50 protein-coding genes (1 of these 50 only partly in view) are annotated in these 56,649 nt (G+C 66.1%); 22 read left to right on the forward strand and 28 right to left on the reverse strand.

Annotated elements, in window-relative coordinates:
* The 3 genes from pyrF to AC30QB_RS12700 form a co-directional block, all read left to right on the forward strand.
* Positions 1 to 782, forward strand: a 782-nt coding sequence (pyrF, locus tag AC30QB_RS12690) for an orotidine-5'-phosphate decarboxylase (protein ID WP_489546583.1), incomplete at its 5' end; no start/stop codon positions are given.
* 245 nt (positions 783 to 1,027) lie between these two features.
* On the forward strand, positions 1,028 to 2,860 hold the full coding sequence (locus tag AC30QB_RS12695) for an endo alpha-1,4 polygalactosaminidase (protein WP_489546584.1): 1,833 nt from the start codon (positions 1,028 to 1,030) through the stop codon (positions 2,858 to 2,860).
* A complete protein-coding gene (locus AC30QB_RS12700) occupies positions 2,857 to 3,831 on the forward strand; it encodes a spherulation-specific family 4 protein (RefSeq protein ID WP_489546585.1) in 975 nt (324 codons plus the stop codon). The genes AC30QB_RS12695 and AC30QB_RS12700 overlap by 4 nt, the downstream gene beginning before the upstream one ends.
* A 111-nt stretch (positions 3,832 to 3,942) precedes the next feature.
* Here AC30QB_RS12700 and AC30QB_RS12705 read toward each other — a convergent pair whose 3' ends face one another.
* Together AC30QB_RS12705 and AC30QB_RS12710 are read right to left on the reverse strand one after the other, a co-directional pair.
* A complete protein-coding gene (locus tag AC30QB_RS12705) occupies positions 3,943 to 6,225 on the reverse strand; it encodes a xanthine dehydrogenase family protein molybdopterin-binding subunit (protein ID WP_489546586.1) in 2,283 nt (760 codons plus the stop codon).
* Positions 6,222 to 6,713 (reverse strand): (2Fe-2S)-binding protein, encoded by a 492-nt coding sequence (locus AC30QB_RS12710; protein WP_489546587.1) that lies wholly within the window; start codon positions 6,711 to 6,713, stop codon positions 6,222 to 6,224. The genes AC30QB_RS12705 and AC30QB_RS12710 overlap by 4 nt, the downstream gene beginning before the upstream one ends.
* Before the next feature lie 141 nt (positions 6,714 to 6,854).
* Between AC30QB_RS12710 and AC30QB_RS12715 the strand changes: the two genes are divergently transcribed.
* Complete coding sequence (locus tag AC30QB_RS12715) at positions 6,855 to 7,895, forward strand: porin (protein WP_489546588.1); 1,041 nt, start codon at positions 6,855 to 6,857, stop codon at positions 7,893 to 7,895.
* 31 nt (positions 7,896 to 7,926) lie between these two features.
* Here AC30QB_RS12715 and AC30QB_RS12720 read toward each other — a convergent pair whose 3' ends face one another.
* Complete coding sequence (locus AC30QB_RS12720) at positions 7,927 to 8,847, reverse strand: DUF6929 family protein (RefSeq protein WP_489546589.1); 921 nt, start codon at positions 8,845 to 8,847, stop codon at positions 7,927 to 7,929.
* 94 nt (positions 8,848 to 8,941) lie between these two features.
* Here AC30QB_RS12720 and AC30QB_RS12725 point away from each other — a divergent pair, with 94 nt between their 5' ends.
* Positions 8,942 to 9,592, forward strand: coding sequence for a hypothetical protein (locus AC30QB_RS12725; RefSeq protein ID WP_489546590.1), 651 nt, complete (start codon positions 8,942 to 8,944; stop codon positions 9,590 to 9,592).
* Between the two features lie 7 nt (positions 9,593 to 9,599).
* Here AC30QB_RS12725 and AC30QB_RS12730 read toward each other — a convergent pair whose 3' ends face one another.
* Both AC30QB_RS12730 and AC30QB_RS12735 read right to left on the reverse strand, forming a co-directional pair.
* Positions 9,600 to 10,352, reverse strand: a complete 753-nt coding sequence (locus AC30QB_RS12730; RefSeq protein ID WP_489546591.1) for a LytR/AlgR family response regulator transcription factor — start codon at positions 10,350 to 10,352, stop codon at positions 9,600 to 9,602.
* A complete protein-coding gene (locus AC30QB_RS12735; RefSeq protein ID WP_489546592.1) occupies positions 10,349 to 11,413 on the reverse strand; it encodes a sensor histidine kinase in 1,065 nt (354 codons plus the stop codon). The genes AC30QB_RS12730 and AC30QB_RS12735 overlap by 4 nt, the downstream gene beginning before the upstream one ends.
* A gap of 90 nt (positions 11,414 to 11,503) precedes the next feature.
* Between AC30QB_RS12735 and AC30QB_RS12740 the strand changes: the two genes are divergently transcribed.
* Positions 11,504 to 11,908, forward strand: a complete 405-nt coding sequence (locus AC30QB_RS12740; protein ID WP_489546593.1) for a DUF1761 domain-containing protein — start codon at positions 11,504 to 11,506, stop codon at positions 11,906 to 11,908.
* Between the two features lie 117 nt (positions 11,909 to 12,025).
* Here AC30QB_RS12740 and hydA read toward each other — a convergent pair whose 3' ends face one another.
* On the reverse strand, positions 12,026 to 13,438 hold the full coding sequence (gene hydA / locus AC30QB_RS12745; protein ID WP_489546594.1) for a dihydropyrimidinase: 1,413 nt from the start codon (positions 13,436 to 13,438) through the stop codon (positions 12,026 to 12,028).
* 296 nt (positions 13,439 to 13,734) lie between these two features.
* Between hydA and AC30QB_RS12750 the strand changes: the two genes are divergently transcribed.
* From AC30QB_RS12750 to ypfH, 4 genes are all read left to right on the forward strand, one after another.
* Positions 13,735 to 14,469: a DUF899 family protein gene (locus AC30QB_RS12750; RefSeq protein WP_489546595.1), complete on the forward strand. Its 735-nt coding sequence runs from the start codon at positions 13,735 to 13,737 to the stop codon at positions 14,467 to 14,469.
* A gap of 11 nt (positions 14,470 to 14,480) precedes the next feature.
* On the forward strand, positions 14,481 to 14,621 hold the full coding sequence (locus AC30QB_RS12755) for a hypothetical protein (protein ID WP_489546596.1): 141 nt from the start codon (positions 14,481 to 14,483) through the stop codon (positions 14,619 to 14,621).
* A 113-nt stretch (positions 14,622 to 14,734) separates the two neighbouring features.
* On the forward strand, positions 14,735 to 17,770 hold the full coding sequence (locus AC30QB_RS12760) for a VCBS repeat-containing protein (RefSeq protein ID WP_489546597.1): 3,036 nt from the start codon (positions 14,735 to 14,737) through the stop codon (positions 17,768 to 17,770).
* 56 nt (positions 17,771 to 17,826) lie between these two features.
* On the forward strand, positions 17,827 to 18,549 hold the full coding sequence (ypfH, locus tag AC30QB_RS12765; RefSeq protein ID WP_489546598.1) for an esterase: 723 nt from the start codon (positions 17,827 to 17,829) through the stop codon (positions 18,547 to 18,549).
* A gap of 8 nt (positions 18,550 to 18,557) precedes the next feature.
* Here the strand turns inward: ypfH and AC30QB_RS12770 are convergent, their stop codons facing one another.
* Entirely contained in the window at positions 18,558 to 20,267 is a 1,710-nt protein-coding gene (locus tag AC30QB_RS12770; RefSeq protein WP_489546599.1) for a M14 family metallopeptidase, read from the reverse strand.
* A gap of 142 nt (positions 20,268 to 20,409) precedes the next feature.
* Here AC30QB_RS12770 and AC30QB_RS12775 point away from each other — a divergent pair, with 142 nt between their 5' ends.
* Together AC30QB_RS12775 and AC30QB_RS12780 are read left to right on the forward strand one after the other, a co-directional pair.
* The gene (locus tag AC30QB_RS12775) at positions 20,410 to 20,829 is read left to right on the forward strand and encodes a nuclear transport factor 2 family protein (protein WP_489546600.1); all 420 of its coding nucleotides are present in this window, start codon (positions 20,410 to 20,412) and stop codon (positions 20,827 to 20,829) included.
* Between the two features lie 27 nt (positions 20,830 to 20,856).
* Entirely contained in the window at positions 20,857 to 21,315 is a 459-nt protein-coding gene (locus AC30QB_RS12780; RefSeq protein WP_489546601.1) for a MerR family transcriptional regulator, read from the forward strand.
* On the opposite strand, the gene AC30QB_RS12785 is transcribed toward AC30QB_RS12780, so the two are convergent.
* The gene (locus AC30QB_RS12785) at positions 21,278 to 22,036 is read right to left on the reverse strand and encodes a class II glutamine amidotransferase (protein WP_489546602.1); all 759 of its coding nucleotides are present in this window, start codon (positions 22,034 to 22,036) and stop codon (positions 21,278 to 21,280) included. The genes AC30QB_RS12780 and AC30QB_RS12785 overlap by 38 nt on opposite strands.
* 5 nt (positions 22,037 to 22,041) lie before the next feature.
* Positions 22,042 to 23,280, reverse strand: a complete 1,239-nt coding sequence (locus tag AC30QB_RS12790; RefSeq protein ID WP_489546603.1) for an NAD(P)/FAD-dependent oxidoreductase — start codon at positions 23,278 to 23,280, stop codon at positions 22,042 to 22,044.
* Positions 23,281 to 23,482: 202 nt separating this feature from the next.
* Between AC30QB_RS12790 and AC30QB_RS12795 the strand changes: the two genes are divergently transcribed.
* A complete protein-coding gene (locus AC30QB_RS12795; RefSeq protein ID WP_489546604.1) occupies positions 23,483 to 25,594 on the forward strand; it encodes a PQQ-dependent dehydrogenase, methanol/ethanol family in 2,112 nt (703 codons plus the stop codon).
* A gap of 587 nt (positions 25,595 to 26,181) precedes the next feature.
* Here AC30QB_RS12795 and AC30QB_RS12800 read toward each other — a convergent pair.
* The 8 genes from AC30QB_RS12800 to AC30QB_RS12835 form a co-directional block, all read right to left on the reverse strand.
* Entirely contained in the window at positions 26,182 to 28,350 is a 2,169-nt protein-coding gene (locus AC30QB_RS12800) for a xanthine dehydrogenase family protein molybdopterin-binding subunit (RefSeq protein WP_489546605.1), read from the reverse strand.
* A gap of 10 nt (positions 28,351 to 28,360) precedes the next feature.
* A complete protein-coding gene (locus AC30QB_RS12805; RefSeq protein WP_489546606.1) occupies positions 28,361 to 28,825 on the reverse strand; it encodes a (2Fe-2S)-binding protein in 465 nt (154 codons plus the stop codon).
* A gap of 232 nt (positions 28,826 to 29,057) precedes the next feature.
* Positions 29,058 to 30,527: a DHA2 family efflux MFS transporter permease subunit gene (locus tag AC30QB_RS12810; protein WP_489546607.1), complete on the reverse strand. Its 1,470-nt coding sequence runs from the start codon at positions 30,525 to 30,527 to the stop codon at positions 29,058 to 29,060.
* A 32-nt stretch (positions 30,528 to 30,559) separates the two neighbouring features.
* The gene (locus tag AC30QB_RS12815) at positions 30,560 to 31,249 is read right to left on the reverse strand and encodes a hypothetical protein (protein WP_489546608.1); all 690 of its coding nucleotides are present in this window, start codon (positions 31,247 to 31,249) and stop codon (positions 30,560 to 30,562) included.
* The gene (locus AC30QB_RS12820) at positions 31,249 to 32,199 is read right to left on the reverse strand and encodes an esterase/lipase family protein (RefSeq protein WP_489546609.1); all 951 of its coding nucleotides are present in this window, start codon (positions 32,197 to 32,199) and stop codon (positions 31,249 to 31,251) included. The genes AC30QB_RS12815 and AC30QB_RS12820 overlap by 1 nt, the downstream gene beginning before the upstream one ends.
* A gap of 38 nt (positions 32,200 to 32,237) precedes the next feature.
* Positions 32,238 to 33,215 (reverse strand): lipase secretion chaperone, encoded by a 978-nt coding sequence (locus AC30QB_RS12825; RefSeq protein WP_489546610.1) that lies wholly within the window; start codon positions 33,213 to 33,215, stop codon positions 32,238 to 32,240.
* Entirely contained in the window at positions 33,212 to 34,159 is a 948-nt protein-coding gene (locus tag AC30QB_RS12830) for an esterase/lipase family protein (RefSeq protein WP_489546611.1), read from the reverse strand. Before AC30QB_RS12830 ends, AC30QB_RS12825 begins: the two co-directional genes overlap by 4 nt.
* Before the next feature lie 307 nt (positions 34,160 to 34,466).
* Positions 34,467 to 36,659 (reverse strand): malate synthase G, encoded by a 2,193-nt coding sequence (locus tag AC30QB_RS12835; RefSeq protein WP_489546612.1) that lies wholly within the window; start codon positions 36,657 to 36,659, stop codon positions 34,467 to 34,469.
* 113 nt (positions 36,660 to 36,772) lie between these two features.
* Here AC30QB_RS12835 and AC30QB_RS12840 point away from each other — a divergent pair, with 113 nt between their 5' ends.
* Positions 36,773 to 37,684 carry a LysR family transcriptional regulator gene (locus AC30QB_RS12840; protein WP_489546613.1) on the forward strand — a complete coding sequence of 304 codons (912 nt, stop codon included), beginning with the start codon at positions 36,773 to 36,775 and terminating at the stop codon, positions 37,682 to 37,684.
* A gap of 46 nt (positions 37,685 to 37,730) precedes the next feature.
* Here AC30QB_RS12840 and AC30QB_RS12845 read toward each other — a convergent pair whose 3' ends face one another.
* Together AC30QB_RS12845 and AC30QB_RS12850 are read right to left on the reverse strand one after the other, a co-directional pair.
* A complete protein-coding gene (locus AC30QB_RS12845; protein WP_489546614.1) occupies positions 37,731 to 38,039 on the reverse strand; it encodes a PsiF family protein in 309 nt (102 codons plus the stop codon).
* Positions 38,040 to 38,145: 106 nt separating this feature from the next.
* A complete protein-coding gene (locus AC30QB_RS12850; protein WP_489546615.1) occupies positions 38,146 to 39,501 on the reverse strand; it encodes a serine/threonine-protein kinase in 1,356 nt (451 codons plus the stop codon).
* Positions 39,502 to 39,623: 122 nt separating this feature from the next.
* Between AC30QB_RS12850 and argS the strand changes: the two genes are divergently transcribed.
* The 7 genes from argS (at position 39,624) to AC30QB_RS12885 (ending at position 47,006) form a co-directional block, all read left to right on the forward strand.
* Positions 39,624 to 41,297, forward strand: a complete 1,674-nt coding sequence (gene argS, locus AC30QB_RS12855) for an arginine--tRNA ligase (RefSeq protein ID WP_489546616.1) — start codon at positions 39,624 to 39,626, stop codon at positions 41,295 to 41,297.
* 10 nt (positions 41,298 to 41,307) lie between these two features.
* On the forward strand, positions 41,308 to 41,943 hold the full coding sequence (locus AC30QB_RS12860; RefSeq protein ID WP_489546617.1) for an SPOR domain-containing protein: 636 nt from the start codon (positions 41,308 to 41,310) through the stop codon (positions 41,941 to 41,943).
* Positions 41,944 to 42,018: 75 nt separating this feature from the next.
* Positions 42,019 to 42,672: a thiol:disulfide interchange protein DsbA/DsbL gene (locus AC30QB_RS12865; protein WP_489546618.1), complete on the forward strand. Its 654-nt coding sequence runs from the start codon at positions 42,019 to 42,021 to the stop codon at positions 42,670 to 42,672.
* Between the two features lie 140 nt (positions 42,673 to 42,812).
* Positions 42,813 to 43,433 carry a lipopolysaccharide transport periplasmic protein LptA gene (gene lptA / locus AC30QB_RS12870; protein WP_489546619.1) on the forward strand — a complete coding sequence of 207 codons (621 nt, stop codon included), beginning with the start codon at positions 42,813 to 42,815 and terminating at the stop codon, positions 43,431 to 43,433.
* A gap of 23 nt (positions 43,434 to 43,456) precedes the next feature.
* On the forward strand, positions 43,457 to 44,206 hold the full coding sequence (gene lptB / locus AC30QB_RS12875; protein ID WP_489546634.1) for an LPS export ABC transporter ATP-binding protein: 750 nt from the start codon (positions 43,457 to 43,459) through the stop codon (positions 44,204 to 44,206).
* Between the two features lie 20 nt (positions 44,207 to 44,226).
* A complete protein-coding gene (locus tag AC30QB_RS12880; RefSeq protein ID WP_489546620.1) occupies positions 44,227 to 45,762 on the forward strand; it encodes an RNA polymerase factor sigma-54 in 1,536 nt (511 codons plus the stop codon).
* Positions 45,762 to 47,006, forward strand: coding sequence for a THUMP domain-containing class I SAM-dependent RNA methyltransferase (locus AC30QB_RS12885; RefSeq protein WP_489546621.1), 1,245 nt, complete (start codon positions 45,762 to 45,764; stop codon positions 47,004 to 47,006). The genes AC30QB_RS12880 and AC30QB_RS12885 overlap by 1 nt, the downstream gene beginning before the upstream one ends.
* Here AC30QB_RS12885 and AC30QB_RS12890 read toward each other — a convergent pair.
* The 3 genes from AC30QB_RS12890 to AC30QB_RS12900 form a co-directional block, all read right to left on the reverse strand.
* A complete protein-coding gene (locus tag AC30QB_RS12890) occupies positions 46,995 to 48,326 on the reverse strand; it encodes a sensor histidine kinase (protein WP_489546622.1) in 1,332 nt (443 codons plus the stop codon). The two genes, AC30QB_RS12885 and AC30QB_RS12890, sit on opposite strands and share 12 nt — an antisense overlap.
* Positions 48,327 to 48,451: 125 nt before the next feature.
* Positions 48,452 to 49,633 (reverse strand): MFS transporter, encoded by a 1,182-nt coding sequence (locus tag AC30QB_RS12895; RefSeq protein ID WP_489546623.1) that lies wholly within the window; start codon positions 49,631 to 49,633, stop codon positions 48,452 to 48,454.
* A gap of 32 nt (positions 49,634 to 49,665) precedes the next feature.
* Entirely contained in the window at positions 49,666 to 50,382 is a 717-nt protein-coding gene (locus AC30QB_RS12900; RefSeq protein WP_489546624.1) for a 16S rRNA (uracil(1498)-N(3))-methyltransferase, read from the reverse strand.
* Positions 50,383 to 50,428: 46 nt separating this feature from the next.
* On the opposite strand from AC30QB_RS12900, the gene AC30QB_RS12905 reads away from it, so the two are divergent.
* Positions 50,429 to 51,358, forward strand: coding sequence for a hypothetical protein (locus AC30QB_RS12905; RefSeq protein ID WP_489546625.1), 930 nt, complete (start codon positions 50,429 to 50,431; stop codon positions 51,356 to 51,358).
* Positions 51,359 to 51,374: 16 nt separating this feature from the next.
* Here AC30QB_RS12905 and AC30QB_RS12910 read toward each other — a convergent pair whose 3' ends face one another.
* The 6 genes from AC30QB_RS12910 to panD form a co-directional block, all read right to left on the reverse strand.
* Positions 51,375 to 51,887, reverse strand: coding sequence for a hypothetical protein (locus AC30QB_RS12910; protein WP_489546626.1), 513 nt, complete (start codon positions 51,885 to 51,887; stop codon positions 51,375 to 51,377).
* Between the two features lie 88 nt (positions 51,888 to 51,975).
* Positions 51,976 to 52,446 carry a hypothetical protein gene (locus tag AC30QB_RS12915; RefSeq protein WP_489546627.1) on the reverse strand — a complete coding sequence of 157 codons (471 nt, stop codon included), beginning with the start codon at positions 52,444 to 52,446 and terminating at the stop codon, positions 51,976 to 51,978.
* A 210-nt stretch (positions 52,447 to 52,656) separates the two neighbouring features.
* Positions 52,657 to 54,330, reverse strand: a complete 1,674-nt coding sequence (locus AC30QB_RS12920; protein ID WP_489546628.1) for a long-chain-fatty-acid--CoA ligase — start codon at positions 54,328 to 54,330, stop codon at positions 52,657 to 52,659.
* 224 nt (positions 54,331 to 54,554) lie between these two features.
* Complete coding sequence (locus AC30QB_RS12925) at positions 54,555 to 55,982, reverse strand: NAD(P)(+) transhydrogenase (Re/Si-specific) subunit beta (protein ID WP_489546629.1); 1,428 nt, start codon at positions 55,980 to 55,982, stop codon at positions 54,555 to 54,557.
* Positions 55,979 to 56,296, reverse strand: coding sequence for an NAD(P) transhydrogenase subunit alpha part 2 (locus AC30QB_RS12930; RefSeq protein WP_489546630.1), 318 nt, complete (start codon positions 56,294 to 56,296; stop codon positions 55,979 to 55,981). The genes AC30QB_RS12925 and AC30QB_RS12930 overlap by 4 nt, the downstream gene beginning before the upstream one ends.
* A 35-nt stretch (positions 56,297 to 56,331) precedes the next feature.
* Positions 56,332 to 56,649: the 3' portion of an aspartate 1-decarboxylase gene (gene panD, locus AC30QB_RS12935; protein WP_489546631.1), read on the reverse strand. The gene runs 48 nt beyond the window's last position; only the last 318 of its 366 coding nucleotides appear in the window; the start codon falls outside the window, past its right edge; it ends in the stop codon at positions 56,332 to 56,334.

The following is a 56,649-nucleotide window of genomic DNA, read 5'->3' on the forward strand; positions in this document are numbered from 1 at the left end:
CGAACGAATCGATGCTCTGCGTCGGCCTCGATCCCGATCCGGCCAAGTTCCCCGGTTCGTGGAAAGACGACCCGGACCGCATCTTCGACTTCTGCGCGACGATCGTCGACGCCACCAAAGACCTGGTGATTGCGTTCAAGCCGCAGATCGCCTACTTCGCGGCGCAGCGCGCGGAAGACCAGCTCGAACGCCTGATCGCGCACATCCACAACGCGGCACCCGAGGTGCCGGTGATCCTCGACGCGAAGCGCGGCGACATCGGCAGCACCGCCGAGCAGTACGCGCGCGAAGCCTTTGAGCGCTACCAAGCCGACGCGGTCACGCTGTCGCCCTTCATGGGCTTCGACTCGCTCGAGCCGTACCTGGCCTACCCCGGCCGAGGTGCGATCTTGCTGTGCCGCACGTCCAACCCCGGGGGCAGCGACCTGCAGGCGCAGATGCTGGAAGGCGGCGAGCGGCTGTACGAACGCATTGCGCGCCTTGCCGAAAACGAATGGAACCGCACCGGCCAGCTGGCCCTTGTGGTGGGAGCCACCTTCCCCGACGAACTGCGCCGCGTGCGAATGCTGGCGCCTTCGCTGCCGTTGCTCGTGCCGGGCGTGGGCACCCAGGGCGGTGACATCGAAGCCACGGTGCGCGCGGCTTTCAGCCCGATCGCGCCCACCATCGTCAGCTCGTCGCGCGCTGTGCTGTATGCCAGCGCGGGCGCAGACTTCGCCTCGGCCGCGCGCCACGTCGCCGAGACAACGCGCCTCGCCCTGAACGCCGCTCGGCCAGCCTGAGCGCAAGCGTTCGGACCGCCTCGCGAAGAGCGCGCCCCGTTGGCCCGTCGCCAGCCGACTGCAATACCCGTTTGCCGCGTTGGTTGCTTCTTGTTCCAAATGAGATGAGCCCCTTCACCCGGTAATTTCGCTATAGCAGGAGTGACTGTCTCGAAGAGATGCTGGGCCCGGATGGGGCGCGGCGTCTCAGCCACGTTGCGAAGGCAACATGACGGTCGCGAATGTCACGTCCAACCGGGAAACACATGCGCAACTTTTCACTCATCTCACTCATCTGCGCGGCAGCCGCCGCTGTGGTGGCGTGCGGCGGCTCCGAAGGCCCGGCCGTGGACACCCAGGCGTCTCACACGGAACGAGCGGCCGCGCAACCACTGGCCGCGGCTCCGGTCTGGAAACCGCTGGTACCAGGCACGAGCTGGCAATGGCAGATCGACGGCAACACGGTCAACGAAACCGTGCTCGACGGCGTCAACAACACCAGGAAGATGTATGACATCGACATGGAGCACACCGATCCGGCAACCATTGCGCGCCTCAAAGCCAAAGGCATCTACGTCGTCTGCTATATGGAAACGGGCGCGTGGGAGATCGGCCGCTCCGACGCCCAGGACTACCCCGCGGACATCTTGAGCACAGAGTGGATGCCAGGCTACGAAAACAAAGAAAGGTTCGTCGACATCCGCCGCACGGATGTGCTGCTGCCCATCTTGCAGCGTCGCCTTGACCTGGCCATGGCCAAAGGCTGCGATGGCATCGAACCGGACCTTGACGACTCCTACACCGAGCCCACCGGCTTCGATCTCACGAAGGAAGACCAGATTCGCTTCAACACACTGCTGATCGCGGAAGCGCACAAGCGTGGGATGTCGATGGGCTTGAAGAACGGCCCGGACATCGCACTTGAAATGTCGTCGATTGCAGACTGGGCGCTCAACGAGCAATGCAATCGTTACGCGGAGTGCGATGGCTACAAGGCGTTCATCGCCAAGGGCAAGGCCGTGTTCAATGTGGAGTACCAGCAGCCCGACCGGATGACGCTCGAAAGATTCTGCGCAAAAGACAATGCGGCGAACTTCGATGGGTTGCTAAAGCGTTCCAGCGAAACCCTGGCCGCCTTGCCTCGCGCGGCTTGCAGCTTCGAGGGCTTCCCCTGGGTTCGGCCCGATGTGCCCACACCCACGCCCACGCCTACGCCTACGCCTACGCCTACGCCTACGCCTACGCCTACGCCTACGCCTACGCCTACGCCCACGCCCACGCCCACGCCCACGCCCACGCCTACGCCTACGCCCACGCCTACGCCTACGCCCCCACCACCAACCTCGACCTGGAAGCCGCTCGTGCCTGGGACCAGTTGGCAGATCCAGATCAACGGCGAGACGATCGATGAGACCGTGCTCGACGAGGTGCGCAATGCCCGCAAGATGATCGATGTCGACATGGAGGCCACCGACCCGGCCACCATTGCCCGCATGAAGGCGAAAGGCGTCTACGTGGTTTGCTATATGGAGGCAGGCGCCTGGGAGGACTACCGACCGGACGCAGGCGCCTACCCAGCGAGCGTTCTCGGCAAGAGAATGAATGGCTTCGCACGCGAACGCTGGGTCGACATCCGCCGCATCGACATCTTGCTGCCGATCCTGGCGGCCCGGATGGACAAGGCCAAGGCCAAAGGCTGCGAGGGCATAGACCCCGACCTGGACGACTCCTACACCGAAAAAACCGGCTTCCCACTGACGAAGGCCGATCAACTGCGATTCAACGCCGCCATTGCCAGTGAAGCGCACAAGCGCGGCATGTCGATTGGGTTGAAGAACGGCGCTGGCATCGCTGTAGAGATGTCGACCATCGCCGATTGGGCGCTGAACGAGCAGTGCAACCGGTACCACGAGTGCAATGGCTACAAGGCATTTATCACCGCCGGCAAGGCTGTCTTCAACATCGAGTACAGCGAGCCTGACGGGAGCACGCTAGAGACCTTCTGCGATGTCGACAACGCCGCCAATTTCGACGGAATCCTCAAGCTGTCCAGTGAAACGCTTGCCGCCCGACCCCGCGCTGCATGCCGTTTCGAATGACTCCCCGCAACCCCACCGAAAGCCAGCGCCGCATGCCATCACATTCCACTCTTTCAAAAACCGCACGCATTGCCGTGCTGATCGCGTGCGCCTCGACACCAGCGTTCGCCGCAGGCGGCGCCCGCGGCATCGAGGTCGCGCTGCCGGCCTATGTCTTCGCTGACGACCCCTTTCTGCAAGATCTGAAAAACCCGGTGAAGACGCCGGTGCCGCCGGCCATCGTCGTGCTCAACATCGGCAACGGCGACGTCGACGTCTCTCAGCTCGACCCTGAGGCTGATGCATTGCGCCAGCGTGTCACGGCCAGTGGGGAGCGGGTAAAGGTGATCGGCTACGTCTACACCAGCAAGGGCCTGCGCGACGATGCGGCGATTCGGGAAAGCATTGGCCGGTACCTGCAGCCGAGAAACGGCGCGGTTCACTTCGATGGCATCTTCTTCGACGAGGTGCCTCGCGAATGTGGTCCCACGCCCGGCTCGATGGAGTGGCGCGACAAGTACCGAAGCCTGCGCGAGTACATCTGGTCGAGCCTGCCTCGCACCGAAGAGCTCGTCGTGAACAACGTGGGGACTGCCGTGTTCGATTGCTATCTGGAGACAGGGCACGACACTGCCGACACGTTCATTACTTTCGAAGATTCGGCCGCGCACTACATGACGGACGCCCTAAGTGTCGGCTGGAAGTACGGCTGGCTCGGTGGGAACGTGGTGCAAAACAACGCTTACCTGCCTGGCGAGCAATACGGTTCATGGCGGTTCTGGCATCTCGTCTACGGGGTCGACGCAAACAATTGGGCCACCGTCGTGCAAACCGCCATACAGCGTTACGCAGGGTATGTTGACGCGACCGACGACATCTACAGCCTCGACTCGAAAGGCAAAGAGGTTCTCAATCCCTGGGATCGCAAGCCCGCTTTCCTCAACGACGAAATCGGCTACGCCGGCTCCTTGAGCGCGCCACTTCGGCGCTGAGGGCCTTCACTCTGCTTTGATCGTTTGAGCTGTGAGGCGTGACCCGGCTTGCCCGGGCACGTCCACCGTCGACAGGCAACCGCCGCTCAGGTGAGGTAGCAAAGCCCGCGCCTAAACCACCAGCGGCAGCGCCCTCACCCTCTTCCCCGTCAACACAAACAAGGCATTCGCCACCGCCGGCGCAATGGGTGGCGTGCCCGGCTCGCCCACGCCGGCAGGCGGGTTGGCACTCGCCACCAGGTAGGTCTCGACGCGGGGCGAATCCGCCAGCGTCACCACCGGGTAATTCGGAAAATTGGTCTGCTGCACCACACCGCCCACGATGTCGACCCGCCCCCACAACGCCGCACTCAAGCCGAAGATCACCGCACCCTCCATCTGCTGCGCCACGATCCCTGGGTTGACCACGGTGCCGATGTCGGCCGCGCACACCACGCGGTGCACGCGCGGCTTGCCATCGAGCAGCGACACCTCGGCCACCTGGGCCACGATGCTGCCGAAGCTCTCGTGCAGCGCCACCCCGTGCGCATGCCCTGCGGGCAGCGGCTGCCCCCAGCCGGCCTTGTCGGCCGCGAGCTTCAGCACCGCTGCGTAGCGCGGCATGTCCGTCAGCAGCGACAGCCGAAACGCCACCGGGTCTTGCTTCGCCTCGTGCGCCAGCTCGTCGATGAAACACTCAGAGAAGAACGCGTTGTGCGAATGCCCCACCGAGCGCCAGAAGCCCACCGGCACGCCGCTGCGCGTGGCCACATGTGCAATGCGCTGGTGGGCAATCGCGTACGGCAAATCGAACAGGCCTTCGCTCGCCGTCTTGTCGGGCATGTCCACCGGGCCTGCCAACGCCGGCAAGCCACGCTCCATCCAGCGCGGCGTGATCAGGTCGCCAGCGCTGGTGATGCTCAAGCTGGTAACCACCCCCTGCGCATCGAGACTCGCCTGCATCACGGCCGCAGCCGCGGGGCGGTAGAAGTCGTGCGTGGTGTCTTCTTCACGCGGCCACACCAGCTGCACTGGGCGGCCGTTGGTCTCCATTGCCACGCGCACCGCCTGGCCGACGAAATCGACTTCGAGCCTGCGGCCGAAACCACCGCCGAGGTAGGTCACGTGCAAGGTCACAGCGTCTTCGCCGACCCCCGCCACGCGAGCAGCGGCAGCGCGCGCCATGTCGGGCACCTGGGTCGGAGCCCAGACTTGCACCTTGCCGTCTTTCACCTGCGCGGTGCAGTTGATCGGCTCCATCGCCGCATGCGCCAGGTAGGGCGCCTGGTACACAGATTCAACCCGGCGCGCCGCGGCCGCGCGAGCCGCCGACACGTCGCCCACTTTGTGGAAAGCGAAGCCACCCTGCGACGCTGCCGCCTCGCGGGCTGCAGCCTCCAGGCTTTGCGCAATGCGCTTGGAATCGACCGTGCCCGCCGGTGGCGCGCGCCACTCGATGTCAAGGGCCTGCGCGCCCTGCTTGGCATGCCAATAGGTGCGGCCCACCACCGCCACACCGGCGGTCGAGCCCGCATAGGGGCCCAGGCGCACCACACGGTCCACGCCGGGCAGTTTCATCGCGGCTTCGCTGTCGATGCGGCCCGGGCTGCCGCCGAGCATGGGTGCGTGGCGCATCACCGCAAACAACTGGCCGGGCAGTCGGGTGTCAATGCCGAATTTCGCGCTGCCATCGACCTTGGCGGGCAGGTCGGTGCGCGGCGCCCCGGTGCCAATCAGCTTCCAGGCCTTCGCGTCTTTGGGCTTGACCTCGCCCACCGGCGTGGCCGCGGCCGCGCGCGCGAGCTCGCCGAAATGGGCCTTCTCTGTGCTGCCCGAGTGGCTCACCACGCCGTCAACGATCTGCAGCTCTTCGCGCGGCAGCTTCCATTTCAACGAGGCCGCGCCGAGCAGCTGCGCGCGCGCGGTCGCTGCAGCCAGCCGCAGCACGCCCCAGGCATCGGCAATGCTCGATGAACCGCCCGTGACGCTGATGCCCAGCTCGCGCGCCACCTTGCTCACGATCCACCGGCCCGTCTTGACGCCGCCCGTTTCATGGCTTGGCTCAGTATCGTGCGGGTGCAGCGGCAGGCTGGCCACGAACATGGCCACATTGCCGTAGATCTTGTCGGGCGCGGCCTGCACCAGCTGCACCTTGGCCAGCGAGATGTCGAGCTCCTCGGCCACCAGCATGGCGAGCGCGGTGTGCACGCCCTGGCCCATTTCGCTGCGGTTCATTGCGAGTTGCACGCTGCCGTCGGGGTTGACCTTGAGCCAACCGTTCAGGCCCACCGGGCCCTCGGCCGCCGCGGGCTTGTCAGGGCCACCCAGCCGGCTGCGCGGGGGCAGCACGCCCCAGCCCACCACCAGCGCGCCGGTGGCCCCCAGACCCAGCAGCAGCATGCTGCGGCGCTTCATGCCAAGGCTCCGGAGCGGGCCTGGCCTTCACGCAAGCTTTTGGCCGCCGTCTTGATGGCGTCTCGAATGCGCGGGTAGGTGCCGCAGCGGCAGATGTTGGTGATGGCAGTGTCAATCTCGGCATCGCCCGGGTCGCGGTTTTTTGCGAGCAGGTCGGCCGCGGCCATCAGCATGCCGCTCTGGCAGTAGCCGCACTGCGGCACCTGGTGCAGCACCCAGGCCTTCTGCAAAGCATGGGGTCGCTCGGGCGTGCCCAGGGCTTCGATGGTGCGAACCGGCTTGCCAAGGGCTGCCGACAGCGGCGTGACGCATGAGCGCACCGCTTGCCCATCCACATGCACCGTGCAGGCGCCGCAGGCCGCCACGCCGCACCCAAACTTGGTGCCGGTGAGGTTGAGCACGTCACGGATGACCCAAAGCAAGGGCATGTTGGGGTCGACGTCAGCGTCGGGCACGCTGTGGGTTTGGCCATTGACGCTCAAGTCCATGCACTCGTCTCCTGATGGTTGTGCCCGATTCTGCGGCATGCCCACACAATGCAGCACGCCAAGGCGACGCGGGTACGGCCCTTGCATACAAGTTTTGCCGATTCCATCCCCTTGCATCACAACCGTTGGAGTGAACCTGTCATGACCCGTACCCTCAAGGCCGTTGCACTGGCCGCCGCCTCGCTTTGCTTGTCGGCCCCCGCCCTCGCGCAATCGTCCGTCTCTCTCTACGGCCTGGTCGACATGTCGGCCGGCCAGTTTCAAGATGCCGGCGCCACCAAGGTGAAGAAGGTGCAGAGCGGCAACATGGCGACGAGCTTTCTCGGCTTCAAGGGAAGTGAAGAGCTGAGCAGCACACTGAAGGCCAAGTTCGCCATCGAAACCTTTCTGCGTGCGGACACCGGCGAGGCCGGCCGCTTCGGCGGTGATGTGTACTGGGCCCGCGCGGCCTGGGTTGGCCTGGCCGGCGACTTCGGCTCCACCACGCTGGGCCGCACGACCAACCAATTCTTCGTCTCCACGCTGATCTTCAATGCCCTCGGCGACTCGTTTGGTTACTCGCCGTCCATCCGCCAAGTACTCACGCCCAGCGTGGTGCACCCGCAGATGCTGGCCTTTCTGGGCGACACCGGCTGGAGCAACTCCATCCTCTACTCGAGCCCCAGCGCCGGTGGTCTCAGCTTCAACCTGCAAGCCGCGCTCGGCGAAGGCACCCAGCCCGGCCGCAACGTCGGCGCCAACGTGCTGTACTTCGGCGGCCCCTTCGCTGCCACGGTGGCCTACCAGCAGGTCAAGCAGGGCATCAGCGGCTTCACGCCGGCCATTCAGTCGGCCGGCTTCAAGAGCCAAGACTCCGCCCAGGTGGGCGCGTCCTACGACCTGACGGTGGTGAAGCTCTTCGGCCAGTACAGCCTGGTCAAGACCAAGGCCACAGCCGACACCAAGAGCACCATCTATGGCTTCGGCCTCTCTGCTCCCATAGGGCCGGGCAAGCTGCTGGCGCAGTACGGCAACGCCAAGGCCGAGTTCCCGACCACCGAGGTCATCAGCAAGACGCTGACGGTGGGCTACGACTACAACCTGTCGAAGAGCACCGACATCTACGCCCTGGTGATGAACGACAAGCTCACTGGCCTGGCCACCGGCAACACCATCGCCGCCGGGCTCAAGGTGAAGTTCTGAGCCAGCGCTCAGTCGCTCAACGAAAGGCGCGTCAGAGGCGCGCCAGAAGCAGCTGAGAGCTCAGCAAGGGGTCATCGGCATCGGTCACCAGGCAGATGTCGATGCCCGCTTTGTGCACCCGAGCGGCGATGCCCTCGACCTTGAGCGAGGGCGTCAGCAGGTGCAGCGCCTGCAGCTCACCATCTACGCTGACGAGGCCCACCGCCGCACCGGCGCAGGGGCCGTCTGCATAGCTGCTGGCGGTGTTCTCCGCAGCTGCGCAAAACACCCAGCGCCCATCGGGCAGCGCCGCTCCATCGGTGAAGCCGAACGACACGCCGTCGATGGCACCAAGCGGGTAGGGCTTGATGGACCGCGGTGCCACGCGGCTGCGCGTGCCATCGATCGCGGCGCGCAGCGCACCGCCCCGATAGCGCACCACCGCGTTACCCGACTGCCCAGAGACCCCGCGGTTCAGCAGCACCAGCTCATCGCCGAGCAGCATTGCGCCTTCGATGTTGATCTCGCCGAGCGCCGCACGCAGCGGCTCGTACAGCGGCTTGAGGTCGAAGCGCTGGGCCTGCCGGCTTTGCGCAAGAGGCTGGCCGCGTGCGCTCAGCGAGACCACGACGCCAGTGTCGCGGTTGAGCCTCGAGCCCGAGCCGAAGGCCACGAGTGCGCCTTGCCACAGCAGCAAGGCTTCCAGGTCGGGCTTGAGTTGCTTGCGCACCTTCTTCGAGTGCGGCAGGTCGCCGGGGAGAATGCGGTGCAGCGTGCCCGGGCTGTGTGCATCACGAAACACCGCCAGGTGGTGCTCGTCGTCTGACACCACGTAGGCGCGGCCATGCGCGCACACCAAGCCGCTCGCCGCGCTGAAGTGCGGCTGCCCGCGCGGGTGCTGGGCCGCATCGACCGTCAGCGCGCGCAGCCGCCGGGCCACCAGTGGCATCGCCGAGAAGGGGATGGGGCTCATGTCAGCAAGGCTAACAGCCAGCCGCGCCCAGCCATGCGGAACAAAATGGGGTGTCGTGCGTATACGTGCGGCCAACCACCTCAACGGAGACCCCATGCGCACAAGAATTTGCCTGTCCCTCGCACTGCCGCTGGTTCTGCTGACCGGCACCGCCTGCAGCCTGTTCGCGCCGAAGAACCCGATGACCTTCTTCGTCACCAGCACCGGCAACGGCCAGGGTGCCAACTTCGGCGGGCTGGCCGGCGCCGACAAGCACTGCCAGACCCTGGCCCAAGCTGCCGACGCGGGGCGGCGCACCTGGCACGCCTACCTCAGCACCAACGATGCTGGTGGCAGCACGGCAGTCAACGCGCGCGACCGCATCGGCAGCGGCCCGTGGCAAAACGCCAAGGGCGAGGTCATCGCCACCAGCGTGGCCGATCTGCACAGTGGCAACAACAAGCTCGGCAAGCAGACCGCAATCACCGAAACCGGTGCGCTCATCAAGGGCCGCGGTGACACACCGAATCAGCATGACGTGCTCACCGGCTCCACCACCGAAGGCCTGCCGACTCCGTCGACCTGCAACAACTGGACGACCAGCGGTGATGGCACCGCCATCGTCGGCCACCACGACCGCACGGGGCTCGACGAGTCGGCGCCAGCGAAGTCGTGGAACGCATCACACGCCACGCGCGGCTGCGGGCAAGAGGCGCTGGTCAAGACCGGCGGGGCCGGGTTGCTGTATTGCTTTGCGGTGAACTGACAGCGGGCTACCCACCCAGCCAGGCCCTGAACGCACCGCCGCGTTCCTGGCTCACGAACACCTCGCCTTCCGAGGCCGGCTGCAACACCAGCTTCAGCCGGCCCTTGCCCGCCGCGGCGAAGCTCGCGATCGCGTGCGCGGCAATCAGCGTCTGGCGATTGGCGCGAAAGAACTGAGCAGGATCGAGTTCGGCCTCCAGCTCGGCGAGCGGCGTTTCCAGCAGGTAGCGCCCGCCGTCTTTCGCGACGGCAATGCTGACCTTGTCGACCGACACCACATAGGCCAGCTGATCGACCGCCAGCGCATGGAACTGGCTGCCCTTGCGCCCCACCACGCGCTGGCGCCAGCGCGTGGCCGGCGTACCCAGGCGCGACAACAGTTCACCCACATCGGCACCAAACTGACGACGCAAGCGCTCGGCCTTGACCAGTGCCTGAGCCAGCGCGGGCTCGCTCACCGGCTTGAGCAGGTAGCCGACCGCCAGCGCACTGAACGCGTCAATGGCAAAACGGTCGTAGGCGGTCGTGAAGATGGTCGGGATGCTGAGCGTGCCGTCCTTGAACAGCTCCAGCGACAAGCCGTCGCTCAACTGGATGTCGAGCAGCATCAGGTCGGGCGCCGCATGCGCGGCCAGCCACTGCGCGGTGGCGCGCACGCTGTCGGCTTGGCCCACCACCACGGCCTGCGGTGCCACGCGGCTGAGCGCCTCGATGAGGCGGGCGCGGGCCGGCGGCTCGTCTTCGGCGATGAAGACGTTCATGGCGCAGCCACCAGCGGCACCTGCACTTCGAAGCGGCCTTCATGCGTGTGCACAGCCAAGGCCTGGCCGCTGAGCAGGCGGCAGCGCTCGTCCAGGTTGGCCAGGCCGGCGCCGGCCGAGGGCATGGCACTGCGCCGCGGCCGCACGGCGTTGGCCACCGTCACCCAGCCCTCGCCCAGCGCAACGCTCACCACCAGCGGCTCGTCGACGCTCGCCTGGTTGTGCTTGACAGCGTTTTCCAGCAGGCCCTGCAGCGCCAGCGGCGCGATCAGCCAGCGCGCAGCGGCCTCATCGCCCGCGGTGTGCCACTGCAGCGGCATGGCCGCACCGAAGCGCAGCTCCAGCAAGCGGTGGTAGCGGCGCAAGAACCCCATTTCATCGGCCAGCGGCACCAGGTCGTGCTGGCGGCTGTCGAGCACGTAGCGGTACACGTCGGCCAGCGTGTCGCAAAACTCGCGGCCGCGCACCGCGTCGTGCGTGACCAGGTGGCCCAGCGTGTTGAGGCTGTTGAAGAGAAAGTGCGGGTCGATTTGCGCCTTGAGCGCCGCCAGCTCGGCCTGCGTGCGCATGCGCTCCAGCCGCTCCACGCGCATCAGGTCAGACTCACGCTCGCGGATCAGGAACACGGTCTCGTAGGCATGCGTCACGAACACCGTGCAGATCACATTGATCAACACCACCAGGTGCAGTGCATTGCGGTCCACCGGCAGCCCGGCGAGCACGAACCACGCAAGCAGCCAGCCGGCCGTGAGCGGTGCGGTGTAGAGCACATTGGCCGTCACCATCATCATCAGTTTGCGAACCGGCTGGCTGAACCAGTCGTAGTGCTCGCGCTGCTTGAAGAGCAGCCAGCGGTTGCCGCCCCAGATGGCCGCAGACAGGCCGATAAAGCCCGCCTGCCCGGCCCAGAACAGCGCCTCGCGCGGCGTGAGCGGGCCATAGAGGTTGCCGAGCCAGGGGATGCACAAACCGAAGCCCAGCACGCCCACAGCCATCAGCGGCCTGTCGTCGAAGCGGATCGGGCCGAGAGGGCTCGGCAGCGGAATGTCGGCGTTCGGCACGCAAGTTTCCTGGTTCACGCAGATTGCGCTGGCGTGAGCTTATCGCCCGTTGCAGCATCGCCGCATTGCCACTAACGAGGAGGTTTCGCAATGGAGAACCTGCATTTCAACTACCTGGCCGTGATCGTCGCGGCGGCGCTCAGCTTCGCGATCGGCGGGCTGTGGTATTCGCCCATCCTGTTCGCCAAACCGTGGATGCGTGAGTGCGGGCTGACCGAAGCACAGACGAAGTCGGCGCCCATGGGCCGCGTGTTCGCCTTGTCAGCCCTGGCTGCTCTGGTGATGGCCTTCAACCTTGCCGCCTTCATCGGCGCCAAGGCGTCATTGAGCTTCGGGCTCTTTGCCGGCGCGGCCACCGGCATCGGCTGGGTGGCGATGTCGCTGGGCGTGATCTACCTCTTCGAGCAGCGCTCGCTCAAGCTGTGGCTGATCAACAGTGGCTACCAGGTGGTGTCGTACACCGTGATGGGCGGCTTGATCGGCGCCTGGCGCTGAGACGCCTTCCGCCCTCGATCCAGAACGCACCGACAGGCAATGCGAGCTCGTCGCCGTAGGTGGCGCGCAGGGCCAGCAGCGGGTGGGGCGCGTGCGGCGGGTTGGGCTCATGGCAGATCAGAAGGCCCTCACCTCGCCGCGCGGCACGAAGCGGCCCATGCCTTCGCGGCCCAGCCAGGTTGCACCGTCGACGATCAACTCGCCGCGCAGAAACACTTTCTCCACCCGCCCTTGCAACGTGCGGCCTTCCAGCAGCGTGTAGTCGCAGTTGCTGTGCAGGTGCTTGGCATGGATGGTCTGCGTGGCGGCAGGGTCGAAGAGCACGATGTCGGCATCGCTGCCCACGGCGATGGTGCCCTTCTTGGGAAACAGGCCGAAGAGCTTGGCTGGCGTTGTCGACGTGAGTTGCACGAAGCGGTTGAGCGAAAGCCTGCCCTGCATCACGCCGATGTCGAACAGGCTCACCAGACGCGTCTCGATGCCGGGCGCCCCGTTGGGGATGAGCGAGAAATCGTCTTTGCCGCGCATCTTCTGCAGCTGGTAGCCGAGGTGGCCTTCCTTCATGCAGAAGGGGCAGTGGTCGGTGGCGATCACCTGCAGGTCGTCGTAGCGCAGCGCGCGCCACAGGTGCTTCTGATCATCTCCGGTGCGCAGCGGTGGCGTCATCACGTACTTGGCAATCTCGAAGTCGTCGCTCGCGTAGACCGAGTCGTCGAACAGCAGGTAGTGCGGGCAGGTTTCAGCAAACACCGGAATGCCTTCGTCGCGCGCAGCCACGATGTGCTTGAGCGCCTGGTTCGACGACACGTGCACGAAGTAGATGGGTGCTTCGGCCAGCTCGGCCAGGCGGATGCCGCGGTGCGTGGCCTCGCCTTCCATGAGGGCCGGGCGCGTCATGGCGTGGTAGCGCGGCGCGGTATGGCCGGCCGCCAGCGCCTCCTTGATCAGCAGGTCGATCACGGTGCCGTTTTCGGCGTGCAGCGCCACCATGCCGCCATCGGCGCCCACCTGGCGCAGCATCTGGAAGATGGCAGCGTCGTCGGCCATCATCACGCCGGGGTAGGCCATGAACATCTTGAAGCTGGTGACGCCCTCGTGGCGCATGGCGTGCTTCACGTCGGCCAGCACCTGCGCGTCGACGCGGGTCACGATGCAGTGCAGGCTGTAGTCGATGTTGACCTGCGGCTCGGCTCTGCGCTGCGCACGGGCGATGGCTTCGAGCGGTGAGTCGGCGGCGGTCTGCAGTGCGAAGTCGACCACCGTGGTGGTGCCACCGAAGGCCGCGGCTTTGGTGCCACTGGCGAAGGTGTCGCAGGTGATGGTGGGGCCGATCACGTTTTCCAGATGCACGTGGGTGTCGACGCCCCCGGGCAGCACGTAAAACCCAGTGGCGTCGACGACCTTCACGTCGGCGCCCACCGCGAGATCGCGGCCGATGGCGTGCACGATGCCGTCTTGCAACAGCACGTCGGCCACATAGTCGTCGGTTGCGGTGATGACGCGGCCGTTGCGGATCAGGGTGGTGCTCACATGAACACATGCAGGTTGGAGGATGGAACCTGCAGAACGCAAACCGCATGCCAAGGCAAGCCACGCCAGGGATCGCGATCCTTGCCGCATTTTGCTTTGCCGGCACGTTATGGTGGTGCGGCACCTGATTGGGGTGGCGCCCCGGGCACCACAACCGGCAGCCCCGCTGCACTGAGAACTCAGGGTTTTCACGGGCACCTGGTTTGTCGAAAGACGGCAACACCATTCGTCGTACAGGAACGGCCGTTGCAAGGCGCACATGTGCCCTGCCGTCATCCCTCTACAGGAGCCCCCACATGAGCCAGACCCCCGCACAGACCCTCGCCCAAAACCTCGCGCTCAAGCCCGCGCTGGAGCTGGCGCAGAGCAGCGTGATCGACTACCCCGGCGAAAGCGCCGAATACCGGCGCGCGCGCACCGCCTTGTTGGCCGAAGAGATCGAGATGCGCCGGCAGATCGAGCGTGTGGCCGCCTTGCGGCGCGCCTTGCCGCCCGGCGGGCGGGTGCCGCAAGACTATTCATTCGAAAGCGAGAGCGGGCCCACGCGGCTGTCGGACATGTTCAATGGCAAAGACACGCTGGTCACCTACAACTTCATGTACGGCCCACAGCGCGAACGGCCCTGCCCCATGTGCACTTCGCTGCTGGGTGCGCTCGACGGCGAGATGGCCGACATCCTGCAGCGCACGGCCTTTGCCGTGATCGCCACATCGCCTATCGAGCGCCTGGTGGCGTTCAAGCGCAAGCGCGGCTGGCGCCACCTGAAGCTGTACTGCTCGGCTGGCAACGGCTTCAACCTGGCCTACGCCGGCGAGCAGCCAGGCAGTGGCGACAACGCGGCCCTTAACGTCTTCGTGCGCGAGGGCAGCACCGTACGCCACTTCTGGGGCGACGAGATGGGGCCGGGGTCGGCCGACCCTGGGCAAGACGCGCGCGGCGCAGCCAACGCGATGCCGCTGTGGAGCATCCTCGACCTCACACCGCAAGGCCGCGGCACCGGTTGGTACCCGAGCCTCAGCTATACCACTTGAGCGCGCGCACCATGGAGCCCACGGTGGAAGAAGAAGACGCCCGGGTCAAGACCATCATCGAGTCGACGCGCCGCAACCAGGCCTTCTTCAAGCTGATCGCCACATGGCGTGACACAAACCAGTTCAGTGCCTTGAAGCTGAGTTACAGCTGAAGCGCTGACAGGCAGGCCGACCCCCTAGAAACTCTCCGCGGGATTGCTGCTGCAAGAGCGGCGGCGTATATCGGTTGATGGCACCTCAAGGTGCGCCCACCGGAGCCCCGTGCATGAGAGATTCTTTCTTAGACCGAGCCAGCGCCTGCGCGCTGCTGGCCCTGCTCTTGCTGAGCGCCGCGCCCCACGCCGGCGCGAACCCGATCACCGACGAAAACGCGCGCACCGACGGCGTGGTACCGCGCACGCGCTGGGACCGCACCGCGTTTGCCAGCGACCCGGGCGTGGGCTCGGTGGAAGGCTTCTCCACGCAGTTCAGCGTGGCGCCGGGCGACACGGTGCGGTTCAAGGTCAAGACGCCTGCGGGCAGCTCGAGCTACCGCTACGAAATCTACCGCCTCGGCTGGTATGGGGGGAAAGGCGCGCGGCAGGTGTGGCCGGCGTGCAATGGGGCAGGGCCCGCGCCATGCCCACGCATCACCGTCAACGCCAACCCAACCCAGCCCTTGTGCCAGCGCTTCAACACCACCACGGTCGGGCTCAACGTGCCCGACTGCACCAACTGGCGAGCCGCGCGCGCGGCCAATGCCTCATGGCCAGTCGACGCAGCTGCGGTGTCGGGCCTCTACATCGCGCGGCTGTCCAACGTGAACAACCCCGACGACGTGAGCCACGTGCCCTTCGTGGTGCGCGAAGCCGCCACCGCCCCGCGCGCCGAGGTGCTCTACCAATTGGGGGACAGCACCTGGCAGGCCTACAACAGCTACAACGACACCGTGCCACCGCAGTCGCAAGGCTTCTACAACGACGGCAAGCAGGCCGTGTCGTACAACCGGCCCTGGCGCAACCGTGCAGGAAACGTGATCCACGGGCCCAAGCACTTCTTGTTCGACCTCGACCTGCCGATGCTGCGCTTCATTGAGCGCAACGGCATCTCGGTCGGCTACCTCGGTTCGGCCGACCTCGAAGGCTGGGAGCCACAGACCCCACTGGCGGCCACCAACCCACTGACGGGGCGCAAGGCCTACCTCGCCAATGGCCACGAAGAGTACTGGCCACGCAAGCGCCTGCAAAACCTGCAGGCTGCTGCGCAGTCGGGCGTGCACATGCTCTTCCTCTGTGCCAACGCGGCCTACTACAAGACGCGTTTTGTGGCCGACAGCGCGGGTGTCGCAGGGCGCGTACAGATCGCTTACAAGGAAGGCCACGCACAAGACGACCCGCTGCGCAGCGAGATCGAATGGACCGGCGTCTACCGTGACACACGGCCCAACGCATGGGATGCCACCATGCCACCGTGGACGCGGCCTGCCGGCGCACCGGCGGGCTCGAGCAATGCGCTGACCGGCGTGACGCCGGCCGCCGTCAACCTGGTGGCCGAAGGCACGCAGCTGGGCAACGTGCCGGCGCTGACCGTGCCACGCGCTATGCAGGCTTTGCGCATCTGGCGCAACACGGCGTGCGCAGGCGCGGCCAATGGCTGCACGCTCGGCAAGGCCAACGTCGGCTTCGAGATGGACTTGCGCGCCGACCGCTACATGGACGCCTTTGTGGCCACGCAGCCGCCGGGCGTGTTCAGCGTGGCGGCCACGGTGGCCAACCTGACAGGCGATGGCCTGCACGCCGACAGCGGCCATGGCTACGGCGTGCGGCCTTTCAGCGACGTGGTCGACTTCCGCTGGCCGCACATGACCATCGAGGCCACGCAATACCGCAACACCGTTGGCGCGCTGGTGTTCGCGTCGTCGTCGTTCCGCTGGTCGCACGGGCTCGACGCGGCACGCAGCACCGGTGAAGATCCCGCCGGCGTGAGCCTGGACATGCAGCAGGCCACGCTCAACCTGCTGGCCGATATGGGCGTGCAGCCCGGCTCGCCGATGCCCGGCCTCGTGCCAGCAGCAGCGTCGACCGACCACAGCGCACCGGTCAGCCAGATCACCCAGCTCAACCACGCCTCGGGGCTGGTGACCGGGCTAGCAACCGACAGCGGCGGCGGTGTGGTCGCCGGCGTCGAGATTTCGTTCGACGGCGGCACGCGATGGCACGGCACCGTGCTGACGCAAGCCGACACGACCAGCACCTGGTCACACACCAGCGTGGTGCCGGCCAACACCACGCCGCTGGTGCGGGCGGTCGACGACAGCGGCAACCTCGAAGCTGCGCACGGCCCGGGCCTCACCATCCCGGCAAGCGACGGCCTGGCCGTCACCACCATAGGCGTGGCCGGAATACCGAGTGTCAACGGCGTACTGGCGCAGGTCATCGCCCCCGCACCGGGGGGTGTGCGGACTCTGGCGACGGGGTGGACCTCGCTCGTCGCGATGGACATGAATGACGACGGCCTGAGCGATCTGCTGTCGTACAACGTACTCACCGGCCAAGCGATCCACGAACTGGCGGAGCCCGACCCGCCGGGCATGCGCGCCCTCGTGAGCGGCGTGAACCTCGGCAAGGGGTGGACGTCTATCGTACCGATGAACATTCACGGCGAAGGCCGGCCCGACATCGCCGACCTGCTGCTCTACAACGCAGCGACCGGGCAGACCGCGTATGAGATCGGCGCCTCTCCCGGCGTGCTGAACGGCATCGGCGATGCCGCTTTCGCGGCGCCGGGCTTCACCGCGATCATCCCGATGAACATCAACGGCGACGCCCTCACCGACTTGCTTTGGTACAACGCAGCGACGGGCCTCGCTGTGTACACGGTTGGCCGCTACGACGGCAAGGTCTACGGCCAGCACGTGATTGCGGTGCGAGACGCCGCACCCGGCTGGACCGCCATCGTGCCTATGCGCCTGAACGGCGATGCTCTCACCGACCTGCTTTCGTACAACGCGGCCACGGGCCTGGCCATCTACTCGGTTGGCGACGGCACGAGCCAGACCGTTGTGCGTACGGTGCAGGCCGCGCCGGGGTGGACCTCGATCGTGCCCTTCGACCTGAACGGCGATGGCCTGACCGACCTGCTCTCGTACAACGCAGCCACCGGCCTGGCCTTCTATTCCATCGCCACGGGCAGCGGCGAGCAGCAGGTGGTGGGGACAGCGGTGCAAGGGGCAGCGTGGTGGACGTCGATCGTGCCGATGAAGCTCACGCGAGACCCCGCGGGCAACAAGCGGGGCAACACCGACCTGCTCTTTTATCGCTAGCCTTCTGGCGCTACCCTTCGCAGACCCGCTCACTCCCCGATTTGGTCGATCCCCGCATGCCTGCCACCGCCCTCGCCCACCTGCCACCCAGCGGCCCCACAGAGCTGCTGTTCTTGCTCTTCCATGGCGTGGGTGAGAGCGCCGCGGGCATGGCGCCACTGGCGCAGCGCCTGGTGGCCGAGTACCCACAGGCCGCGGTGATCTGCCTCGATGCACCAGAGCCTTACGACGGCGTGGCCGCAGGCAGCGGGCGCTGGCAGTGGCTGAGCGCTCGCGGCATCAACGATGCCAACCGCGCCGAGCGCGTGGCTGCTGCCCTGCCGCGCTTCATCGCCACGGTGCGTGCCCTGCAGCAGCAGTTCAGCATGAGCTGGGAGCGCACCGCACTGGCCGGCTTCTCGCAAGGCGCGGTGATGTCTTTGGAAGCGGTGCAAGCCGAACCTGAGCTTGCCGGCCGCGTACTCGCGTTCTCGGGCCGCCATGCCACGCCGCCTGTGCACGCACCGCACGACACCACGGTTCATTTTTTCCACGGCATGAAAGACACGGTGATTCCCCCCGGCCCGGTCGTCGATTCAGCCGAGCGCTTCATCGCACTCGGCGCCGACGTGACGGCCGACGTGCTGCCCGGCATCGCCCACGAGCTGCACCCATTGATGATGGACAAAGCCATCGAGCAGCTGCGCACCTTTCTGCCCAAGAAGGTGTGGCGCGACGTGATGAGCGAGGCGCCGCTGATCCCGCGCATCGCCTCCAGCGACGAGCTGGGCGAGGGCTGAGGCCGCCCTCAGTCCAGCGACACCTCGGCCTTCACCGCACCGGCACGGTCGGCGCGGGCGCTCAGGGCGAGCTTGGTGCCTTTGGGCGCGCGCACCACCCACTCGGCCACGGCGCGGTCGGCGGTGACGTCGGTGGCGGGCAGAAACGCCTGCAGCGAATTCTTGGGCGCATGGCCTTCGAGCTGCGGGCCTTCGATGCGCTCTTTGCCGCTGACCAGCGAGATGGTGGGGTCGCCCGAGGGCAGGTGGATCTCGAACATCACGCCGCGCACCACCTTGCGCTCCAGCGCCCGCTTGCTCACGTAGGCCGGCAGCCAGCCGCTGTTGCACACCGCAAAGCGCACGCGCCAGGTGTCGGGCCCGAGCGCACGCACTTCGGTGCGCAGCACTTCGAGCCGGGGCAGGCTGAGCGCCACCTGCGTCATCCACTTGGGAAAGCGCGCAGCTTCACGCTCACGCAAATGCGGCGGCGGGTTGCGCCAGAAGTTCATCTTGTCCCAGCCGCCTATCTCAACCGCGCCCAGCTGCGGGTGGTGAAACGCCTTCCAGTCCACATGCGCCTGGCCCCCGCACTGCTCGTCGCTCCACTTCAGCAGCTTGAGGTCGTCTTCCACCGGGTGCTCGCGGTACCAGTCGATCCACTTGTAATCGGTGATGCCAGCCTCTTTGTTGGGCGACCAGATCTCGACCACCCAGAACAGCGCACCCAGGTGCTCGTAGACCCAGTCTTGCGTGCCGGTGATGGTTTCCTTGGGGTGGTACTTGAAGTCGTGCCAGATGCTGATGGCCGGGTAGCCGGTGAGCTGCGCCCCCAACGCACTGAAGCGCTTGTAGGCCCACAGGTCTTCAGGCGTCATGTCGTCGTCGCTCTGTGTGCCCATGGGCCGCAGGATCACGCCGCTGTGCGTGTGGTAGCTGATGGCCGCGCCGATGTTGGGGTGCTTCAAGATGAAGTCGACCATGGCGCGCACCTCGGGCTCGCTGGTCGGGTAGGGGCCGGCGCCGACCTGCTCGTGCTCTTGCCGCCACGCCGACGGAAAGTTGCGGTTGAGGTCCAGGCCCTCCGCGTCTTTGTTGACCTTGACGGTGAGGCCATCAAAGTTCTTGAGCGTGCCTTCGGGCATCACACGGTAATACTCGCCGCCGAACTCGCCGGGCTCGCGCGCCACCATCAGCCGCGGGTCCAGTGCGCACTTCTTGTAGCCGCCCATGGGGTCGGCCATGCGCATGAAAAGAATGCGGCCGTCGCCGTCTACGTCTTCCACCGTGAGGCCTTCGACAGGCTCTTCGTCGAAGGGGTAGCGGCGCACCGAAGAGCGAATGTGGCGCGGCCGCTCGGCCAGCGCGAGCTCGGCGCCGTCGGGGTTCAAGCGCGGGCAGATGTAGACCGTGCGTGTGTCGAGCAGCTGGGTGATCTCGCGGTCGTGGCCGTAGCCGCTCAGCAGCTGGTGCAGGTAGTACAGGCAAGCCGTGCTGGCCGTGAGCTCGGCCGCGTGGATGTTGCCGTCAGCCCAGAAGGCAGGCTTGTCTTCGGCCGCGCCGGTCATTGTGTTGGTGACCGTGGCCACCCAGATGTCGCGGCCTTCGTGGCTCTTGCCGAGAGGCGCCACCTGCAGCAGCGCAGGGTAGGCGTCGGCGTAGTCGAACAGCAGCTTGGTGAGTGCGTCGTATTTGTAGAAGGTGTCGAAACGGGGAATGGGCGGCTTGGGCAGGGTCATGGTCGATGGGGTGTCGGGTGCACAGTGGCAGTGCGCGCATCTTGCCGCAAAGAGGCCAATGCGCCTTCAAAAGGCGCTTGACATAGAGTGCGCTCTAGCTCGCCCAAGCCAACACTTCATCTGTTTTCACTGGAGATTGGCCATGAGCACATTGCAAGACAACACCCAAATCAACACCCGCGTCGCACGCAGCTTCTTCGAGCGCTTCAACGCCAACGACATCGACGGCGCGCTGGCCCTGATGCACGACGACGCCACCTATTGGCTTGCCGGCAAGCCCCACCAACTGCCCGGCACCGGCCTGCTCAGCAAGGCGCAGATCACCGAGGTGTTTCGCCGCATGGGCGAGCAGCTCACCGACGGGCTGCGCATGACGGTGACGGGCACCGTGACCGAGGGCGACCAGGTGGCACTCGAAGTGGAGTCGCACGGCACACTGAAGAACGGCCGCGCCTACAACAACGAGTACCACCTGCTCATGCGCCTGCGTGGCGACAAGATCGCGGCCGTGAAGGAGTACTACGACTCCTTGCATGTGTGGGACACCTGGTACCGGCGCTGACAGGAGCACCCCGTGGCAGAGGCTTTCATGATCGGCGAGCTGGCCAGCCGCACTGCGCGCAGCGTGCATGCGATCCGCTGGTACGAGACGCAAGGGCTGATGCCGGGTGTTCTGCGAAATAGCGGCGGTCGGCGGGTCTACAACGAGCAGCATGTCGACTGGCTGCTGCTGATGGAGCGCCTGCGTCGCACCGGCATGTCGGTCGCCGAGATGCGCCGCTACACCGCGCTCGTGAAGCAGGGCAAGGGCACGCTGGGCGAGCGGCGCGACATGCTGGCCGCACACCGCGCTCGCGTGCTCGCCACCATCGAGGAATGGGGTGAGGCGCTCACGCTGCTCGACGGCAAGCTCGACTTCTACGGCGAATGGCTGGCAAGCGGCCATCGGCCGAAGACCGAGCCGGCCGCGCGACTGAATACGCCCTTGAAGACGCCGTTGAAACCCAGGATCAAGCCCCGACCGGCTGCCCGTCGACGAACACCTTGAGCTCGCCCGGCGCAAAGGCTACCCAGGCTTCATCGGCGGTGAGGGGTTCTGTCACCACCACCGCCACACGGTCAGCCGGCGTGGTGACACGGGCGAAGTCGACGCTCATGTCTTCGTCTTGCAAACGCGCGGCCTGGAAGGGGTGCTGGCGCAGCAGGTAGTGCAGATGGGAAGAGCAATGCGCCCACAGCGCCTGGCCGTTGCTCAGCATGAAGTTGAAGGTGCCGTGTGCGGCCACGCGCGGCACCAGCTCGCCCAGGGTGGCCGTGAGCTCGGCGATCGACGGCACGCCCGCATGCGCCTTGGCCAGCTCTTGCATAAGCCAGCAGAAGGCGAGCTCGCTGTCGGTGTTGCCCACGGGGTGGAAGGCGCCGTGCAGGCCGGGGGTGTAATTCTTCAGGTCACCGTTGTGGGCAAACACCCAGTAGCGGCCCCACAGCTCGCGCTGAAACGGGTGCGTATTCTCAAGCGCCACCCGGCCCTGCGTGGCCTTGCGGATGTGGGCGATGACGTTGGGGCTGCGGATGGGGAAGTTGCGCAACATCTGCGCCACCGGCGAGAGCGCCGCGCTTTGCGCATCGACGAACAGGCGCACGCCGGCGTCTTCGAAGAAGGCGATGCCGAAGCCGTCTTTGTGCTCTTCGGCGCGCTTGGAGAAGCCGGTGAAGCTGAACACCAGGTCGGTGGGTGTGTTGGCATTCATCCCGAGCAACTGGCACATCGTTCTTACTCCGTGAACAGCCGCGTGATGCCCTTGACGCTGATCAGGTGCCCCGGGTTGCTGGTTTCATTCAACACGCCGCTCATGCGTTTGACCAGGCGCGGGCTCTTGCGCGCACGCCAGATCAGCAGGTCGATCAGCCACGGGTGGGCGTTGACGCGGTTGGCGCGCTCGTACAGATCAAAGCGCGGCTTGAGTGCCAGCAGGCCGGCCTCGTAGTGCTGCCGCACGGCCGCGTCGACTTGCGACTGCTGGTGCCCACGCAAGATGGCGTGGGCGGCGAGCATGCCGGTCTCCAGCGCCTTGCCTATGCCTTCGCCAGTGAACGAGTAGGTGCTGCCCGCGGCCTCGCCCGTCACCAGCAGGCCGGGGCGGGTGTACTTGGCACCGGCCAGCGTGCAGCGCAGCGGCGCGCCCTTCAGGCCGCCCTGCATCACGCCGCCTGCCATCAGCTCGCGCGCCGGCGCATAAAACTCGCAGAAGCTGTCGAACACGCGCTTGAGGTTGACGTCGTGCATGACGTGGCGGCCTTCGCCGTCTTGGCCATGGCTGTCGACCACGCCAGCACCGATGTTGAACACGCCATCACCACACGGGAAGATCCAGCCGTAGCCTGGGCGCAGCTTGCGGTGCCAGACCACTTCAAGCTCGGTGATGCGGCCGACCATGGCGTCGTTTTTTACGTAGGCGCGCAGGGCCACGCCGGTGGGTGTCTGGCGCTCGCACAGGCCCGCGGCCATCAGCGCCTGCGGCACGGCGCCGCTGGCCAGCACCACCCAGCCCGCGCGTATCTCGCGCTGCACTTTGGCATGCGACACCTGGGCGCCGCAAACGCGCCCGGCCGCGTCGAGCAGCGGCTGCTCGAACTGCACCGGCGCATGCATGCGTGCACCGGCCCGCACCGCGGCACGGCAGACGATGTCGTCGAGCTCGCGGCGCGGCAACACGGCCAGCGTGCCAGGCACGTCAATGCGCCCGCCGCGCGGGCCGATGCAGGCCACGTGGCCGGCGGCCTGGGCGCGGGCCATCACCTCGTCGAGCACGCCGAGCTTGGCGAGGGCGGCGTGGGCGTCGGGAATGAGGCCGTCGCCGCACACCTTTTCGCGCGGGAAGCTGCGCTGGTCGATCAGCACCACATCAAGGCCGGCCAGGGCCAGCACCTGAGCGGCCGCGCTGCCGGCAGGGCCAGCGCCGACCACCAGCACGTCGCAGGTGTCGGGGAGTTGAGACAAAGACAGGTTCATGGGGTGGCAAGCATACCGGCGCGCAGTGCGCACACGCTGTGGCAGCCTGGCACAAACCGCACCTGCCGGTCGGCTAGCTTGCGGGAAAACACCCTGTTGTGGCACTGCCGCGATCTGCTGATGATTCTTCGGCGCGCCTGCCCTGACGCAGGCGCTGGGGTGACGGTGCCTACCGCTCATCAACCAACACAGGAGACCCCCGATGAAGACACCATGGATCGCCATGCTGGCCCTGGCACTGGCCGCCAGCGGCCTCGCAAGCGCTCAGACCAAAGCCTCGCCCAAGGGCTCGCAAGAGCACATCCGTGCGGCCACCGCACGCATCGACGGCACCAGCATGCGCACCAACGGCGTGTCGTCGAAAGACTGGCCCTCGTACGGGCTCGATTACGCCGAAACGCGCTTCAGCAAGCTCGACCAGATCAGCGACAAAAACGTGAAGGGGCTGGGCCTGGTCTGGAGCTACAACCTCGAATCCACCCGCGGTGTGGAGTCGACCCCGCTGGTGGTGGACGGCATCATGTACGTCACCGCCTCGTGGAGCGTGGTGCATGCGGTCGACGTGCGCACCGGCAAGCGCCTGTGGACATATGACCCCCAAGTGCCCAAATCAGCCGGCGTCAACGCCTGCTGCGACGTGGTCAACCGCGGTGTGGCGATCTACCGCGGCAAGGTCTACGTGGGCTCGTTCGATGCGCGCCTGATCGCGCTCGATGCCGCCACCGGCAAGGTGGTGTGGGAGAAAGACACTTCCATCGACCGCAAACTGCCCTACACCATCACCGGCGCGCCGCGTGTGTTCAAAGGCAAGGTAATCATCGGCAACGGCGGCGCCGAGTACGGCGTGCGCGGCTACATCACCGCCTACGACGCCGAAACCGGCAACCAGCAGTGGCGCTTCTTCACCGTGCCGGGCGACCCTGCCAAGCCGTATGAAAGCGAAGCCCTGGCGCGTGCCGCCAAGACTTGGGACCCGAGCGCCAAATACTGGGAAGCCGGCGGCGGCGGCACGGTGTGGGACACCATCACCTTCGACCCCGACCTGAACCTGATCTACATCGGCACCGGCAACGGCTCGCCGTGGTCGCGCCGTGGTCGCAGCCCGGGCGGCGGCGACAACCTCTTCCTGGCCTCGCTGGTGGCCATCAACCCCGACACCGGCAAGTACGTGTGGCACTACCAGGAAACCCCGGGCGACAACTGGGACTACACCTCTACCCAGCCAATGATCCTGGCCGACATCAAAATCGCCGGCAAGGCGCGCAAGGTGATCCTGCACGCACCGAAGAACGGCTTCTTCTTCGTGGTCGACCGCACCAACGGCAAGTTCATCTCGGCCAAGAACTTCGTCGACGTGAATTGGGCCTCGGGCTACGACGCCAAGGGCTACCCCATCGAGACCAACATGGCGCGGCCTGAAGGCAAGTCATACGACAGCATCCCGGGCCCGCTGGGCGCGCACAACTGGCACCCGATGTCGTTCAGCCCCAAGACGGGCCTGGTGTACCTGCCGGCGCAGAACCTTCCGCTCACGCTGATGGACAACAAGGTCTGGAAGATGAACGAGATGACGCTCGGCGTGCCGGGCTCCAACCAGGGCTGGAACACGGCCATGTTCATCAATGCCACGCCCGCCACCAGCAAGCCCTTCGGCCGCCTGCTGGCCTGGGACCCGGTGGCGCAAAAGGAAGTCTGGCGAGTGGAGCATGTGTCGCCGTGGAATGGCGGCACGCTCGCTACCGCCGGCAACCTGGTGTTCCAGGGCACCGCTGACGGCCGCTTCTTCGCCTTCAACGCCAAGACCGGCGAGAAGCTGTGGGAGACGCCCACCGGCACCGGCGTGATTGCCGCGCCCTCCACCTACATGGTCGACGGCAAGCAGTACGTGTCGATCGCGGTGGGCTGGGGCGGCTCGTACGGCCTGGCCCAGCGCGCCAACGAAAAGGTCGGCCCCGGCACGGTCTACACCTTTGCCGTGGGCGGCAAAGAGCCCCTGCCGGAGTTTGCGCAGTACCACATGAATGCGCTGCTCAAGGGCGTGGCCTACGACCCGAAGCAAGTGCCCGAAGGCCAGGGGATCTACGTGGCGACTTGCGTGCTGTGCCACGGCGTGCCCGGCGTAGACCGCGGCGGCAACATCCCCAACCTCGGCTACTCGCAACCCGACGTGATCAACAACCTTGAGGCCTATGTGTTGGGCGGCGCAGCAAAAGATCGCGGCATGCCCGACTTCACCGGCAAGATCAAGCCTGAGGACATTGCGAAGCTGAAGGCGTTCATTCAGGGTGTGCCGGACGCCATTCGGCCGAAGTAAACCGGCCCCGCGCCTGACCCATCACGCCGGCCCTGAGCCGGCGTGATGCTTTCGGAAGCGACGACGGCACAAACTGAGTGGGCCTTCGATACCTCAGGCTGAGCGGGTGGTGTTACTCGAAGCCGATGCGAAGCGAGGCGCGTCTGGTGTGGGCTGGTGTTCATCTACCCCTTCGGACGAGCTAAGCAGCGCAGGGCTTTGCGGGGCGCGCGCGGCGCGCATCAACCTCTGACTTCGGGCGGCTGTTTGAGCGCAGCGAGCGAAGCTCGCGTAGTGAGTTCTGCCCGACCCGCAAAGACCGAGCAGCGCAAGGCAGCCCTCGCGCCGCGAGGGCCGAGTCGGCAGGGGTCGCTTCTTTGCCTTCTTTCTTGGCGATCCAAGAAAGCAGGTCGCCTGCCGGGGCGAAATCCCGGCGCGGCCTCACGCAGTGAACAAGGCCTGCGCAAAACCGAGCGGGCCTTCGATCCGCGAAGCGGACCCTGTCCTGAGGTATCGAAGGATCAGGCTGAGCGGATTGGGATTCGCGCGCCAAAAAAAAGAGGCCACCCGCAGGCAGCCCCTCCCATCACATCAACTACAAACCCAAATCAAGCCGACGCAATGTTCTCCGCCGTGAACGGCATCTTGCGCAGCCGCTTGCCCGTGGCCGCAAACAGCGCATTGCCTATCGCCGGCCCGATGAGCGCCGTGGCGGGCTCACCGATGCCACCAGGTTTCTCAGTGCTGGGCACCAGCACCACCACGATCTCGGGCGCCTCGCTCATGCGCATCAGCCGGTACTGGTGGAAGTTGGTCTGCTGCACGCGGCCCTTGTCGAGCGTGACCTCGCCCCACAGCGCTGCTGTGCCACCGAAGACGATGCTCGACTGGATCTGCGCTTCCACCGTGTCGGGGTTGACCATGCGGCCCAGGTCAGCCACGGTGGTCACCTTGTGCACGCTGATCTCGTTGTCTTTGCCCACCGAGATCTCGGCCACCATCGCCATGTAGGTGTCATAGCCTTCCATCAGCGCAATGCCACGTGAGCGCCCGGCCGGCGCCGCCGTACCCCAGCCGGCTTTCTCTGCGGCCAGCTTGAGCACGTGCGCAAAGCGCGGCTTGCCGCCCAGCAGCGACATGCGGTAGGCGTAAGGGTCTTGCTTGGCGTTGGCGGCCAGCTCGTCGATGAAGGTCTCGTTGGCAAACGCGTTAAGCGCGTGGCTGACCGAGCGCCAGTAGCCCACACGCAAGCCGGCATCATTCTTGAGGATGTCGTGTCGCGTGGCCGGGATCTCATAGGCCGCGATGGCTGCCTCGGTCATCAGCGGGTCTTGCACCGGTGCCGGCAGGCCGAACACGCGCCCGGTCACGGACTGCGAGGTGAGCCGGAAGGTCATGGCGGTAGGCTTGCCATCGGGCCCGATGGCGGCAGCGAGCTGGTGCACAGACTGCGGGCGATAGAAGTCGTGCGTCATGTCGTCTTCACGTGACCACAGCAGCTTCACCGGCTTGCCCACGGCCTTGCTGATTTGCGCGGCCTGGATGATGTAGTCGATGTCGGTGCGCCGACCGAAGCCGCCGCCCAGGAAGGTGGTCTTGAGCGACACGTTTTCAGGTGGCACGCCGCACACCTTGGCCACAGTGCCGGCCGCAGCGTCTTGCCACTGCGTGGGGCCAATCAGGTCGACGCGGTTGTCGTGATAGTGCGCCGTGAAGTTCATGGGCTCCAGCGGCGAGTGCGACAAGAGCGGCATCGTGTACTCGGCCCTGACCACGTTGGTCGACGCCTTGATCACAGCGTCGGCGTCGCCGGCCTTGGGCAGGGCCAGCGGCTTGGCAGCCTCTGACACCGATGCGGCCTTGATGGCGGCGAGCATGGTCTTCTCGGTCAGCGCAGCGCCGGCACCTTCATCCCACTGGATGCTGAGCTCGCGGCGCGCCTTGTTGGCGCGCCACCAGGTGTTGGCCACCACGGCCACACCATCGGGGATCTGCACCACGTCGATCACGCCAGGCATGGCCTTGGCCTTGGCGGCGTCGAAGCTCTTCACCGTGCCGCCGATCACGGGGCACTGCTCAAGCGCAGCGTAGACCATGCCCGGCAGCTTCACGTCGATGCCGAACTCGGCCGTGCCATTCACCTTGGCCGGTGTGTCCAGCCGCTTGGTCGCCTTGCCGACGATGCGGAAGTCTTTCGGGTCTTTCATCACCGGCGTTTGCGGCACCGGCAGGCGGGCGGCCTCGGCGGCGAGCTGGCCGTAGGTGGCCTTCTTGCCCTTGGGCCCGAACACCATGCCGTTCTCAGCACGCAGCTGGTCTTCGGGGATGTTCCATTTCAGCGCAGCAGCGCTCACCAGCATCATGCGCACCTGGGCGCCGGCCACGCGCAGCTTGTCCCAGCCATCGCGCACCGAGGTAGAGCCGCCGGTGAGCTGCGGGCCGCCGAGCAAGGCGTTGCCATACAGCTTGCCATTGGGCGGTGCGATGGCGACCTTGATCTGCTTGATGTCGACGTTGAGCTCTTCGGCAATCAGCATCGGCATGGACGTGTACACGCCCTGGCCCATCTCGGAGCGGGCCGACAGCAGCGTGATGGTGTTGTCGTCGGCGATGTGCACCCAGGCGTTGGGCGTGTACACCGTGCCGGCGGCGAGCGCGTCACTCACGCCGGTGAGGCTCACGCCGAGCATCAGGCCGCCACTGGCGACGGCCGAGGTTTGCAGGAAGCCGCGGCGGCTGACGCCGACACGGCGCTTGGAGGAGGTGATGGTGGTCATGGCAGTCTCCTCAAGCCTTGCGCATTTCAGCGGCCGCGGTCTTGATCGCGGCGCGTATGCGCGGGTAGGTGCCACAGCGGCAGATGTTGCCGCTCATGGCGGAATCGATGTCAGCGTCTGTGGGGTTGCTGTTGGTCTTGAGGAGAGCAGCCGCGCTCATCAGCTGGCCGCTTTGGCAGTAGCCGCACTGCGGCACGTCGTGCGCGATCCAGGCTTTTTGCAGCGGGTGGCTGTTGTTGGTCGACAGGCTCTCAATGGTCGTCACCTTCTTGCCGGCGGCGGCCGACAGCGGCGTCTGGCAGGAGCGCACGGGCTGGCCGTCGAGGTGCACGGTGCAGGCGCCGCACAGCGCCATGCCACAGCCAAACTTGGTGCCGGTGAGGCCCACCTCATCGCGTATGACCCACAACAGGGGTGTGTCGGGCTCGGCGTTGACGTTCATCGTCTTGCCGTTGATCTGAAGGCGTGTGGTCACGGTGGGGTCTCCTGCAGTGAACGTTGGTGCGCCCTCAGCTCGCGGCCGGGGCAGCTCATCACAGCATCGTGTAAGGCCGAGGTGAAGTCCAACCTGGGCAAACCCGAATGTCTGGCAGCTCCAACCAACCGCGGAGTCGCAGAGGCCACAAAGGCCACCCAGAAAACCGCTTTTCTTCCTCTGCGACCTTGGCGCTCTCCGCGACTCCGCGGGAAGTGTCGTGATCGGCTTTTCAGGTGATATCGGTAGGCTGATGCTCACTCATCGGTGCATCGCGGCGCACGACGCCGGCCCCCGGCGGCTGCATGCGCCAGCCGGCCACGACCGCCAGTGCGCAAATGCTGCCCAGGAGCAAGAACGTTTCGTGGAACGCGCGCAGAGACCCATCCCCGTGCACCTTCAGCCGCCACTCGAGGAAGATGCCGGCCATGCTCACGCCGACCGCGCCCCCCAGCTGGCGCAGGAAATTGATGGTGCTGGAGCCGTGCGAGATGTGGTGCATGGGCAGGCGGCGAATGGCGCCCAGGTTGAGCGAGGGCAACGTGAGGCCCAGGCCGATGCGCCCGACGATGGCGAAGATGGTGATGACCCACAGCGAAGTGGCAAGCCCCACAAGGGCCATCAGCCAGAACGACAGCGTGAGCAAGGTGATGCCCACGGCCACCAGTTTGTTGAAGGGAAAGCGGTCCGCCAATCGCCCACCCACCGGCAGCACGAAGGCCAGCACGATGCCTGCCGGTAACAGCACTGCGCCCGCCTGGGACGGCGGCAGCTTCAAGCCGATTTGCATGAACACCGGCACGAGATAGGTGGAGCCGAACAAGGCCATGCCGTAGATGAAGGCCACGCAGCCGCCCATGCGAAAGGCGCGAATGTCGAACAGCTTGAACTCCATCAGCGGGTGCTTGGCATGGCGCTGGCGCCAGATGAACGCGGCCGCCGTGAGCGCCGACACCGCCAGCAGCGCATAGGCATAGAGCGAGGGAGTGTGCAGGTGCACCAGCCCATTCATGCCCGTGACCACCGCCACCGCCAGCATCGCGAGGCCGGGCAGGTCGAAGCGGCGCGCGTGCTGGTTGACGCCCTCGGCGCCGGGCGAGGAGTGCGGCAGATACCGGTGGGCCAGCGCAAGCGCAGCCAGGCAGAACGGCACCACCACGAAGAAGATCGAGCGCCACCCGAATGCCTCGACCAGCACGCCGCCGATGCTGGGCCCCATGGCCGGCGCGAGCACCACGCCAAAGCCGAAGATGCCCATCGCCTTGCCCTGCTCCTGGCGGCCGAAGATCTGCAGCACGATCACCGGTGGAATGGGCTGCATCACGCCGGCCGCGAGGCCTTCGATCACCCGCATGGCCAGCACCATCTCGAAGGTGGAACTCAAGCCGCCGGCAATGCCGCCCAGCATCAGCAGGCAGACCGCCGCGAAGTAGGTGTGGCGATAGCCAAAGCGCCCCAGCAGCCAGGGCGTGGCCAGCATGGCCACCGTCACGGCCGCCATGAAACCAGCCGACAACCACTGCGCCCGCTCCTGCCCCAGTGCAAACACATGGCTCATGTCGGGCAGCGCGACGTTGACGATGGTCGAGGCCATGATCGACGCCATGGTGCCGATCATCACGGTGAGCAATACCCGCCAGCGATAAGCGCGGCCGTGGCGCTCTTGAAGATTGGCGAGGCTGTGCGGGGGCGATGTCGTCACCTCACCATCCTAAGCGCAAGCCGCGCCAGGGCTCAGGGAGGGAAGCCCAGCAGCGCGCGGGCCCTCAAGCGCTCGCTGCCGCTGAAGTGGCGCGCCAGAAATGCATCGCGCGCCGAGCCGCTCAGGTTTTGCAACTGCGTGCGCGCCTCGGCCATGCGCTGCGCCCAGGCCCAGCGTGCGGCGTCTTCACGGAGCAAGCGCTCGGCGGCTTCGGCCCCTAAGGCTTCCACACGTTGTACCTGCAGGGCTTGCAGCTGCTGAGCGCTCAGCGAAGCCTCGGGCATCAACAACGCCCGCGGCGCAGGTGCAGCAGTGGCCCGGTGGCGCGGCGGCATGCTCGGCGGCGCAGGGTTGCCGGCCGCCGCCTGGCTGGGGGTGGGGTTGCCCTGCTGCAGCGCCAAATGATCGTCCCACGCCACCAGCACCTGGCCCACCGAGGCATCACCATGCTCGCGGGCCACTTCGCGTGCGATCCACAGGCGCAGCTCGCGCAAGTCGAGCTCGCCGACGGCGGTGAGCAGGTGGCTGAAGCGGCGGCGCAGCGCCAGGTCGGATTGCAGGGTTCCGGCATGCCAGCTGCCCCAGTCGCCATCGAGATCGGTGCCGCGCAAGGAGCCGAGGCGGCGCACCTCGTCAACGCGGAGCACGCCGGCTTGCGCGCTCGGCGGCGAAGCACAGCCACCGAGCCACAGCAGCGCCACGAACAGCAGCAGGCGGCGCATCACAGGCCCACCTTTTTGAGCCGGTTGGCCTGCAAGCGATAGAAGGCCAGCGGGTCGGGCGACAGCACGCCGCGCAGGCCCAAGGTCTGGTTCACCTCATCGAGGTGGTTCCACTCGTAGTCGTCGCGCAGCACCGTGCCCCAGTGGCTGGCGCAGCGGCCCACCACGCCGTCGTTGGGCTCATTGCCGAAGAAGCGGCTGGTGGCCAGCAGCACCGCGTCGCTCAGGTCGAGCGCGTTGGTGGTCACGCGTGTGCCACCGGCCGAGTAGTAGCGCACGCCATTGACCACGGCGGCGCCTTCACCGCAAGGCGTGGCCGGCTGCCCTTGGGGGAAGCGACGATTGAAGAGGGCAGCGCCTTCGCTGTCCAGCGATTGCAAGGCCCCGAGCGCGTCTTGCGGCAGGCCCGATTCGCCCGCCAGCACCGACACCGCACCCGACACCACGTTGGCCAACGCCGCCGGCACGCCGCTGCGCTGTGCCAGGTCTTTCATGCCGTCAGCCGTTTTGCTGCCAGTGTGCGGCGAGCCGATGCTGGTGACCGACGCGACCAGCTCGGGCGCCACCGCCGCCACATAGCGTGCGGTGGGCCCACCGTGGCTGTGGCCGATGAGGTTGAACTTCTCGTGGCCATAAGCGGCCTTCAGTGCGCGCAACTCGAACAGCAGCTGCTCGCCCCTCACCTCCGACAGGTTGGCTGCCGACACGCTGGGGGCGTAGACCGTGGCGCCGCCTTCACGCAGCGCTTCGGCAATGCCGTTGAAGTAGTTGAGCGGCCCGATGGCGCCAAAGCCGAACAGGCCGTGCACCAGCACGACCGGGTAACGGGTTTGCGTGTAGGTGTCGGCGGCAAGGGCCGGCAGCACCAGGCCGAAGGCGCAGGCCAACACGAAGACCAGCAGGGCGAGGGTGCGGCCGCAGCGGCGCAGGGGTGAAAACGGGGGCAGCATGCCGCCATTCTCACGTCTGCGCGTTTCTGATGGCCTCTTCAGTTGTTGGCGCTCAGCAGTGCGCGGGCGCGCACCAGTTCGCTGCCTTGGAAGGTGGCGGCAAGGTAGGTGTCTTGCGCCTGGCTGCGCTGCAGCGCCGAGAGCTCGGGCGCGGCGTTGATGGCCTGCACGCGTTGGCGGGCCGCCTGCAGGCGGCTTTCCCAGTCAGCCCATTGCACGTCTTCGTTGCGCAGGCGCTCCGCCGCTTCGGCGCCAAACTGCTGCACGCGTTGGGCCTGCAGCTGCTCGCTCTGCTCGCCACTTTGTTGCGGCGGGGCGCTCAGCAAGGTCAGCTCGGTTGGGCCGGTCGATCCGGAGTTGCCTGCACGCCGTGCGCTCAGCTCATCGGTGAAGGCGACAAAGGTGCGCTCTTCATCGGCGTAAAAGGCCTGCGCCCAGTCGTAACCCAGCACCTGCCGCCGCACGCTCAGGCGCTCGGCCAAGGCGGGCTGCCAAGTGCTCGCGTCGTTGGGGTTCACCTGGGCGCTGAAGCTCTTTTGTTGCAGCAGCAGGTAGCGGTCCCAGACGGCAAGCACCTGGCGTGCGGCGCCGATGTCGCGCTCGACGCTCACCTCTTGCTCGATCCAATGGCGCAAGTCGGTGGGCTCCACCTCGCCCAGCGCGGTGAGCAGGTAGTCGAAGCGCCGGCGCAACGACGCGCTGGGTTGCAACTGGCCTTCGGCCCACACGCCCCATTCGCCGTCGAGGTCGGAGCCGCGCAGTGAGCCGCTCTGCCACACCTGCGCCACGCGCGCTCGGGCTGCATCGGCCGCGCGCGCGGCGTCGGCGTTGTGCTGCACCGCATCGAGTGGCTTGCCGTCGGCAAAGGGGCTGAACTGCCACTCTGTGAAAACAGGCGCGGCCGCGGGTGGCGGCGCGCCGTCATTCTTCAGCCACGATAAGGCCGACCAGAACAGCAGCAACAGGGCTGCGCCCGCAGCCGCAAACGCTGCGGTCCGCGAACGCAGAAGCGTCACAGGCCGGCGCCCTTCAGGCGGTTGGCCTGGCTGCGGTAGAAAGCCACCGGGTCTTGCGAAAACAGGCCGCGCAAGCCGAAAGCCTGGTTCACTTCATCGAGGTGGTTCCAGGCGTAGTTGTCTTTCAGCACCGTGCCCCAATGGCTGGAGCACTGGCCCACCAGGCCGTCATTCCGCTCGAAGCCGAAGAGGGCGCCCGTGGTCACCAGCAGCACATCACTCACGTCAAACACGTTGGTGGCCACGCTGGTGCCACCGACTGACCAGTAGCGGATACCGTTGACGCTGGCTGCACCCTGGCCGCACCGCGAGGTGGGCGCCGCTTGCGGGAAGCGGCGGTTGAAATCGGCCGCGCCCGCGGTGCTGAGCGACTGCAGCGAGCCAAGCGCGTCTTGCGGCAGGTTGGGTGAGCCCGACAGGAAGGCGATGGTTGATGCCAAGGCGTTGGCGATCGCGGCGACGATACCGGTGGTGCCCGTCCACGAGCTGACGGCCTTCAGCACGTCGGCCACCTTGCTGCCGGCGTGCGGTGCGCCCACGGAGGTGACCGAAGCGACCAGCTCAGGCGCCACCGCGGCGACGTAGCGCGCCGTGGCACCACCGTGGCTGTGGCCCACGAGGTTGAACTTCTGGTGGCCGTAGGCAGCCTTGTATGCACGCAGTTGCTTTAGCAATTGCTCACCACGCGCTTCCGAGGTAGCCGCCCCCGAGACGCTGGGCGTGTAGACCACGGCACCCCCATTGCGCAGCGCGCTCGGCACGCCGTAAAAGTAGCTCACCGGCCCGATGGCATCGAAGCCGAAGGCGCCGTGTACCAGCACCACCGGGTACTTGGTCTGGGTGTAGGTGTCGGCTGCTGTGGCGCTGTGGCTCAGGCCGAGCATCAGGCCACCGGCGAGGGCAGCACTGCAAATCGTCCGGGTGAAACGGGAAGGAAGGGTCATCGAAATGTCTCCTGCATATGTGTGGAATGACAAGCGCCGCGGCGTGGCCGCGACGCTCAGCGCCCGGCCGCTGCGTGCCGGTACCCTGAGCAGGAAATTTTCGAACGAACGTTCGCCAGCGCGTAGTGGCAATCCGCGCCAAACGATGGCGCATGCCGCCAAGGGGGGAGGGACTTTCCCGCAGCGTTTGCGGCGCCCGGGCAGCGCACGTGCACGTGGTCATTCCCACGCAGGCGGCCGAAAAAGCCCCCGTCATTCCCGTGAAAACGGGAATGACGGGGCGCTTACGCGGGACGGACGAGGCCTCTCAGCCCGCCGCCTTCACCTTCAAGCGCCATGCATGCAGCAACGGCTCGGTGTAACCGCTGGGCTGTTCCTTGCCCTTGAACACGAGATCGAGCGCGGCTTGGTACGCGGCCGAGGTCTTGAAGTTGCCCGCCATGTTTTTGTACAGCGGGTCGCCTGCGTTCTGCTTGTCGACCACCGCAGCCATGCGCTCGAAGGTGGCCTTCACCTGCTTTTCGGTCACCACGCCGTGCAGCAGCCAATTCGCGATGTGCTGGCTGCTGATGCGCAGCGTGGCACGGTCTTCCATCAGGCCCACGTTGTGGATGTCGGGCACCTTGGAGCAGCCCACGCCCTGGTCGATCCAGCGCACCACGTAGCCAAGGATGCCCTGCACGTTGTTGTCGAGCTCTTGCTGGCGCTCGTCGGCCGACCAGGTCACCTCGCTCACCACTGGAATCTGCAGCAGGCCGCCGAGCAGCACGTCGCGTTGCTTGTCAGCGTTGGTCTTCTCCAGCTCCTTTTGCACGCTTGCCACCTTGACCTGGTGGTAGTGCAGTGCGTGCAGCGTGGCGGCCGTGGGCGAAGGTACCCAGGCGGTGTTGGCACCGGCCTTGGGGTGGGCAATCTTTTGCTCCAGCATGGCGGCCATCAGGTCGGGCATGGCCCACATGCCCTTGCCGATCTGGGCGCGGCCGCGCAGGCCCATGCCCAGGCCGACCAACACGTTGCTGCGCTCGTAGGCCTGAATCCAGGCGCTGGTCTTCATGTCACCCTTGCGCATCATCGGGCCGGCGTGCATGGCGGTGTGCATCTCGTCACCGGTGCGGTCGAGGAAGCCAGTGTTGATGAAGGCCACGCGCGACGCGGCCGCCGCGATACAGGCCTTGAGGTTGACGCTGGTGCGGCGCTCTTCGTCCATGATGCCCAGCTTGACGGTGCTGTCAGGCAGGCCCAGCAGCTGCTCAACGCGCGAGAACAACTCGGCGGCAAATGCCACTTCAGCGGGCCCGTGCATCTTGGGCTTGACGATGTAGACCGAGCCGGTGCGCGAGTTCTTGATGCCGGGCTTGTGGGTGCGCGCCAGGTCGTGAAGCGCGATGGTGGTGGTAATGACCGCGTCCATGATCCCTTCTGGGATCTCCTGCCCCTTGCCGTACAAGATGGCCGGGTTGGTCATCAGGTGGCCCACATTGCGCACGAACATCAGCGAGCGGCCATGCAGCGTGACGGGCTTGCCCTTGGGGCCCACGTACTCGCGGTCGGGGTTGAGCCCGCGCGTGAAGGTCTTGCCGCCTTTGCTCACCGTTTCGGTCAGCGTGCCCTTCAAGATGCCCAGCCAGTTACCGTACGCGAGCACCTTGTCTTGCGCATCGACCACGGCCACCGAGTCTTCGAGGTCGAGGATGGTGGAGAGCGCTGCTTCGAGCACCAAGTCGCTCACGCCCGCGGCATCGCTTTGGCCGATGGGGGTGTTGCGGTCGATGCGGATGTCGAGGTGCAGGCCGTTGTGCTGCAAGAGCACCGACGAGGGCGCGGCGGCGTCACCCTGGTAGCCGATGAACTGGCCCTTGTCTTCGAGGCCAGTGCTCTTGCCGCTTTTCAGCTCGACGACAAGCTTGCCACCTTCGACGCGGTAACCCACCGAGTCGATGTGCGAGCCCTTCTTGAGCGGCGCAGTGCGGTCGAGCACGTAGCGCGCGTATTCGATGACCTTGGCGCCGCGCACCGGGTTGTACGCACCGGCGCGCGTCGCGCCACCGGCTTCAGAGATGACGTCGGTGCCGTACAGCGCGTCGTACAGCGAGCCCCAACGAGCATTGGCCGCGTTGAGCGCATAGCGCGCATTGAGAATGGGCACCACCAGCTGAGGGCCGGCTTGCAGGGCGAGCTCGGCGTCGACGTTCTGGGCGGTGGCCTTGGCCTTCTTCGGCGGCATTTGCAGGTAGCCGATGGCGTCCAAGTGCTTGCGGTAGGCCTTCATGTCGCCGATGGGGCCGGGGTTGGCTTTGTGCCACGCATCCATGTGCGCTTGCAGGCGGTCTCGCTCGGCGAGCAGCTCGATGTTTTTTGGCGCGAGGTCGCGCACGATGGCGTCGAAGCCCTTCCAGAAATGCTTCTCGCCGATGCCCGTGCCGGGCAGCACCTGCTCGTTGATGAATTGGTAGAGCTCGGTGGCAACTTGCAGGCTGTGTGCAGGGGTGCGTGCGGTCATGGGGGAAATCCTCGTAGCGTCGGCAAAAGAGCGAATCTATTCGATATTTCTTCGTAAATTAAGGGGCTGAGAAGTCCAAGATTCATGACTTGGCAGAAGGTAATCTTCAGCCCATGGACAAGCTCAAGCAGATCGAATCGTTTGTCGCGGTGGTCGCCAAGGGCAGCCTCACGGCGGCGGCGGCCGCAGAAGACATCGCCCCCGCCGTGGTGGGCCGGCGCATCGACGCCCTGGAAGAGCGCCTGGGCGTGAAGCTCTTGCTGCGCACCACACGGCGCATCACGTTGACCCACGAAGGCAGCGCTTTTCTCGAAGATTGCCAGCGCCTGCTGGCCGACCTGGCGAATGCCGAAGCCAGCGTAAGTGCCGGCGGCGTGAAAGCCAGTGGTTACTTGCGTATCACCGCACCCGCCGGTTTCGGCCGCCGTCACGTGGCGCCCCTGGTGCCAGTATTCGCGGCTCAGCACCCGGACGTGCGCGTGTCACTGAACCTGAGCGACCGGCTGGTCGACATCGTCAACGAGGGTTTCGACTGCGCGGTGCGCGTGGGCGACTTGCCCGACAGCAGCCTGGTCAGCGTGCGACTGGCCGACAACCGCCGGCTGTGCGTGGCCGCGCCGCACTACCTGGCGCGCGCCGGCACGCCCAAACACCCGCACGAGCTGGCTCAACACGATTGCCTCACCCTGAGCAGCGACGCGAGCCAGACCCGCGGTTGGGCTTTCACGCTCGACGGCGAGCTGACCCACCTGCGCCTGACCGGCCGGCTCGATTGCAACGACGGGCAGGTCTTGCACGACTGGTGCGTGGCCGGGCTGGGCATCGCCTGGCGCTCGACCTGGGAGGTGGAAGGTCAAGTGGCCAGCGGTGAGCTGGTCAGCTTGATGGACGACTACGCCGCGCCGCCGAATGGCATCTATGCGGTGTTTGCCCAGCGCAAGCACCTGCCGTTGCGTGTGCGCTTGTGGGTGGACTACCTGAAACAGCGATACGGGGATGCCGCCTATTGGCAACCACGGAGCTGATGCACCGTCATTCCCGCGCAGGCGGGAATGACGGTAGCGACTTCGATCAAGCCGGCTTGTTCGAGAGGCAAGTCTTCATGAAGGCTTTGCGCTCGGCGCCTTTCTTTTCTTTGGCGTCAACGTTGCAGGTCTTCATCTTCTCTTGCTGGGCAGCAGCCTTCGCGCTCACGGGCTTCTTGGACAAGCAAGTCTTCATGAAGGCCTTGCGCTCATCGCCCTTCTTGTCGCCTGCGTCGGCATTGCAGGTACCCATCTTGGTTTGCTGCTTGGTAGGCGCGGACGCTGCATCGGTGGCATGGGCCGAGACGGCAAAGGCGGAGGCGGCGATGGCCAGCACGCTGATCAGGTGTTTCATTGAAGTTCCTTCCCGGGGGTGTGGATGACGAGGGTTTCGCCGGGTCGAATTGAAGCACCGCTGCAAGCGCCCAGCAAGGGCTCAACGCGCGAGCGATGCAAAGCGACTACATGATGCGTCGCGGGTGGGCGATGGCCTCGTGCGCGGCATGCAGCCGGCGCACCAGCACGCGAATGAAAGCCTCGTCGAACAGGTGCCGGCAGTTGGGGCTGACCTGCGCCAGCGTGTCGGGTGTGAACGAGATGGTGGTGGCCGGGTCGGTGACCACCACGTTGGTGCTGTGGCGCCGCAGCTCGGGGCTGGGCGCAAGGTAGGCCATCTCGCCCACCGAAGTGCCCGAGCCGAGCTGGGCCACCTTGGTGCCGTCGCGGAAGACTTCGACCTCCCCCTCCGCAATGATGTGAAAGCTGTTGCCCTCTTCACCCTTGCTGTACAGCGCGTGGCCGAAAGCAAAGCGCTGCCACTTGGCGCGGTGCACCACTTCCCACAGCTCCACGTCGCCGAAGTTGGAGAAAAAGTCGAGCGAGCGCAGCAGGTTGAAACGTTCGGAATCAAGCACCCCCTGCAGTTGGCCTCGCGGCACCTGCTGGTTGGTGATGAGGCCCGAGAGCGCCTGGGCGAAGTCGTCCCATGTCGTGTAGCGGTCGTCGGGGCGCTTGGCCACTGCGCTCAAGATCACGCTGTCGACCCCAGCCCCCACACCCGAGCGCAGCGCGCTCAGCAGCGTGGGCTCGGCGGTGTAGATCTGGTTCATCATCGCCGACTGCGAGGTCGAGTCGAACATCGGCCGCCCGGCGATCAGGTGGTAAAGCACGGCGCCCAGGGAGTACATGTCGGCGCGGCAGTCGAGCGTGCTGCCATCGAGCTGCTCGGGCGACATGTAGGCCAGTGAGCCCACGCGGTAGACCTGGGTGATCTCGGACGCCATGTTGAGCGCGCTGCCAAAGTCACTGATCTTCACGTCTGTGATGTTGCCGTTGTTTATGACGGCCAAGAGGTTGGCCGGCTTCACGTCGCGGTGAATCAGGCCCTGGCGGTAAACATAGCCCAGCGCCATCGCGCACTTGAAGCCTATTTCGACAATGAGCTCCAGCGGCAGCAACTGGTCGGCGCGGCAGTACGGCCGCAGCGTGCTGCCGTTCACATGCTCCATCACCAGGTAAGACTCGACCGGGTCAACCACCGCGTCGTAGATCTGCACCACGTTCGGGTGCTTGAGGCGCCCTACGAGAGCCGCTTCGGCCGCAAAGAAGCGCTCGAAGTAACGCCCGTCGCCGGGGTCGTTGGTGGCGCCGGCGCGCACGCGCTTGATGGCCACGTCGCGCTGATGAAAGTCGTCGCGCGCGAGAAAGACCTCACTGGTCGCGCCTTCGCCGAGGCGGCGCAGCACCGGGTACTTGCCGATCTGCGCGGGCATAGGCAAAGCGCCGAACGAGCTTGGCGTGGGGGTCATCGTGGACATCTGAACTGGCATCTTGGCACTGTCGCGCGGCGCCTGCATGCCAAATTGGGCACAAAACGTTGTGCTTATCGGGGCCTTTGCGTGGGCAGAAATCGCCTGGGAGCGCCACTTAGAATCTGCCGATGATCCAAGCCAAACAGGATTTGCTGCTCGCCTTGCAGGAATCTCTCGCCGAGCTCAGCCCCGGCAACACTCTCGCCGCCGCCTTCGAGTCGCCCAAACAAGCCTCGCATGGCGACCTCGCCTGCACTGCGGCCATGCAGCTCGCCAAGCCGCTCAAGAAGAACCCCCGCGAGCTGGCGCAAGCCCTGATCGACACGCTGTCGCGCCATGCGGCTGTGCAGCAATGGGTCGAAGCGATGGAGATCGCAGGCCCCGGCTTCATCAACCTGCGCTTGAAGGCTGCGGCCAAGCAGGCGGTGGTGGGTGCCGCGCTCGCAGAGGGCCCGGCCTTCGGCAACCAGCTCGCGCAAACGGGGCAGCAGGTGGTGGTCGAGTTTGTCTCGGCCAACCCGACCGGGCCCTTGCACGTAGGCCATGCGCGCCAGGCGGCGCTCGGCGACGCGCTGTGCAACCTCTTCGAGACGCAAGGCGCAAAGGTGCAGCGCGAGTTCTATTACAACGACGCGGGCGTGCAGATCGCCACGCTGGCCAGCTCTACCCTCGCGCGCATCAAAGGCCTGAAGCCGGGTGACGATGGCTGGCCCGAGCCGGCCTACAACGGCGACTACATCGCCGACATCGCGCGCGACTTCATGGACAAGAAGACCGTGAAGGCCGATGACCGCGAGTTCACCGCCTCGGGCGACGCCGATGACCTCGACAGCATTCGCCAGTTTGCAGTGGCCTACCTGCGCCACGAGCAAGACCTGGATCTGCAGGCTTTCAACGTGCGCTTCGACCACTACTTTCTCGAATCGAGCCTGTACACCAGCGGGCGCGTGGAGCAGACGGTGGCCAAGCTCATCGCCGCTGGCAAGACCTACGAGCAAGACGGCGCGCTGTGGCTGCGCAGCACCGACTACGGCGACGACAAAGACCGCGTGATGCGCAAGTCAGACGGCAGCTACACCTACTTCGTGCCCGACGTCGCCTACCACCTCACCAAGTTCGAGCGCGGCTACACCAAGGCCATCAACTGCCAGGGCACCGACCACCACGGCACCATCGCCCGTGTGCGCGCCGGCCTGCAGGCGGCCAACATGGGCGTGCCCACCGGCTACCCCGACTACGTACTCAACACCATGGTGCGCGTGGTGAAAGACGGCGCCGAGGTCAAGATCTCCAAGCGCGCCGGCAGCTACGTCACGCTGCGCGACCTGATCGAGTGGACCAGCAAAGACGCCGTGCGCTTCTTCCTGATCAGCCGCAAGGCCGACACCGAGTTCACCTTCGACATCGACCTCGCACTGAAGCAAAACGACGAGAACCCGGTGTTCTATGTGCAGTACGCGCATGCCCGCATCAGCTCGGTACTGGCGCAGCGCCCCGACGCCAACCTAGCGGCTGCCAACGTGGCGCTGCTCACCGCACCGAGCGAGATCGCGCTGATGCTCAAGCTGGGCGACTACCCCGAAATGCTGGGCCGCGCCGCTGCCGACCTGGCCCCGCACGACGTGGCCTTCTACCTGCGCGACGTGGCAGCCGCCTTCCACAGCTACTATGCCGCCGAGCGCTTTCTGCTGGACGACAACGCCGAGCTCACCCAGGCCCGGCTCGCCCTGCTGGCCGCGACCCGCCAGGTGCTGCGCAACGCGCTGAGCCTGCTGGGCGTGAGCGCCCCCGACAAGATGTGATGGAGAACGAATGAAGACCCCGCAACGCCATGCCAGCATCCGCCGCCAACACGGCAGCCTCGTCATCGGCCTGATCATTGGCTTGCTGGTCGGCTTGGCCCTAGCCCTTGGCGTGGCGCTCTACATCGCCAAGGTGCCGGTGCCCTTCATCAACAAGGTGCCCCAGCGCACCGCCGAGCAAGACGCCGCCGAGACCGAGAAAAACAAGAACTGGGACCCGAACAGCGCGCTCTACGGCAAGACACCGGCCAAGCCCGGCAGCATGGCCAGCGGCGTGGTGAGCGCACCGGCCGTGCCGCCCACACTGCCACCGCCGGTGGCGCCGGCCACCGCAGGCAAGCCAGACCCGGCCGCCATCCTGGCCGGCAAACCCGCCGACAACGCCGTGTCCACGAAACCGGGCTCTGATGCGTTGAGCTACTTTGTACAGGCAGGCGCCTTCGGCCGGCCCGAAGACGCCGAAGCCCAGCGCGCCAAGCTGGCGATGTCGGGCATGGCGGCCAAGGTCACCGAGCGCGAGCAGGCGGGCCGCACGGTGTACCGCGTGCGGCTGGGGCCCTTCGAGCGAAAAGACGACGCCACGAAGATCAAGGAAAAGCTGGAAGGCGCAGGCGTGGAGTCGGCGCTGGTTCAGGTTCAGAAATGAGCCTCCGCAGAAGCACCTGAACTTATCGGGCGCTGCCGCACTCCACATCCGTCATTGACCTGGAATTCACACAACATGAACCGTCGCGACTTTTCAGCACAACTGGTGGGCCTGGGCCTTGGAGCCACTGCGCTGTCGGCAAGCTTGCCGGCACAGGCGCAGGGCCAGCCTGTTGAAGGCACCCAGTACGTGCGACTGGGCACGCTGGCGCCGGTGAGCGCACCGGCCGGCAAGATCGAGGTCATCGAGTTCTTCTGGTACGGCTGCCCGCACTGCAACGCCTTCGAGCCCACGCTCGACGCCTGGCAGAAGAAACTGCCGGCCGACGTGGCCTTTCGCCGCGTGCCGGTGGCCTTCCGGGAGGCCTTCACGCCGCACCAGCAGATCTTCTATGCGCTCGAAGCGATGGACAAGGTCGAGGCCATGCACCGCCGCGTCTTCTATGCCATCCACAACGATCGCCAGCGCCTAGAGAAGCCCGAAGAGATCGCCGCCTTCATGGAAAAGCACGGCATCGACCGCGCGAAATTCCTGGAGATCTACAACTCGTTTTCCGTGCAAACCAAGGCCAAGCAAGCCACCCGCCTGGCCGAGGCCTACAAGATCGACGGCGTGCCCGCCATGGGCATACACGGCCGCTTCTTCACCTCCGGCACGCTCGCGGGTTCACCTGAGAAGGCCCTGCTGGTGACCGAGTTCCTGGTGCAGTCGCTGCGCAAGAAGGCCTGACTGGTTGCCCGGGCGCCGGGAGGCGCCCCGGTGTGAAGACCCCACACCTTCCAGCCTTCGTTTTCGCGCCTCAAAACCAGCTGAGGCTGCCTCAGCGGCATGAACTGTCGGCTAGAATGGCCTGCAAGTTTCATGCCGCAATGACCCCTCTTTCTCTCTCCTTCCTTTCCCGCCTGTTGCCAGCCTGTGCGCTTGCACTCGTCGCCCTGGCGGCCCCGGCGCACGCTGAAAAAGCCGACCGCCTGAAAAAGATGGAGGTCGAGTCTGACCAACCAGGCAAGGTTGACCTGCAGAACCAGATCGTCGTCTTCAACGGCAATGTGGTGGTCTCCAAGGGCACCATGCTCATCCGGGCCAGCCACATTGAAGTACGGGAAAGCCCTGAGGGCTACCAGACGGCCATCGCCCTCGGCAGCCCACAGCGGCTCGCCAGCTTTCGCCAAAAGCGCGACGGCGTCGACGAGTTCATCGAAGGTGAAGCCGAGCGCGTGGAGTACGACAGCAAGGCCGACACCGTTCGCTTCATCAACAAGGCCTCGGTGAAGCGCCTGCGCGGCACCGTGGTTGCCGATGAAGTCACTGGCGCACTGATCACCTACAACAGCACCGCCGAGCTGTTCACGGTGTCGGGCGGCGCCTCGGCCGCCACGCCAGCCAACCCCACCGGCCGCGTGCGCGTGGTGCTCACGCCGCGCGAAGGCACGCCGGCCGCGGCGGAAGCCGCATCGGCTGCTTCCGCGGGCTCGGAGGGCAAGCGGTGAACGCCCCCTCGCCGCCCGGGCTCATGGCGGCCACCAGCCGGCTGGAGGCGATCGGTCTGGAGAAGAGCTACGGTGCGCGCAAGGTGGTGAAAGACGTGCGCCTTGCGGTGCACAGCGGCGAGGTGGTGGGCTTGCTGGGGCCCAATGGCGCCGGCAAGACGACCAGCTTCTACATGATCGTGGGCCTGGTGCGTGCCGACGCCGGCGAGATCACCATCGACGGCCAGCGCGTCGAGCGGCTGCCAATACACCAGCGCTCGCGCCTGGGCCTGAGCTACCTGCCCCAAGAGGCATCGATCTTTCGCAAGCTGAACGTCGAAGAAAACATACGCGCGGTGCTTGAGCTTCAGCACGGCCCTGACGGTCGCGCACTGCCCAAGCCCACCATTGACAAGCTGCTCAACGGCCTGCTGAACGACCTGAGCATCGAGAAGCTGCGCGCAAGCCCGGCCCCCGCGCTGTCGGGCGGCGAGCGGCGGCGTGTGGAGATCGCGCGTGCCTTGGCCACGCAGCCGCGCTTCATCTTGCTCGACGAGCCGTTTGCCGGCGTCGACCCGATCGCGGTACTGGAGATCCAACGCATCATCGGTTTTCTGAAGGCGCGCGGCATCGGGGTGCTGATCACTGACCACAACGTGCGCGAGACCCTGGGCATTTGCGACCGTGCCTACATCATCAGCGAAGGACGCGTGCTCGCCGAGGGCACGCCGGGCGAGATTGTCGAGAACGCTGATGTGCGTAAGGTCTATCTCGGCGAACACTTTCGAATGTAGTTTGTGACGGACCACGCAGTATGAAACCGTCATTGCAGGTACGCCTGTCGCAGCACCTGGCGCTCACGCCACAGCTGCAGCAGTCGATCCGTTTGCTGCAACTCTCCACGCTCGAGCTTCACCAAGAAGTCGAGCAGATGCTGGAGCAGAACCCCTTCCTCGAAACTGAAGAAGAAGCCGCCCCTGTCTTCGAGCCCATGACCGAGCGCATCTCGGCGTCGGAGCATGTGGCCGAACGCGAGGCCGAGCGCGTGGTGTCCGAGCCCAATACCGAAGCGGCACCCGATGAAGCGCCCGGTGTCGACAGTGCCGAGTTCGGCACCACCGAGCGCGACGACTGGGAAAACGGCACCGAGCGCGACGACTTCGACGGCATTCGCGAGCTGCCTAGCAGCAGTGGCAGCAGCAGCAACAACGACGGCGACGACTTCGACCCGCACGAGCGCAACAGCGAAACCGTGAGCCTGCAGGAGCACCTGCGCCGCCAGCTGCTGGGCATGCGGCTGAGCGCCGAAGACGCCGCAGCGGTCACGGTGCTGATCGAGTCGCTCACCGACGACGGCTACCTGGCCGACACGCTGGAAGAAATTGCCGCTGAGCTGGCCGACAACGAGGAGCAGCGCGAAGAACTGATAGAGCGGCTGCAGTGCGCGCTCAAGTGGCTGCAAAACATGGAGCCGCTGGGTGTGGGCGCGCGCGACCTGGGCGAGTGCCTCATCTTGCAGCTGCGCGCCACCGAGCGCTGTGAGGCGCAGATGATCGCCATCATGATCTGCAAGCAGCACCTGGAGCTCTTGGCCCGGCGTGACATGAAGAAGCTGATGGCAGCCACCGGTGCGGACGAAGAGCTCATCAAGCGGGCACAGACCCTCATCGTGGCCACCGAGCCCAAGCCCGGCCGCCCGTTTGCACGCGCCGAAGCCAACATCATCGTGCCCGACGTGATCGTGCAGAAGTCGGGCCGCAACTGGAAGGTCGTGCTCAACCCCGACGTGATGCCCAAGCTGCGCATCAACGACCTGTACGCGCAGGCCATCAAGCACAGCCGTGGCTCGCCCAGCAACAGCGCCACTGCGGGGCTCAGCTCGCGGCTGCAAGAAGCGCGCTGGTTCATGAAAAACATCCAGCAGCGTTTCGACACCATCCAGCGTGTATCGCAGGCCATCGTGGAGCGGCAAAAGAGCTTCTTTACGCACGGCGAGATTGCGATGAAGCCACTGGTCCTGCGCGAGATCGCCGACGAGCTGGGCCTGCACGAGTCGACCATCTCTCGCGTAACCACCGCCAAGTACATGGCCACCCTGTTCGGCACCTTCGAGCTGAAGTACTTCTTTGGCTCATCGCTCAACACCGACGCCGGCGGCAATGCGTCGAGCACTGCAGTGCGCGCGCTCATCAAGCAGCTGGTGGCAGCCGAAGACCAGGCCAAGCCATTGTCAGACAGCCAGCTCAGCAAGATGCTCGAAGAGCAAGGCATACAGGTGGCGCGCCGCACGGTGGCCAAGTACCGCGAAGCGCTGCGCATAGCGCCGGCCAACCTCAGGCGGACGATGTAATGGCATTGCCGCTTTTCTTGCCCTGCGCCGCCGGTGTTGAAACCTGGCTGGCCGAAGAGGTGCAGCGCATCTTGCCGCAAGCGCAGGTGCACACCGGCCGTGGCGGCGTGGGTGTCGACGGCGACCCCAGCGACGTGATGGTGCTCAACCTGGAAAGCCGCCTCGCCCAGCGCGTGCTGGCCGAAGTGGCGGCCGGCCCGTACCAGAGCGAAGACGACCTGTACGCGCTGGCACGCAGCGTCGACTGGCAGCAATGGATCACGCCCGAGCACACCTTGCGCGTGGACACCACCGCCCACCGCAGCCCGCTGCGCAGCCTTAACTTCGCCGCCCTGCGCGTGAAAGACGCGGTCTGCGACATGCTGCGCGAGGCCACCGGTGAACGCCCCAGCGTCGACACCCAGCAGCCCGACCTGCAGCTGGTGCTGCACGTGGGCGAGACGCATGCCTCGTTGTACGTGGACACCTCGGGTGAGTCGCTCTTCAAGCGCGGCTGGCGCGAAGACAAGGGCGATGCGCCGTTGAAAGAAACACTCGCCGCCGCGATGCTCGCCGCCGCCGGCTGGCGCGGCACTGCAGAAGCGGGTGGCGCGCTGCACGACCCCTGCTGCGGCTCGGGCACCATCGCCATCGAGGCCGCGCAGATCGCCTGCGGCATCGCACCCGGGCTGAAGCGCCGCTTTGCCTTCGAGCGCCTGCTGCCATTTGTCGACGCCGACATGCGCGCGCAGTGGCAGCGCCTCAAGAGCCACGCACAGTCGCGCATCCACCCGAGCGCGGTGCCCATTTTTGCGAGTGACGTGGCCTTCCGCATGGTCGACTTCGCGCGCCGCAATGCGCAACGCGCGGGGGTTGAAGACATGATCCAGTTCAACGGAGGCGACGCGCTGGAGCGGCCCGCGCCCGCGCTGCCCGAGGGGCTGCACGGCACGCTGATGATCAACCCGCCGTATGGAGAGCGTATCGACGTGGCGGGCAAGGCCGCGCGCCCGTCAGCACATGATCCACAAGACGACAACAGAGCCGCACCCGACGACTTCTTCCCGCGCCTGGCCACCCACTGGAAGCGTGCCTACACCCAGGCTCCCGGTGGCTGGACGGCCTGGGTGCTCAGCCCCGACATGAAGCTGCCCAGCGCCATGCGTTTGAAAGAGTCGCGGCGCGTGCCGATGTGGAATGGCCCGATCGAGTGCCGCTTGTTCCGCTTCGACCTGGTGGCCGGCTCGGCCCGCTCAGTGGTGTAACGGCAAGCTGAAGTAGAAGGTCGCACCCGCATTCGGCTGGGCCTGCGCCCACAGGCGGCCCCCATGCCGCTCGACGATGCGCTTCACGATGCTCAGGCCCACGCCGTGCCCGGTGTACTGCTGGCCATGCAGGCGGTGAAACGGCTCGAACAGGCGCTCGGCCTGGGTGTGGTCGAAGCCCACTCCGTTGTCACGCACAAAGCACACCTGCTCGCCTTCGGCAGCAAACGCACCCACTTCCACATGAGGTGGGTGCGCATCGCGGCTGAATTTGATCGCGTTGCCCAGCAGGTTCACATACACCTGCCGCAGCAGGCCGGGGTCGGCTTCGACGGTGGGCAATTCACCCACGCTCACCGGCAACGATGCGCCTTCGGGTTGGGTGAGGCGCATCTGCTCCAGCGTGTCGCGCACGAAAACCTGCAGGTCGATCGGTTGCGGCGCAAGGTCGACCTCGTTCACGCGCGCCAGCGCAAGCAGGTCGTTCACCAGTTGCCCCGATGAATCGGCCTGCGTGGTGATGACCGACAACATGCGCTGCACCGTGGCCATGTCGTTGCGGCCCAATGCCTGGCTGGCCAGGCGCGAGACACCGGCAATGCCGCCCAGCGGCCCGCGCAGGTCGTGCGAAACACTGCGGTTGAAGCTCTCCAGGCCGGCCACGATCTCGTTCAGCTCGGCCGTGCGCTGCTGAACCCGCTGCTCCAGCGTGGCGTTGAGTGCTTGCAGTTCGGCCTCGGCCTGCTGGCGGCGCTTCAGCTCATCGGCGGCGCGCCGCTGCGCGCGCAGCAAGCCGGTGGTCAGCACCGTGGTGCCACTCACCACCACCGGCACGATGACCGCATAGCGCAAGAGTGCCACCTCTACCAGGCCCAGCCAGGCCATCACCAGCAAGCCGGGGTAGAGCATCAACGCGGCACACACGAGACCGTGACCGTGGCCGGGCTCGCGTCGCACCGCCCACAGCGCCAGCAGGCCCTGGACTCCCAGAAGCGCCGCGAAACCCGTGAAGGAGGCCAGGCGACTCATCCAGCCCATCTGCGCCGACGTGAGGTGGATGACCGCCACCACCGCGACCGCGATCTCGATGCGCCTGGCGGCCGGCATGGGCATGCCCACATAACGCACGAAACCCAGGGTGAGCAGCAAGACCGCCGGTACCGCCAGAAACCCCACATGCGGGTTGATCTTGTCGCCCACGGGCAGCAGGTAGCGGTCGAAGCTGTAGATCAAGCAGATCAAGAAGTAGCCCAGCGCGAAATAGGCCGACCAAGCCTCGCGCTGGCGACGCCACACCACCCCATGAAGCAAGGCCAGCATGCCGTGTGTCAACGCGCCCGCGAGCGCGTAGATCTCGATTGCCTGCACCTGTCGCCCCCGCTGTTTCAGATGGTCTTGAGCTCAAAGCTCAGTGGACGACGGAAGCCGACCTCCGGCGTCTAGGGCTAACCAGTAGTGGCCGGCGCGGCGGCCGCGCGGCGCTGCTGCGCGAGCCACAGCAGTGCCACACCCAGCAGGGCCAGCGGCACCAGGCTGCCCAAGTTCATGAGCGTCCAGCCGCCGGTCGTGACCAGGGCGCCAGAGCTGAAGGCCGTGATCGTCATCGTGAGGTAGACCCAGAAGTCGAGTGCTGCCTGCGCGGTGGTTCGCTCTTCCGGCCGGTATGCCTGGGTGAACAATGTCGTGCCGCCGATGTAGAGGAAGTTCCAGCCCACGCCCAGCAGCAAGAGCGCGCTGGTGAAGTGCATCAGGTCGATGCCGTGCAGCGCGATGACGACGCAGCCGATGTTGAGCAGCAACCCGCAAAACAGGATCGGCGTCACGCCAAAACGCTTGATCAGGCTGCCGGTAAAAAAGCTGGGCACAAACATGCCCAGCACATGCCACTCGAGCACCCACGCGGCGGCGGAGAAAGGGTGCTGGCATTGCGCCATGGCGATCGGTGTGGCCGTCATCAACAGGCTCATCACCCCGTAGCCCAGCGCACAGGCGGCCACCGCCACGATGAACACCGGCTGTCGCGCGATCTCACGCAAGGGCCGACCGGGCTGGCCGGGTGTCGGCTGTGGCAGCGGCGGAAAGGGAATGAACGAAATCACCAGCAACGCCAGCAAGGCCACGCCGACCAGTGCAGCGTAGGCACCGGCAAAGGGTGCGGGCAAAACGTCACGCGTGCCGCTCGCCAGCTGCGGGCCCACTACGCCACCCAGAATGCCGCCGGCCAGCACCCAGGAGATGGCGCGCTCCTTGAAGGCGGGCGTGACGAGCTCTGCGGCGGCAAAGCGGTACAGGCCGGCGTTGGCGTTGTAGTAGCCCGCCACCAACGTGGCCCCCACCAGCAGCCAGAAGTTGTGGCTGATGGCGGCCCAGGCGCAGACCGCGGTCGACGCCATCGCCACCAGCAGCCCGGCCTGGAACGCGCGCTTGCGGCCCCAGGCGCGCTGGTGCCGCGCCACCAAGGCAGTGAACATCGCGCCGCCCGCCACATAGCCCATCACCGGCAACGTGGCCAGCCACAGCGTGGGCGCGAGCTGCAAGCCCACCAGGCCGTTGATGGCGATGAAGGTCACGTTGTTGATGAGAAACAGGCCCTGGCACAGGGTGAGCCACAGCAGGGAAGCGTTCATGCGCGGGGTGCCTCGGTCAAAGGATCAGGAGGTTAAAAGGTGGAGAGTGCGAGATGCGCCAGCACGGCCAGCGGTGCGGTGTCGGCGCGCAGTACGCGGGGGCCAAGGCCTACAGCGCTGAACCCGGCGGCGAGGGCGAGCGATTCTTCGGCCTCGCTCAAGCCGCCTTCGGGGCCACTCAGGAAGACCATGTCGCGCGGCTGCGCAGAAAGCGTGTGCGAGGCACGCGGGCTGAGCAGGCAGCGCGCCTCACCGGACGCGGCCGGCAGATCACGCAGCCAATCGCCGAGGCTGCGCACCGGTGAGATCGCAGGCACGCGCGTGCGCCGGCTCTGCTCACTGGCCGCCACCGCCACGCCCTGCCAGTGCGCGAGCCGCCGCTCGGCGCGCTCACCGCTCAGGCGCAGCACCGAACGCTCGGTGATCAGCGGCTGGATCGCGGCGGCGCCGAGCTCGGTGGCTTTCTCTACCAACGCATCCATGCGCTCATTGGCCGGCATGCCGATGGCGAGGGTGATGCGCTGTGGCAGCTCGCGGTCCACGGCATCGTGCTCGTGCACCTGCACCTGCACCTCGCTGCGCCCCATGCGCTGCACCGTGGCGCGCCACTCACCACCGTGGCCGTTGAAAAGCGTGATCTCGGCGCCGGGCTGCAGGCGCAGCACCTGCACATGGCGTGCGGGGCCTGCGGGCAAGCTGATGAGCGTGTCAGCCTGTAGCGGCTGTTCAAGGTACAAGCGAGCGGGCATGCGGCGAGTGTGCCTCAGCTAGAGTGGCTACTTGAAGGGAGCGCCCATGCCTACAGACATCGAACGCCTGGATGAAGCCAACGTTTGTCACGACACCAACCCCTCGCGCGGCGCCGAGCTGCTGCGCCTGATCGACCCGGCGCAATTGCCGGCACCGCGTTGGCCCAACCACGCCTTTTTGTTGAACCATGTGCTGGGTGAGAAGCTCGGCGCATGGCCAGAGGCCTTGGCGAGGCAACAGCAGCTGATCGCGCTCGCGCAGGGCACGCCATCGGTCGCGCTGTGGCGCCAACTGGGCGCGGCCGCACATGCGGCCGAGGCCGCCCAGCCGCTGGCGCAAGCCGTCGAGGGGCTGGTCGCGATCAGCGGCGCCTCGCATGCCCGCGCACACGAGCTGCTGGCCCTGGCAGCCGCCGTGCACGTGGTGCCGGCGCGGGCCATGAGCGAGGCCGCACAAACCGCCTTGCATGCGCTCGCGCCCATCACGCAAACGGCTTGGTGGCCCAGCGAATCAGCGCTTGATGCGCAAGCCGCCGCCTGCTTGAACAACTTGGCCAACGGCCTGCTGGAGCGCCCAGAGCGCGACCTGCAGCACGGCGGCCTGCGGGCGGCCCTGTCGCGCAGCGCAGAGCAAGCACATCGCCTGTGGCAAAGCGCAGGCACCTGGGTGCAGCAAGAGCGTGCCCTCTACACCCGCGCTGTCACTTGCACAGCGCTGGCCGAGCCTCATCTGGCGCGACGCCATGCGCTCGACGGCCTGGCCATGCTCGACGCAAAAGATGGCGATCACGGGGAAGACGTCGACCGCGCCTTCTTGGAGCTCGAGCGCTGGAACGCCTGCGTGTGGCTGGGTCTGGCCGACGAGGCGCAAGGCGCCCTGGTAAGCGCCGAAGCGCTGGCGGCCCAGTTCGACGATGCGGGTTTGACCACCTGGTTTGAGGACCGACGCACGCGCTTGCCGGGCTTTCGTCGCTGAGCCCCTGCTGCGCTGACTAGCGCGCAAAGCGCCTGAGCAAGACCCGCAGGCGCCGCCGCGTCAACTGCGCGGCGCGCCAGGTGGCCGAGCGTTTCACCGCTGTCTTCACGCGCTGCTTGGTGGTGCGCCACCAGCCGAGCGCGCGCGCAAACCACGCAAACTGCATCAACTGCGGCTCGGTGAGCACAAAGAGGCGGCCCACCAGCGCCGTGCCCAGCAGCTTGGTCGCCACGATCACCGCCACGCCCAAGGCCGCCTGGCCGCGATGGATCAACCACAGCGCCACCAGCTTGATGGGAAACAGCATGACCGCCGGCACCACGAACAGCACCAGCGCGACCCTGGGCGGCACACGGCGGACCAAAGCTTCGAGGCGAGCAAACGGCGGCCACTTCGCCATCCAGGCCATGGCGGCCACGAGGGGGCGCCAGCCCCACTCTTCGATGAAGAGAACGATCGCCGCGAGGGTCAGCAAGCCGCCGCGAAGCACACGTCGCAGGCCTCGGAACAGGCTGCGCAAGAAACTCATGCGTACGACACTGCGCGGCGCGGCAACGATTCAGCGGGTGAGAGGGCAATCCGGCCTGCTCGGGCACGCCGGATTGCCTCTCGCACGCTCAACCGCCAAACAAGGCGTGGCGCGCCTTCTCAGCCGCGGGCAGGCCCTTGCGGTCGCGGATCTGGTCGATCACGCGGGTGGCCACTTCACGCAGCTCCTCGATGCTGCTGGCCTTGTCGACCGCGAGCGTCAGCGTGAAACCGCGCAGCCCGAGTTCGCTCGAAATAAGCTTGGTGAGCGTGGTGGTGAACTCGGCATAGTCGAGCAAATGCTCTTCGGGGGACAGGTCGGCCGGCACGGTTGCGAGGTCTGATTTCTCGACGGCTGAAGCCGACGCCGACGAGCCGCCAGATGTGCGGCTCGGCGAGCCTGCCACCGGTGCGATCAGCTGCAAGGATTCAAGGAGCTTGAAGTCTTCCGGCTTCAGCCCGACCACGTTGGCCAACAGCATCTCTTCAGATTTGATGCCATCGATGAGCAGCAGCAGGTTGCGCTGGCCACGATCCTTCACCAGCGCTCGCGCCTGCATTTCAACTCTTCCTGCATCAGTCTTGGACCAGATCACTGGCGACCTCCCGTGGGTAACGCTGTCGCTCCATCAAGTGTGCGCGGATTGCGCCCCTGAGGACATTGTTCGGTGCCTCTCGTCGGGCACCGTTCCACATTAGAACCGCCGACGCGCCAACTTTTCACGATTCCCCGCGAGCGTCGAAGGAATACTCGCAGGGAGTTTGTGCAATCAGGCCTTGTCGCGCAGCTCGCGGCGCAGGATCTTGCCGACCGGCGTCTTGGGCAGGTCGGTGCGGAACTCGACGATCTTGGGCCGCTTATAGCCGGTCATGTTGGCTTCGCAATAAGCGCGCACGTCGGCTTCTGTGACAGCGGGGTTGCTGCGCACAATCACCAGCTTCACGGCCTCGCCGGCCTTGGCATCTGGCACGCCCACGGCCGCGCATTCGAGAATGCCCGGCATCTGCGTGACCACATCTTCGATCTCGTTCGGGTAGACGTTGAAGCCGCTCACCAAGATCATGTCTTTCTTGCGGTCGACGATGCGGAAGTAGCCGCGCGCGTCTACCGTGCCGATGTCGCCGGTGCGGAAGAAGCCGTCGGCGGTCATTACCTTGGCGGTCTCGTCGGGGCGCTGCCAGTAGCCGGCCATGACCTGCGGCCCACGGATGGCAATTTCACCGGGCGTGCCCATCGGCACTTCGTTGCCATCGTCGTCAAGCAGGGTCAGCTCGGTGTTGGGCAGCGGCAGGCCGATGGTGCCGGTGAAGGCCTCGCTGTCGGCTGGGTTGCAGGTGGCCGAGGGTGAGGTTTCCGACAGGCCGTAGCCTTCGCAGATGGCGCAGCCGGTCTTCTCAAGCCACAGCTTGGCGGTGGCCTGCTGCACGGCCATGCCGCCGCCCACCGAGATCTTCAGGTTGCTCCAGTCGACGCTGTTGAAGTCGGCATGGTTGGCCATCGCGTTGAAGAGCGTGTTGACCGCCGGGAAGCTGTGCACCCGCTCATGGGCGATGTCCTTGAACACTGCCGGAATGTCGCGCGGGTTGGGGATCAGGATGTTGCAGCCGCCCATGCGCAGCGACAGCATCATGTTCGAGGTGAAGCCGAAGATGTGATACAGCGGCAACGCACACACCGTCATCACCTGCTCGCCCGCCGGGATCTTCTTCAGCGCGGGCTGGTACCAGGCCTCGCACTGCAAGGTGTTGGCCACCAGGTTGCGATGCAGCAGCACCGCGCCTTTGCTCACCCCGGTGGTGCCACCGGTGTACTGCAGCACCGCAATGTCGGTGGGCTTGAGGTCGGGCGCGCGGTAGGCCGCCTTGCGGCCGGTGACGACGGCGTCGTTGAAGCGCACCGCGCCGGGCAGCGTGAAGGCGGGCACCATCTTCTTCACGTTGCGCACGACGTAGTTGACGATCAGGCCCTTGGGGAAGCCCAGCATGTCGCCCATGCTCGCGAGAATCACCTTCTTGGTGGGCACCGCGGCGTAGCAGGCCTGCAGCGTGGCGGCGAAGTTCTCGACGATGACGATGGCCTTGGCGCCCGAGTCTTTCAGCTGGTGCTCCAGCTCGCGCGGCGTGTACAGCGGGTTCACGTTCACCACCACCAGGCCGGCGCGCAGGATGCCGGCCACGGCGATCGGGTACTGCGGCACGTTGGGCATCATGATGGCCACGCGGTCACCCTTTTCCAGCCCCTGCGACTGCAGGTAGGCCGCGAAGGCGCGCGACTGCTCGTCGACCAGGCCGAAGCTGAAGCCCTTGCCCATGAACTTGTAGGCCGTCAGCGGCGCGTACTTCTTCAAGCTCTCTTCGATCAGCGCGGTCAGCGACACGTACAGGCCCTGATCGATCTGCTCAGGTACGCCTGCGGGGTACTGCTTGAGCCAAGTCTTGTCCATCAAATTCTCCGGTGCGATGCGTGCATGAAATGCGCGATTCTGACGCATACCTGACAGGGGCCGCATCAGGGGTTTCGAGCGTCGAACGGTCGTTCTATTCCCCCGGCAGCGCAGGTGCGAGCGGAGCGACGCACCCATCAAGCAACGCCCGCGGAGCCGCCGGCTTTGCCGGGCCGCCAGGCGGCGCCCCCTGGGAGCAGGAGCGATGCGACTGGGGGGCCTTCTTACTCGATCGCCTTGACCATGTCTTCAACGACTTTCTTCGCGTCACCGAACACCATCATGGTTTTGTCCATGTAGAAGAGTTCGTTGTCGAGGCCGGCATAACCCGCCGCCATCGAGCGCTTGTTGACGATGATGGTCTTGGCCTTGTAGGCCTCAAGAATCGGCATGCCGTAGATGGCGCTGCCCTTGGTGTGGGCGGCAGGGTTCACCACGTCGTTGGCGCCCAGAATGATCGCCACATCGGCCTGGCCGAACTCCCCATTGATGTCTTCCATCTCGAACACCTGGTCGTACGGCACTTCGGCCTCGGCCAGCAGCACGTTCATGTGGCCCGGCATGCGCCCGGCCACCGGGTGGATGGCGTACTTGACGGTCACGCCGCGCTCGGTGAGCTTGGCAGCCAGCTCTTTCACCGCGTGCTGCGCGCGTGCGACGGCCAGGCCATAGCCCGGCACGATGATCACGGTTTCGGCGTTGCCCAGCACGAAGGCGGCATCGTCGGCGCTGCCGCTCTTCACCGGGCGGGCCTCGGCCTGGCCCGCCACCGCGCTGGTGGCTTCGCCGCCGAAACCGCCCAGGATCACGTTGAAGAACGAGCGGTTCATCGCCTTGCACATGATGTAGCTCAGGATCGCGCCCGAGCTGCCCACCAGGCTGCCTGCAATGATCAGCATGCTGTTGTTGAGCGAGAAGCCAATGCCTGCCGCGGCCCAGCCCGAGTAGCTGTTGAGCATGGACACCACCACCGGCATGTCGGCGCCGCCGATCGGGATGATGATCAGCACGCCCATCACGAAACTCAGGGCCAGCATGGCAAAGAATGCGGGCCAGCTGCCGGTGAACATGAAGGCGATGCCGAGGCCCACCGTCGCGATGCCCAGCACCAGGTTGAGCACGTGCTGGCCCGGGAACACCACCGGCGCACCCTTGAAAAGGCGGAACTTGTAGGTGCCGCTCAGCTTGCCGAAGGCGATCACTGAGCCGCTGAAGGTGACGGCACCGATGGCAGCCCCCAAGAACAGCTCGAGCCGGTTGCCGGTGGGGATTGCATCACCGGCGTTGTGCACGATCTGGAAGGCCACCGGCTCAGCGACCGCGGCGACCGCGATGAACACCGCCGCAAGGCCGATCATGCTGTGGAAGAACGCCACCAGCTCGGGCATCTTGGTCATCTCAACCGTCTTGGCGCGGTAGGCGCCGTAAGCCGCGCCAGCCAGCAACCCCAGCAGCACCCAGGCCAGCCCGATCGGGTTGCCGTGCGCCAGCTTGAGGATCAGCGCGCCAGTGGTCACCACGGCAATGGCCATGCCGACCATGCCGAACAGGTTGCCGCGTATCGAGGTTGTCGGGTGAGACAAGCCCTTCAAGGCCTGAATGAAGCAGACGCTTGCGATGAGGTACAGCAGCGTGACGAGGTTCATGCTCATTTCGGATCCTCCTTCACCAGCTTCTTCTCTTTCTTCCTGAACATCTCCAGCATGCGCCGCGTGACGAGAAACCCGCCAAACACGTTGACCGCGGCCAGCGCCACGGCGAGCACGCCCATGGTCTTGCCGAGCGGCGTTTCGGTGCCCGCGGCCGCCAGCATGGCGCCCACGATCACGATGGCCGAGATGGCGTTGGTGACGGCCATGAGCGGGGTGTGCAGCGCGGGTGTCACGGTCCAGACCACGTGGTAACCCACGTAGATGGCGAGCACGAAGATGATGAGGTTGGTAATGGTCGGCGAGATGATGTCCATCCGACGTTCTCCTGTTTGTTGATCAGATCAGCGTGTCAGAACTTGCGAATTTCTTTGATGCCGTTGCGCTCGTCGAGCAACAGCACCTTGGGCTTGTAGGCGGCGGCTTCGGCTTCGCTCATCGTCGCGTAGGTGCAGATGATGAGCAGGTCACCCACCTGCGCCTTGCGCGCCGCGGCACCGTTGAGCGAGATCACGCCCGAGCCGGGTGGCGCCTTGATGGCGTAGGTGGAAAAGCGCTCGCCGTTGTTCACGTTGTAGAGCTCGATGCGCTCGAACTCGCGCATGTCGGCTTGCGCCAGCAGCGTGCTGTCGATACCGCAAGAGCCTTCGTAGTGAAGGTCGGCCTCCGT

Origin of the sequence: Rhizobacter sp. (assembly GCF_046595475.1) — a bacterium.
Classification (GTDB): Bacteria; Pseudomonadota; Gammaproteobacteria; order Burkholderiales; family Burkholderiaceae_C; genus Rhizobacter.

Excerpts from the sequence above, each read along its gene's own strand:
- AC30QB_RS12730 (WP_489546591.1), bottom strand. The coding sequence starts at position 10,352 with ATGAACGTCTTCATCGCCGAAGACGAGCCGCCGGCCCGCGCCCGCCTC.
- AC30QB_RS12830 (WP_489546611.1), bottom strand. The coding sequence starts at position 34,159 with ATGACCCTTCCTTCCCGTTTCACCCGGACGATTTGCAGTGCTGCCCTC.
- AC30QB_RS12700 (WP_489546585.1), top strand. The coding sequence starts at position 2,857 with ATGACTCCCCGCAACCCCACCGAAAGCCAGCGCCGCATGCCATCACAT.
- AC30QB_RS12920 (WP_489546628.1), bottom strand. The coding sequence starts at position 54,330 with ATGGACAAGACTTGGCTCAAGCAGTACCCCGCAGGCGTACCTGAGCAG.
- AC30QB_RS12930 (WP_489546630.1), bottom strand. The coding sequence starts at position 56,296 with ATGGACATCATCTCGCCGACCATTACCAACCTCATCATCTTCGTGCTC.
- lptB (WP_489546634.1), top strand. The coding sequence starts at position 43,457 with ATGGCGGCCACCAGCCGGCTGGAGGCGATCGGTCTGGAGAAGAGCTAC.
- AC30QB_RS12770 (WP_489546599.1), bottom strand. The coding sequence starts at position 20,267 with ATGACCCTGCCCAAGCCGCCCATTCCCCGTTTCGACACCTTCTACAAA.
- AC30QB_RS12815 (WP_489546608.1), bottom strand. The coding sequence starts at position 31,249 with ATGCGCCGCCTGCTGCTGTTCGTGGCGCTGCTGTGGCTCGGTGGCTGT.
- AC30QB_RS12915 (WP_489546627.1), bottom strand. The coding sequence starts at position 52,446 with ATGCAGGCGCGAGCGCTGGTGAAGGATCGTGGCCAGCGCAACCTGCTG.
- AC30QB_RS12835 (WP_489546612.1), bottom strand. The coding sequence starts at position 36,659 with ATGACCGCACGCACCCCTGCACACAGCCTGCAAGTTGCCACCGAGCTC.
- AC30QB_RS12890 (WP_489546622.1), bottom strand. The coding sequence starts at position 48,326 with ATGCTGGCCTTGCTTCATGGGGTGGTGTGGCGTCGCCAGCGCGAGGCT.
- AC30QB_RS12740 (WP_489546593.1), top strand. The coding sequence starts at position 11,504 with ATGGAGAACCTGCATTTCAACTACCTGGCCGTGATCGTCGCGGCGGCG.
- AC30QB_RS12710 (WP_489546587.1), bottom strand. The coding sequence starts at position 6,713 with ATGGACTTGAGCGTCAATGGCCAAACCCACAGCGTGCCCGACGCTGAC.
- AC30QB_RS12850 (WP_489546615.1), bottom strand. The coding sequence starts at position 39,501 with ATGTCCACGATGACCCCCACGCCAAGCTCGTTCGGCGCTTTGCCTATG.
- AC30QB_RS12865 (WP_489546618.1), top strand. The coding sequence starts at position 42,019 with ATGAACCGTCGCGACTTTTCAGCACAACTGGTGGGCCTGGGCCTTGGA.
- AC30QB_RS12840 (WP_489546613.1), top strand. The coding sequence starts at position 36,773 with ATGGACAAGCTCAAGCAGATCGAATCGTTTGTCGCGGTGGTCGCCAAG.
- AC30QB_RS12705 (WP_489546586.1), bottom strand. The coding sequence starts at position 6,225 with ATGAAGCGCCGCAGCATGCTGCTGCTGGGTCTGGGGGCCACCGGCGCG.
- AC30QB_RS12795 (WP_489546604.1), top strand. The coding sequence starts at position 23,483 with ATGAAGACACCATGGATCGCCATGCTGGCCCTGGCACTGGCCGCCAGC.
- AC30QB_RS12780 (WP_489546601.1), top strand. The coding sequence starts at position 20,857 with ATGATCGGCGAGCTGGCCAGCCGCACTGCGCGCAGCGTGCATGCGATC.
- AC30QB_RS12895 (WP_489546623.1), bottom strand. The coding sequence starts at position 49,633 with ATGAACGCTTCCCTGCTGTGGCTCACCCTGTGCCAGGGCCTGTTTCTC.
- AC30QB_RS12715 (WP_489546588.1), top strand. The coding sequence starts at position 6,855 with ATGACCCGTACCCTCAAGGCCGTTGCACTGGCCGCCGCCTCGCTTTGC.
- AC30QB_RS12790 (WP_489546603.1), bottom strand. The coding sequence starts at position 23,280 with ATGAACCTGTCTTTGTCTCAACTCCCCGACACCTGCGACGTGCTGGTG.
- AC30QB_RS12785 (WP_489546602.1), bottom strand. The coding sequence starts at position 22,036 with ATGTGCCAGTTGCTCGGGATGAATGCCAACACACCCACCGACCTGGTG.
- AC30QB_RS12820 (WP_489546609.1), bottom strand. The coding sequence starts at position 32,199 with ATGCTGCCCCCGTTTTCACCCCTGCGCCGCTGCGGCCGCACCCTCGCC.
- AC30QB_RS12885 (WP_489546621.1), top strand. The coding sequence starts at position 45,762 with ATGGCATTGCCGCTTTTCTTGCCCTGCGCCGCCGGTGTTGAAACCTGG.
- AC30QB_RS12900 (WP_489546624.1), bottom strand. The coding sequence starts at position 50,382 with ATGCCCGCTCGCTTGTACCTTGAACAGCCGCTACAGGCTGACACGCTC.
- AC30QB_RS12755 (WP_489546596.1), top strand. The coding sequence starts at position 14,481 with ATGGAGCCCACGGTGGAAGAAGAAGACGCCCGGGTCAAGACCATCATC.
- AC30QB_RS12720 (WP_489546589.1), bottom strand. The coding sequence starts at position 8,847 with ATGAGCCCCATCCCCTTCTCGGCGATGCCACTGGTGGCCCGGCGGCTG.
- AC30QB_RS12775 (WP_489546600.1), top strand. The coding sequence starts at position 20,410 with ATGAGCACATTGCAAGACAACACCCAAATCAACACCCGCGTCGCACGC.
- AC30QB_RS12695 (WP_489546584.1), top strand. The coding sequence starts at position 1,028 with ATGCGCAACTTTTCACTCATCTCACTCATCTGCGCGGCAGCCGCCGCT.
- AC30QB_RS12905 (WP_489546625.1), top strand. The coding sequence starts at position 50,429 with ATGCCTACAGACATCGAACGCCTGGATGAAGCCAACGTTTGTCACGAC.
- AC30QB_RS12800 (WP_489546605.1), bottom strand. The coding sequence starts at position 28,350 with ATGACCACCATCACCTCCTCCAAGCGCCGTGTCGGCGTCAGCCGCCGC.
- ypfH (WP_489546598.1), top strand. The coding sequence starts at position 17,827 with ATGCCTGCCACCGCCCTCGCCCACCTGCCACCCAGCGGCCCCACAGAG.
- AC30QB_RS12845 (WP_489546614.1), bottom strand. The coding sequence starts at position 38,039 with ATGAAACACCTGATCAGCGTGCTGGCCATCGCCGCCTCCGCCTTTGCC.
- AC30QB_RS12725 (WP_489546590.1), top strand. The coding sequence starts at position 8,942 with ATGCGCACAAGAATTTGCCTGTCCCTCGCACTGCCGCTGGTTCTGCTG.
- lptA (WP_489546619.1), top strand. The coding sequence starts at position 42,813 with ATGACCCCTCTTTCTCTCTCCTTCCTTTCCCGCCTGTTGCCAGCCTGT.
- AC30QB_RS12880 (WP_489546620.1), top strand. The coding sequence starts at position 44,227 with ATGAAACCGTCATTGCAGGTACGCCTGTCGCAGCACCTGGCGCTCACG.
- AC30QB_RS12750 (WP_489546595.1), top strand. The coding sequence starts at position 13,735 with ATGAGCCAGACCCCCGCACAGACCCTCGCCCAAAACCTCGCGCTCAAG.
- AC30QB_RS12760 (WP_489546597.1), top strand. The coding sequence starts at position 14,735 with ATGAGAGATTCTTTCTTAGACCGAGCCAGCGCCTGCGCGCTGCTGGCC.
- argS (WP_489546616.1), top strand. The coding sequence starts at position 39,624 with ATGATCCAAGCCAAACAGGATTTGCTGCTCGCCTTGCAGGAATCTCTC.
- AC30QB_RS12925 (WP_489546629.1), bottom strand. The coding sequence starts at position 55,982 with ATGAGCATGAACCTCGTCACGCTGCTGTACCTCATCGCAAGCGTCTGC.
- AC30QB_RS12910 (WP_489546626.1), bottom strand. The coding sequence starts at position 51,887 with ATGAGTTTCTTGCGCAGCCTGTTCCGAGGCCTGCGACGTGTGCTTCGC.
- AC30QB_RS12860 (WP_489546617.1), top strand. The coding sequence starts at position 41,308 with ATGAAGACCCCGCAACGCCATGCCAGCATCCGCCGCCAACACGGCAGC.